The following is a 55,600-nucleotide window of genomic DNA, read 5'->3' on the forward strand; positions in this document are numbered from 1 at the left end:
GGGCGGATATCGAACCGGCGGCCGAGGCGGGGCTGGCGGCCTGGTGCTTCACCATCGGCCAGAGCTGCGTCGCGCCGGCCGGCGGCACCCAGCCGCTGCTCGGCACCAACCCCATCGCCTTCGGCTGGCCCGGCCCCGAAGGACGCCCCTTCCTCTTCGACTTCGCCACCAGCGCGGCGGCGCGCGGCGAGATCGAGCTGAAGCGCCGCGCCGGCGAGCCGATCCCGCCGGGATGGGCCGTCGGGCCGGACGGCGCGCCGACCACCGACCCGGCGCAGGCCCTCGCCGGCGCGCTGCTGCCCTTCGGCGGGCACAAGGGATCGGCCCTGTCGATGATGGTGGAACTGATCGCCGGCCCGCTGATCGGCGACCTCACCAGCCGGCAGTCCATGGCTGTGGAGAACGGCGACGGCGGCCCGCCGCTGGGCGGCGAGTTGTTCATCGCCATCGACCCGGCGGTCTTCGGGGCCGAAAGCCTGGCGTCACGACTGGCGGATGCGGACGAGCTGTTCGCTCTTGCCAGACAGCAGCCGGGCGTGCGGCTGCCCTCGGAACGGCGCTACGCGGCGCGCGAGCGCAATCGGGAAGGCGTGACCCTGCGGGCGAAGCTGGTCGCCGAGCTCAGGGCGCTGTCCGCGCCCGCCTGACCGGAGACGCATGACCGGGGACGCATGACCGGGGACGGCTCAGCCGCCCGGCACCGGCTCCGCGACCGCCTGCTTGCCCTTGGCGAACAGGAACACGCAGCGCCCCTGCCCGCTCGACGGAGCCGGTGGCACATGGAACTGCTCGGTCATGTAGCGATAGACGGCGCGGGCGGCGGCCGGCGTCAGCGCCGGCTTCCAGCACCAGATGTCCGCCGCCTCGTCGACGCCGTTCTCGCCGAACAGGGCCTGCGGCGCGTCCTCGGCGACGCCGATCCGCCAGTCCTGCGCACGGCCGCCGAACTCCTTGATGTAGAGGAGCAGCTCATACTTGATCTGCTGGACGCTGAGCATCATGGCGTTCACCCCGGAATCGGCATCAGGCGGGCATGGCGTGAGACCTCGCGGGTCCGGCCGCGCCAGCGCTCGACCTCGGCGGCGGCCCGGTTCTTCTCGGGCGCCGACATCTGGGTGACGATGGCTTCCAGCGCGGAGAGCGCGGCGCCGATGCCGTGCTGGGCGGCGAGCGAGAGCCAGAGATAGGCCTGGACCAGATCCTTCTCGACGCCCACGCCGTTCGCATAGATGTAGCCGAGGCGCGCCTGCGAGGGGTAATGGCCGGCTTCCGCCGCGCGGCGATACCAGCCCGCCGCCGCCGCGTCGTCACGTTCGATGCCCTCGCCCTTCGCGTAGAGGGTCGCGAGGTTGTACTGGGCGTAGAGATCGCCCTGCTCGGCGGAGCGGGCGAGCCATCTGGCGCCCTCAGCGATGTCGCGCCCGACGCCCTGCCCCATGACCAGCATGGCGCCGACATTGGTCTGCGCCATCGGCATGCCGGCCTCGGCCCCGACCAGATAGTGCTCGAAGGCCTTGGCGAGGGACGCCTCGACTCCCTCGCCATGCGCATAGAGGGCGCCGAGCCAGGTGGCGGCTTCGGCGTCTCCGTCGTCGGCAAGGCGGGTGAAACGGCGGAAGGCGGTCTCGAACTCCCCGGCATTGTAGGCGTCGATCGCCGCGGCGAGGGGCGAGGCGCGATCGGGCTCGACACGATGGGACAACACGGCGTCAGCTCCCCGGGTTCTGGTAGATGGGCTGGTCGATGGCCTCGCTCGGCAGGCGGGCAATGCGCGCGGCCACCTGCCGCTGGAGCCACAGGCCCTGCGGCACGGTCTGCAGCGGCGGCGCGAGGCCGAGTGTTTCCGGCCGGTGGCTGGCGCCCCAGCGCGAGAAATTGGCGTGGTCGGCGACCGCGCGCTCGGCACGCGGGGCGATCTGGCCGCACCAGCGGTCGAGGTCGGGCGACGTGCCCTCCGCCTCGCCATAGACGCTGACGCGGCACAGCGTGCGGCCCAGCGCGGTGGGCTGGAGCACCACGACGCAGGTCTCGCTGCCGGCGGACAGGAGCACGAGATTGGGAAAGACCAGCGCGGTACGGGCAACGGTGCCATCGTCCAGCACGCTCTCGGAAAGCTGCCAGAGCCCGGCCTCATCCTCGTCGACCGGCACGCCGGCGGTCAGGCTCTGCGCCACCAGCTTCCAGTTGGCGGCGAACTCCAGCCAGCGCTCGGCGGAGCGCACGGTGCGCCGGGACGGGAAGAAGCGGGCCGCGTGATCGAGCGCGTAGAGGCTCGCCTCCGGCCCGGCCGGGAACATGTCGAGATTGACGAGGATCAGCGGCCCCCAGACGCGCACATGCGCGCCGAGCAGGCGCTCCGGCCGGAGCCCGAGATACTGGTGCATCTCCGGCGTGTCGCTGCCGAGTTCGCCCGCCGGGATCGCCGCCCGGTCGCGGCTGTGCCCGCAGGAGGTGAAGGAGCAGCGCGTCTTGGCGCCGGTCTGGCACTGCAGCGGCACCAGCCGGCAGCCACCGTGCTGCGCCTTGTTGAAGCGGGCGCGGAAGCCTTCCGCCATGCGCTGCACATGGATGCCGTGCGTGCCCACGGTGAAGGGCAGGAGATCGCCCGTTCCGGGAATGGAATCGACGGTGCCGATGCTCACCCAGTCCCGCGTCCAGATCGCCTCGTCCTCCAGATTGGAGAAGGCGAGCGAGCCATAGGCGGCCGGCGGTAGCACGCGCGCCTGTCCGGCCTCGCCGAGCGCGCCGGCGAAGAAGCCGGGGCTCGCGAGATCGCTGCCATCGTCGAAATAGCCGAGATCCGGTCGATTGAGCATCGTCGACGCCTCCTGATCCTGACATGCGGTTCGCGAGGAGATGTGCGCGCCATGCCGGGCACGGCGCGCACATCGGGGCCGGATGCGTCAGCCGCGCTGCGCGAGAGCGGGGGACTCGTAGTCCGCGCGTCCGCGGTGCCTGATCGCATCCGCCGGCGGGGGCGGGAGGGGACCGTCCGCCGAGAAGCGGTCCAGAACGTTCTTCACCAGGGTGGAGATGTTGTTCTGGCAGTTGTTCCACGGCAGCGAGCCGCAGAAGGCGATCGACGAGAAGGAGAAGGCGGCGCCGCCGTTCGGCGTCTCGTGATAGGCGATGTCGGCGCGCACCCGCGGATGCACGGTGCCGTCGAGACCCTGCTGGTTGAAGCCGAAATCCTCCATGACGAGGAGATAGGCCTCCGTGTGCCGGCCGGCCGAGGTCGCCACCGCGAGGGTGTGCGGGGGCGAGCCGAGCATGGTGTCGACGATGTCGAGCTCGAGGCCCGCCGCGCCGCCGCCGACGAGGCCGAAATTGCCGAGCGGCTCGTCATAGCTGATGCCTTCGAAGGCCCAGGAGACGCGCGGATCGAGACTGTCCGGCGTGCGGCTGAAGTAGCTCGAGATATCGAAGCCCTCGGACGACATGCCGACGCCGGCGACCGAATGCAGGTAGCGGCCGCGGAAGCGCCACATGCCGCCGAGTTCGCCCGTGCCCTGATGGTAGTACTCGCCGGGATCGGCGCGCCAGGTGCGGATGCCGGATTCGCAGCGGCGCATCTCGGTGATGACGCCGCGGCCGATGCCGTCATAGGCCGGGTGGTAGGAATGCACCCAGTACCAGGCGTCGGCGCCCATATACATCAGGCGGCCGCCGCGCTGGGTGTAGTTGTGCAGCGCGTCGAGCTGCGGGCCCGAATTATGCTCGGGGTGCGAGCCGGTGATGATGACGTTGTAGTTCTCCAGCCGGGCAAGGCCGTCATAGGTGACGTCCTCGTCGGTGAAGACGTCGTACTCGTAGCCCATCGTCTCCAGCCAGTAGACGAGGTGGAGATCGGCCGGGTACTGCCACGGCGCCTGGGCGAGGAAGTGGTCGTATTTCGGCCGGATCGACAGGATGGGCCGCAGGCGCGAGGACAGGCAGATGCCCGAGCCGTCCGTGTGGGTGTCGTAGATCGAGCCGCCATATTCCCGGTGCTCGGCCAGGAACATGTTCTGCTGCTGCATGATCGGCACGCGGTAGACGAAGAGTTCGGCGCCGCCGGCGTTGCAGGCCACGTGCTCGTTGGCATAGGCCATGTAGCTGATGGTCGGCACCATGACCGCGATCTTCGACTGCTCCTTGCCGATGCGCGGCACTACCCAGAACGGGATGTAGTCTTCGTCGCCCTCGGAGGTGGTCAGCTTGAGCGCATAGAAGCGGCTCTTGATGCCCTCTTCCGGCACGCTCCACTCGACATCGGCCTCCCAGCGGGCATTGTCGACGTCATCGTCGTGGAAGTGGATCGCGCCATATTCCTTCCTGGCGTATTTCCAGTCGAAGTTCTCGCCGGCCCAGTTGTAGCCGGTCATGGCGCGCGTCGGGCAGTTCACCAGCTGCGCGTCGAAGCGATAGGGACCGTTGTCCTTGGCCACGATGGTGTCGATGCCGTCCCAGAAATCCCAGGCGGCGACGACGGTCTCGGACAGCGCGCCGGTGGGACCCGAGTTGCGGCGCTCGGTGAGGCCCGGCTGGGCGCCGGCCTTCATCTGCTCGATCTCGAAGCGCGACAGCGCCTTGTTGCAGATGCGCGGGCTGTCGATCTTGCCGTTGTACTTGCCGGTGAACCAGACGCCGGCCGGCAGCGACGACTTCGCCAGCGGGCTTTCGTCCATCTTGTCGACATAGGCGGCCAGCGCGACCGGTGCCGCGCTGTGCTCGACCTTGGTCTTGATGACGGTCTTCACCGGCTCGATGACCGGATCGAGCGCATAGACGATCTGCGGCTCGTGATAGAGCACCACCTCGCCGGTGGCGGCATCGAAGCTCGCCGCGACGAAGTGCCAGGCATGGTCGCGGATCGGCACGCCGGTGGTGATCTTGTGCCCGTTGATGCGCAGCTCGACCTGCCCCTCCTCGTTGAGGAAGAGGCCGTAGCCCTTGCCCTGCGACCACTTGGTCACGAGCCCCTGCGCACCGTGCTTCCAGTAGCGCGGGTGGGTCTTGGGCGTGGTCGGCCAGACCCAGCACTGGAGCGTGAAGCTCTCGACATGGAACTGCGGCGCGTCCCCGGCATAACCGTAGGAACCGCCATGGATGATCTGCTTGCGGCCCTTATAGGTGCCGTTGCACGCGGCGGCGATGGGCTTCTCGATGAAGCCGGGCCCGCGCGGGTTGGTGTCGCCGTTGATCATCTGCACGACTTCCGCCTTGAACTCGGCGGGGCCGTCGCAATTGACGTAGAACTTGATCTTGTCGCCGGGGTGGACGCTGAATTTCTCAGCGTAGCCGGTCAGCCTCATGGCGCACATAGTGTTCTCCAGTCCTCAAGACTTGGCCCGGCAGGATCTGCTCAGGACAAGGCTTCGCCATTCGCGTCTTCGCCCGAAGACACGGCGGGGTTCGATCTCGATGGAAGATGAGGGGCGCGCCGCCCCTCATCGCGACGACGGATGGCGGCTCAGGTCACCGGCCAGTTGTCGTCGCGGCGCTTCCAGCCTTCGGCGAAGTGCTCGGGCATGCCGGCGGTCTCCGGCATCTCCTCCAGGCGCATCAGGAAGATGTCGTGCTGGATCTCCTGCTCGTCCGTATAGACCTTGTCGTTGACGAACTCCGGCGGCACGCCGCGGATGCCGGACAGGCGGCCGATGCGCCATTCCGCGTCCACCTTGGTGCAGATGACGACGAGTTTGCCCTTCGGCGATTCCCCGCGCATGCGCAGCAGCACGCGGCGCAGCACCGGATTCTCGTGCACGCCGCCGGTGACGATGGTGGTGTCGCCGGGGGTCTCGCATTTCAGCACGGAGAAGCCGGCGACCCCCTTCATGGAGTCGACGCATTCCCGATGCTCACGGATGAGCGCCTCGCGCTCGGGCGTTCCCTTCTTCGGAATAGGGATCATGACGGCCTCGCTGATTTTGGGGAGAGGCACCCCTGCTCCGGGGCGCAAGAAAGCACGCGGCCTAAATAGAAAGGCCGGAAATCTTCAGTCGTGGCGCCTGGCCACCAAGATTTTTACAATTCAAAATCTACACAGGACAGTTCTTTACGTCAATATATTGGAATAAAATTTTCCGCAGAAGAAACTCAAACGACTGTCAGATCGTCATGTGCTTTTCGACGAGAGCATCCGTCATCTCGGAAATCGCCCCACGCGCGACGACGCGGCCGTTATCGACCATCAGGAATGCATCCCCGAGCTTGCGGGCAACCTTGATGTGCTGCTCGGTCAGGATGAGGCTGATGCCGAGTTCCTTGTTGAGCATCCGCAGGATCTCGCCGATCTCGTGCACGATGTTGGGCTGGATGCCCTCGGTCGGCTCGTCGAGCAGAAGCACCTGCGGCCCGACCGCGAGCGCGCGCGCGATGGCGAGCTGCTGCTTCTGCCCGCCCGACAGCAGCCCCGCGCGGCGCTCCAGATTGTCGCGCAGATAGGGGAAGACGCGCAGGCAGATCTCCGGGATTTCCGACGCCTTGTCCTTGCGGGCGAAGGTGCCGAGCAAGATGTTCTCCCGCACGGTGAAATCCGCGAGGATGCCGCGCCCCTGCGGAACGTAGCCGATGCCGTAGCCGGCGCGCTGATAGGGCGCCTTGGCCTCGATCGCCTCGCCATTGATGCGGATCGCGCCGGTGGAGCGGTCGGTCAGCCCCATGATGGTGCGCATCAGCGTGGTCTTGCCGACGCCGTTGCGGCCGAGCACGCACAGGCACTGGCCCTTCTCCATGTCGAAGGAGAAATCCCGCAGGATGCGGGTGGCGCCATAATAGGAGGAGACGTTGTCGAAGGTGAGCAGCATGGTCAGGCGGCCTCCTGCTCGCCGAGATAGACATCGCGCACGCGCGGATCGGCTTCGATGTCCTGGATGGTGCCCTGCGCCAGCAGCGAGCCCATGTGCATGACCGTGACGACGTCGGCGATCTCGCGCACGAAGCCCATGTCGTGCTCGACGACGATGAGGGTCGTGGTCTTGCGCAGCTCCTTGAAGATCGCCGCGGTCTTCTCGATCTCGCTCTCGGTCATGCCGGCGATGGGCTCGTCCATCAGCATGAGGCGCGGCTCCTGCATCAACACCATGCCGATCTCCAGCCACTGCGTCTCGCCATGCGAGAGGATGCCCGCCCTCTCGCCGAGGCGATCGGTGAGCCCGGCCAGCGTGGCGATCTCATCGAGCTTTCGCTCCAGCCCCGGCGAGCGGAAGCGGAAGAGGTTCCAGAACGGATTCGTCTGCCGGCTAAAGGCTACCGTCAGGTTCTGCCGCACGGTGAGATCGCGCAGCACCGCCGGCACCTGGAACTTGCGCCCGATGCCGGCGCGGGCGATGACGTGCTCGGGCTGGGCGGTGATGTCCTGACCGGCGAAGACGACCTTGCCGGAGCTCGGCTTGATGCGGCCGGTGATGAGATCCATCGTCGTCGTCTTGCCGGCGCCATTCGGCCCGACAAGGCAGCACAACGTGCCCTCGACCACTTCGAGGCTGAAATCGTCGATCACCTTGATGGTGTCGAAGCTCTTGGAAAGGTTGTGGATTTCCAGAAGTCCCGCCATCGCCCTCACTCCGCAGGAACCGGCTCGGCGCCGTTCGATTCCGCCGACGATTTCGGCTTTCGCGTCGCGAACAGGCCGAGGGCAGCCTCCAGCAGGCTCGCCAGGCCGTTCGGCAGGAAGCGCACGATGACGATGAAGAAGCCGCCGAGGATCAGCAGCCAGGTGGAGAGGAAGGTGTCGCCGAGATAGCTCTGCGCACCCTGGATGACGAAGGCGCCGACGATGGCCCCGACCAGCGACAGCCGTCCGCCGATCGCCGCCCAGATGACCATGGAGAGGCTGAAGCCGACATCGAGCTGAGCCGGCGACACATATTGCACCAGCATGACCCACAGGCAGCCGGCGACGGCGGCGATGAGGCCGGCGATGGTGTAGATCATCGTCTCGTAGCCCGCCACGCTGTAGCCGAGGAAACGCACGCGTTCGGCATCGTCACGGATCGCCTGCGTCACCAGCCCGAAGGAGCTCTGGGTGATCAGCTTGGCGAGGACGGTGGCGATCATGAGCGCGAAGAACACCGTCCAGTAGGCGAGCGGGCTGTAAGGGTCGACCTCGACGCCGGCGAACTGGAGCGGCGACGGCGGGGTGATGCCGTTGACGCCGCCCGTATAGGCCTGCCGGTCGAGGATGATGGTGTAGAAGGCCGAAAGCATGGCCAGCGTCATGATCGCGAAGAACGGACCGGACACCCGGGCGCGGAACATGATGGTGCCGAAAATCGCGCAGAACAGCGTGGGGACGGCGATGGCGCAGACGATGCCGAGGCCGGTATTGGCGAAGGGCCACCACAGCATCGGCAGGTAGTCGAGGCCGTTGTTCAGCATGAGCGGCGGGATCGGGTTCGATTCCGTCTGGGTCTGCATCTGCATGGTCATCGCCATGCCGTAGGCGCCCAGCCCGAAGGCGATGCCCTGGCCGAGATTGAGGATGCCGCCGAAGCCCCAGCACAGGCTGATCGAGAGGGCGAGCATGCCGTAGACGCCGTAGGTGGCGAGCTGGTTCAGCAGGAAGTCGTCGTCGATGCGCATCGGGACGATGGCGAGCACGGCGAAGAAGGCCGCGTAGGCAAGCCATTGCGCCGTCTTGTTGTGGTAGAGATTTCCCATGATCGCCTCAGCGTGCCCCGTGCCGCAGGATGGTCGCTCGCCTCGCCTTCATCGCCGCGTCCCCGCCTTGGCGAAGAGCCCCTGCGGACGGAACCGCAGGAAGACGACGATCAGCACGAAGATGAGGAAGCGGGCGAAGGTGTCGTTGGTGAAGAAGGCGAACACCGACTGCATCTCGCCGGTCACGCCGCTGGCGACGACGCTGCCGGCGAGCGAGCCGCCGCCCACCACCACCATCAGGAAGGCCTGCACCACATAGCTCGCGCCCATGGTCGGCAGCACGATGTTCAGCACCCCGAACAGCGAGCCCGCCACCCCGGCGAGGCCGGCGCCGAGCGCGAAGGTGAGCATGTAGACGCGGCTGGAATTGATGCCGAAGGAGGCCGCCATCTCCTTGTTCTGCATCACCGCGCGCACCTGCACGCCGAAGCGCGTCTTGTAGAACAGCAGCCAGAGCGCCAGCACCAGCAGCGCCGTGACGAGGAGCACGATGACGCGGAAGGTCGAGATGGAGAGGAAGCCGAGGGAGAGGTTGGAGGAGAAGATCTCCGGCACGGCGAGATATTTCGGGTCGGAGCCGAAGATCAGCCGCACGCCCTGCATCAGCACGAGCGAGACGCCGTAGGTGGCGAGCAGCGTGTCCAGCGGACGGTTGTAGAGATACTGGATCAGCCCGCGCTCGAGGATCAGCCCGACCAGGGCGACGATGACGAAGGAGGCGGGGATGCAGAGCAGATACGGGACGCCGAGGTAGTATTGCAGCATGTAGGAGCTGTAGGCGCCCAGCATGATCAGCTCGCCATGCGCCATGTTGATGACGCCGGCGGCCCCGTAAATGATGGTCAGCCCGAGCGCGGCGATGAGCCAGATGCTCGCAATGCTGACGCCGAGAATGAGTGCGTTCAGGATCGATCCGAAATCCATCGCCAGCCCTTCGTCGCGGCCATGCCGCCTGTTTCCGCCAGCCCCTCCCCTTTCGTGGGAAGGACCGGCGGCGCTTTATCGCCATGCCGCTCGGCTCCGCCGGAACGTGCCGGCGGAGCCGAGCATCGTCGTCAGATCACGTTCTTGCGGATCTTCCCGTCGGGGGCCTTGAGGCCGTCCTTGGTGCAGACGCCGATATCCGGGTAGATCGAGTAGGGGTCGGGGGCGACCTGCGCGTCCGCCGCCTTCACGATCTTGAAGGTGCCGTCCGCCTGGCACTGGCCGATCTTCGGCTTCAGCCAGGTATTGAAGTTCTGGTCGTCGATCCAGATCAGCCCTTCCGGCGAGACCGCGTCCTCGACCCGGATGCCGCCGGAATGGTCGCGGATGGCGCGCGGGGTGACGTTCTCGAAGCCGACGGCCGCGGCCGCCTTCTCGAAGCCCGACTTGAACACATAGGCGGAGAGATAGGTCTCCTCCATGTTGTAGTGGGTCGTGCCGTTCTTGCCGTAGGGGCTCTTGAGGAAGCCCTCGACGAACTTCTGGTTGGTCGGATTGTCCAGCGTCTGGAAATACGGCGCGGAGAGGAAATGGCCGGCGCCGAACTCGGCGCCCATGGCGCGGGTCTCGATCTCGCCCGTGGTAAGCGAGGCGATCGGCATCTGGTCGACCTTGAAGCCTTCCTGCTTGAACTGCTTGTGGAAGGCGATGTCGGAGGCGCCGACCACTGTCGAGAAGATGAAGTTCGGCTTGGCGTCGCGGATCTTGTTCAGCACCGGGCCGAACTCGGAGCTGCCGAGGGGGATGTACTCCTCGCCGAGCAGCTCGCCGCCGGCCTGCTCCAGCCAGATCTTGGCGTTCTTGTTCGACTCCTTCGGCCACACATAGTTGGAGCCGACGAAGAAGACCTTCTTGCCGAAGTTCTGCACCATGAAGGGAATGAGGTCCTTCGAGTGCTGGTTGGCCAGCGGCCCGGTGCAGATGGTGTTCTGCGTGCACTCCGCGCCCTCGTAGCAGGTCGGGTAGTACAGCAGGTGGTCGCGCTGCATGATCGTCGGCAGGATCGCCTTGCGGCTGGCCGAGGTGTAGCAGCCGAAGATCGCGATAACCTTGTCGCGCAGGATGAGTTCCTTGGTCTTCTCGGAATAGACGTTGAAGTCCGACTTGGCGTCGACGATCACCGGCTCGACCGGCACGCCGCCGACGCCGCCCGACTTGTTGATCTCGTCGAAGGCGTATTGGAGGACGAGGGTGGAATCCTCCTCCGGCACGGCCAGCGCGCCGGTGAGCGAGAACAGGACGCCGACCTTGAGCGGCTCGCCCTTCTTGAGCGCCGCGGCCCGCGCTTCGCTCGGCACCCAGATGTGAGGAGCCAGCAGCGCGCCCGAGGCGAGGCCGGCGGTCTTAAGCAACTTCCGACGCGTGAAATCCATCGTTGCGATCCCTTGGAAGTATTGAAGCTGTGAAAGCGCGGCTATCTGCCGGCCCCAGGCCATTCGCTCGGAGTGCCGTTCGCCACGATGAAACGTTACGTGCGGCTATTCCTGTATGTCAATAATATTTCTTCACAGTGATGCACTATTTTAGACAGATTCCGAGTCGTCATTACGTATTGATCAATACATATGCATATTGATTGATAAATCATCATTTATATTTTTGTACAAACAACATGATATAAGACTATATTCCTTATTTATAGTTTGAATATCGGAGGATGATGCCTCTTTAATCAGTCTCACGTCATCAATTCCGGCGCCGAAGACACGGCCCGTCCGTCGACGCAGCTACTTCCGGCGATGAGCGGGCGCGAAGCCGAGCATCCTCCCGACACTGAGGGTGAAAAGCGCCTCCGCCGCGCGGACGATCCGCCCGCCATTCGGCGCGATGAGACGCACCGCGATGCCCGCGCCGTTCGGCGCCGCGCCGGCGGCTCCGAAGCAGCCGGCCCCGTCGATCGCCTCCTCGATCGCGGCCACGTCCGGCAGACGCCCGGGTGGGCCGAGCAGCAGCACCGAGCCGACAGCCCCCGCCTCCGGCCCGAGGATCGACGCGGGACCGACGACATCCGTGCCGTCGACGCTCCCCCGGTCGGCGAGGAGGAGGTTGCCGCCGGCATCGAAGACGCACGTTTCCGTCGACAGCCGTCCGAACGGCCGGCCCAGGCCCGAGAAGTCGTGCCAGGAAACGCCGTCGGCGAGGATCGCCAGCGCCCCCTCGGCAAGGTGGATGTCGGTCCGCCCGACGAACTCCGCGCCGGGAAACAGGATCAGCGGATCGAGCGTGAGCGCCGCGAAGGCGCCCGGCCCGACCGAGACCCGCACATGCTGCCGCGCCGGCTGCCCGCCCGTGTCGTGCACCACGGTGGCGGCCTGGCTCGTCACATGGGCGAGCGCGCCCGGCTTCAGTGTGACCTCCAGGCTGAGATCATCGTCGCGATAGAGGCCGCCGGACGCCGATTGCAGATAGAGCGTCGCGAGGTCCGGCCGTTCCACATCGAGCGCGAAGGGGCGCGTGACGTGGAACGGATAGGGCGTGATCTGCCGCACCAGCGCCGAGCGCCCGCCCCCGCGCGCGAAGACGAGTTCGGCCGCGCGCCGCCGGCCGGCCGCCTGAAGGCCCACTCCCCCGGAATAGGCCGCGGGTTTCATGGCCGGAACAGCACGGCGCGACAGATCATGTCGGCCACCGTGTCCACGCCCTCGCCCGACCGGGCATTGATGGCGACCACCGGTCGCTCGCCCCGCGCCCTCTGCGCCTCTTCCAGCATTCCCGGCAGATCGACCCCGACATGCGGCGCGAGATCGACCTTGTTGACGATCAGCAGATCGCATTTGAGGACGCCCGGCCCCTTCTTGCGGGGGATGTCATCGCCGCCGGCCACGTCGATGACGAACATCCACCAGTCGACGAGATCGAGCGAGAAGGTGGAGGCGAGGTTGTCGCCGCCGGATTCGAAGATCACCAGTTCGAGGCCCGGAAAGCGGACCTCGAGATCGTCGCCTGCCGCCATGTTGAGCGTGGGGTCCTCGCGGATGACGGTGTGCGGGCAGGCGCCCGCCTCCACCGCCGAGACGCGCTCGGGATCGATGAGGCCGGAACGGCGCAGGCGTTCGGCGTCCTCGCGCGTCACCAGATCGTTGGTCACGACGGCGAAATCGACGTCGCGCGCCTGAAGCTCGGGGATCAGCCGCTCGATCAGCGCCGTCTTGCCCGAGCCGACCGGGCCGCCGATGCCGATCCGCGCCGCCGAGGCCAGACGGCCGCTCTTCTGTCCCTGTGGTCTCTCCAGCATCCGTGTCACCGCAGCATGTAGCGTTGCGCGAGGGGCAGCGTGTGGGCGGGCTCGCAGGTGGCGAGCTCGCCGTCGACGAACACGTCGAAGGTCTGCGGGTCGACGCGGATGTTCGGGCAGGCGTCGTTGTGCAGCATGTCGGCCTTGCGCAGGCCGCGCGTGCCGCTGGCGGGCAGCAGCCGCTTCGACAGGCCGAGTTCCTCGCCGAGCCCGCGGGCGATGGCGAGCGGGTGGACGAAGCAGGCCGAGAGCGCCGGCGCGGCGAGGCCGAAGGCGCCCCATTGCGGGCGCAGCAGGACCGGCTCGCAGGTCATCAGCGAGGCGGCGCTGTCGCCCATCGAGCCCCAGGCGATGAAGCCGCCCTTGATGACGAGTTCCGGCTTGATGCCGAAGAAGGCCGGGTGCCAGACCACGATGTCGGCGATCTTGCCGTCCTCCAGCGAGCCGACATGCTCGGCGATGCCGAAGGTCCGCGCCGCGTTGATGGTGTACTTGGCGATGTAGCGCCGGATGCGCTCATTGTCGCCGAAGCCCGGCTTCTCCTCCGGCAGGGCGCCGCGCTGGTCCTTCATCTTGGAAGCGAGCTGCCAGGTCCGGCAGATCACCTCGTGGATGCGGCCCATGCCCTGGCTGTCCGAGCCGAGCATCGAGATGGCGCCGATGTCGTGGAGGATATCCTCGGCGGCAATGGTCTGCGCGCGGATGCGGCTTTCCGCGAAGGCCACATCCTCCGGCAGCGCCGGGTTGAGATGATGGCAGGTCATCGTCATGTCGAGGTGCTCGTCGAACGTGTTGACCGTGTAGGGGTTGGTCGGGTTCGTCGACGAGGGCAGGCAATGCGCCACGCCCGCCACGCGGATGATGTCCGGCGCATGGCCGCCGCCCGCGCCCTCCGTGTGGTACATGTGGATGGTGCGCCCGCCGATGGCGGCCAGCGTGTCTTCCAGGAAACCGCTCTCGTTCAGCGTGTCGGTGTGGAGCTGGACCTGATAGTCCAGATCGTCCGCCGAGCGCAGGCAGGCGTCGATGGTCGCCGGCATGGCGCCCCAGTCCTCATGGATCTTGAGGCCGAGGCAACCGGTTTCCAGCTGCTCCTTCAGCGAGCCGGGAATGTGGCTGTTGCCGCGCCCGAGGAAGCCGAAATTCATCGGCCAGGCTTCAGAAGCCTGCAGCATCTTGCCGGTGTTGAACGGCCCGCCGGAATCGATGCCCACGGTGATCGGCCCGAGCGAGCCGCCCAGCATGGTGGTGATGCCGCTCGCCAGCGCGTGCTCGACAAGGCCGGCGCTGTCGAAATGCACGTGCACGTCGATGCCGCCGGCGGTGGCGATCAGGCCCTCGCAATCGCGCACCGTGGTGCCGGCGCCGACGACGAGGCGCGGATCGACCCCGTCCATCACCGCGGGATTGCCGGCCTTGCCGACGCCGACGATGCGCCCGTCCTTGATGCCGAGATCGCCCTTCACCACGCCGAGCACGGCGTCGATCAGCGTGACGTTGCAGAGCAGGAAGTCGAGCGCCCCCTCGGCGTTGGTGATGCCGGCGGCGAGGCCCATGCCGTCGCGCAGCGTCTTGCCGCCGCCGTGCAGGCATTCGTCGCCATAGACGGCATGATCCTTCTCCACCACCGCGACCAGCGAGGTGTCGCCGAGGCGCACCCCGTCGCCGACCGTGGGTCCGTAAAGGGCGGCGTAGTCGCGACGTCTGACGATCGCCATCTCTCCCTCCCTCACGCGCCGCGGAAGCCGGCCGCGCGCGCCCGTGCGAGCGCGGCGTCGCGGGCTTCCGGCGTGGTGGTGTCGCCGTCCGACAGGCCGTTGAGGCCGCCGAGGAAACGCTTGCCGCCGAAGGGGACGAGCGTGACCGGCTTGGACTGGCCGGGCTCGAAGCGCATGGCGGTGCCGGCGGGAATGTCCAGCCGCATGCCGAAGGCGGCCGCGCGGTCGAACGCCATGGCGCGGTTGACCTCGAAGAAATGGAAATGCGAGCCGATCTGGATCGGCCGGTCGCCGGTGTTCACCGCCTCCAGCGTGACCTTCGGCCGGCCGGCGTTCAGCTCGATCTCGCCGTCGAGCGGCAGGCTCTCGCCGGGGCGTACGGTCTCCTCCGCCGCGCCCTCCGCCGGGCGGATGGGTTCGTGCACCGTCACCAGCTTGGTGCCGTCCGGAAAGACGCCCTCCACCTGCAGGATGTCGACCATCGCCGCCACGCCCGGCATGACGTCCGTGGTGGTGAGGATGGTCGCGCCGTAGCCGATCAGCTCGGCGACGGAGCGGCCGTCGCGCGCGCCTTCCAGGATCTCGTCGGTGATGAGCGCCACCGCCTCGGGATGGTTGAGCCTGCAGCCGCGCGCGCGGCGCTTGCGGGCGAGCTCCGCGGCCGAAAAGATCGTCAGGCGTTCGAGTTCGGTCGGCGTCAGCAGCATGGTGGTTCAGGAACTCAATTGGAGAACAGACGGACCTCGCCGCGCGCATGGCGCAAAGCGGCGATGTCGAGGCGCGGGGAGAAGCTTCCGATGCGGGCGGGAACGGGCGTGTCGGCCAGCGCGGCGAGGACGGGCAGCAGCCGGCGCAGCATGGCCTGCGCGGTGACGGCGCCGACGAGGCCGAGCCGCACCGCGGCCGTGGCGAAGCCGGTGAGCGCGACATAGCCGGAGGCCAGCACCGCGCCCGGCAGGTCGAGCCCCGCTCCCCGCCAGACGACGCCCTGCACCACGGGCAGATGGCCGAGCGCCCGGCCCTGCCGGATGCGGGCCAGAAGGTCCTCCGCGCCAGGCGTGCCGATGCGCGTATGGGCGGCGACGAGCCCGGCGCCGTTGCGGCGCGAGCCGGTGCGGAAGGGCTCGGCCAGCGTCGTCGCCTCGACCTCGCGGTCGACCGCCTCCACCGCGTCGAGATCGTCTTCCGCCCCATAGGCCCGCACCAGCGCGACGCGATCCGCGCTCGCCCAGCGGTGGCGCAACGCGGCGGCCGCGACACCCTCAAGTTCGCCCTCGCCCATCGGACCGGACAGGGCGGCGAGCCCCTCCAGCCCGTTGGAAAAGGCGAAGCCGCCGCTGGGGAAGGCGGTATCGGCCTGCCAGATGGCGAGAAGGCGCTCGATCATGCCGCCATCTCCCCGGTCACCACCATGCGGGGAATGGAGGCGACGCCCGGCAGGGCGTCGATGCGCGCGTAATAGCCCTCGATCGGCCCCTCGAGCGCGACCAGAAGTCTTTCGCCGGCAAATCGAACGCGCCAGTGCAGATTGCCGGCGTGGTAGCCGAGCTCAACCCCCTCGGCGATGGAGCGCGGCTGGAAGCTCAGCCAGCGCTCCACCTCGGCACGCACGACGATGGCGCGATCCTCGTCGAGCAGCAGCACGGCGCCGTCGAACAGCTTCTGGTCGCGCGGCAGCGCGATGGCGAGGTCCTCGCCCCGGGCCGAGACGAGACGCAGCCGGCGCCGGGGCATGTCGACGGTGGAGACGGTGACGACATCCACCCCGCCGCTGTGCTCCAGACGGTGAATCCGCTCATGGAAGGCAGGTTCGAGCCGGCTTCCGAGAACACGTTCGATCATCAGCATGGCACGCACAGCTCACTGCGAGGAAAGCTCGACGACGTGTATTCCGGCGAACGCAGACGGGGGCTCCGGCACGCCCCGAACGCGAACGAAAGCAATGCCGACGATGTTTCGCGGGGTACCGGCGTATCCGTACGGCATGCGCAAGTCTCCTGTGGCGCGGCCATGCCGGCCGACGCGCGTTTTCCGGGAGTTTTCAAGAACAGGCAGCCAAAAGTGGCGAAAGCGGTAATGCAGTCAGGCAGAGTGAGGCCGACAGGAGGACGCGGGGCCTATCGACCCAATAATCGGGTCGACGGAATGCCTTCCCGGAGCCAACGGCTCACGGCGGCGCCTCATATGTCGGGGACAAAGGCGGGACGCCCTTGTCCCGCGCAAATAAAAAGCCCGCCAAATCCGCGAATACGGGTTTGTCGGGCTACATCGCCTCTCCGGACGGTCAGCCTCGACCATCCAGCTCCGCCGACGAAGTAAGCACTACTTCGTACGACGAACGAAGCTAAACACTATCGGGACGGAAATTCAAGAGCTCGCTCGCATTAATAATGGCGACCGCCATCTCTTCCATCGAGATCCGCTTCGCCATGGCCTGCCGGCGGATCGACTGGTAGGCCTCGTCCTCGGAAATGCCGTGGCTGCCCATGAGGATCGCCTTGGCCTTCTGGATCTGCTGCATGCTGGTGACCTTGCGCTCCAGCTTGCGGATGCGGCGGGCCTGCTCCTTGCGCTCCAGCCAGAGGCTGCGCGCCAGCGTGATCTGGGTCAGCAGGCCGAACGGCTTGATCGGGCGCTCCACCACCGCCAGCGCGCCGCTTTCGAGCACGAGGGCGAGCGTCGAGGGATTCTCGTAGCCGACGATGGCGATGACCGTCGGTGCCCGCTCCGAATGCGAGCGTGTGAGCTTGTGCAGCGTGTCGCGATCCTCCTGGTCGACCGAGAGCAGCACCAGATCGGCATTCTCCGCATAGGCGGATGGCGGCGGCCAGGTGGTCTCCACGACGCAGCCGATGCGCTTGAGATGATCGACGAGCTGCTGGCCTTCCACGTCGTTGGCGTGGATGACCTGAACCCGCAGCCCCCTGATGTCGCGCAGGATCTGGATCGACATGGCATCCCCCTCAGAAGGGTTCCGCCTGCTCGACGAAATCCGCCGACCAGTCGTCGAGGCTCTGCGCGATGCAATAGGGATCGGGCTTCACGCGCACGCCGGGGTTCCAGATGATCTGGAAGCGCCCCTTGGCGTCGAGCCGCGCCACGCGCGGCCACAGATAGGTGTGATGGTTCTCCGCATCGACCCGCACCCGCCCCTGCGGCGCGTCGAACTCGATCGCCTTGATCTCGGCGATGATCCGCTGCGGCTCGTCCGTGCCGGCACGCGCCAGGGCGCGGGCGGCCAGATGCATCTGGAAATAGGCGGCCTCCGCCGCGGAAGGCACCGGCGCATTCTCGCCGAAGCGGGTGCGATAGGCCGCCACGAAGGCCCGCGCGGCGGGGGTCGCCAGCGTGTCGAAGAAGGTGGCCGCCGCGATATGCCCCTCGGCGACGCCCGGCGCCATCTCGGCGATGTCGGCTTCCGACGTCGCGACGCTGGCGATGGGCATGGTGGCCGGATCGAGGCCCGCCTCGCGATAGGCCTCGTAGAATGGCGCCGTCGCCTGCCCGACGATGGTGGAGAAGATCACGTCCGGGCTGTGCTTCCTGATGCGCTTGATGGCGCGGGAGATCTCCTCCGGGCCGGCATTGAGGGCGATGTAGACCTCATCGACGACCTTGCCCCGCACCTGCGTGACGAAGTCGGCCATGATGCGGTTGGATTCGTAGGGATAGCTGTAGTTCGAGGCGATGAAGAACACGCGCTGCCCGTGCTTGGTCAGCACGTATTTCGCCAGCTGGAAGGCGTTCTGGTTGGGCACCGCGCCGGTGAAGATGGCCTGCGGCGAATATTCGAAGCCCTCGTAGAAGGTGGGGTAGAACAGCACCCCGCGATAGCCGTCGATCAGCGGCAGCACCGCCTTGCGCACGCTCGACATGTAGCAGCCGAACAGCAGGCGGACGCCCTCCAGCCCCAGCATGCGGGCGGCGATGTCGCGGAAGCGACGCGGATTGGAGCCGCCATCGACGTGCAGCGGCTCGACGGGACGCCCGAGGACGCCGCCGGCGGCGTTGATCTCTTCAATGGCGAGCAGGGCCGCATTCAGCTGGGTCTGTTCGATATTCGCCGTCACCCCCGTCGTCGAATACAAAAGACCGACGCGCCACGCTCCGCCAATCACAACGCCGAACCTCCAGCCCGCACTTTCCCCGAGGATTCATGAACGCTCGCGCCGGCTTTTGACAGATCAAATGATGCGCGCACCGCCCAGCGAATAATCACTCTGCCATCGGAATGCCGCCGGGATCGGAAAGAATTCTCATAGTCTAGGCAACAAACCCGCAATATCCGCCGCCCCGGCCTGCGCAGTATTTGTTCGGCCCGTCGGGATCAGCCGGCGATCGCCCGCCGGATGACACGCACGGCCTCGGCGAAATCGGCGAGGCGCATGTCCTCCTGCGGGTTGTGGCTGCCGTTCTGGTTGCGCACGAAGAGGAGGGCCGAGGACACGCCCCGATTGGCGAAGACCGACGTGTCATGACCCGCGCCGCTCGGCATCTCGACGGCACGCACGCCCTCGCGCGCGGCGGATGCCGCGAACCGGGCGCGCAGGGAGGCGTCGAGGATCGCGGGCGTGCTGCCGGTCTTCTCGCCGAAGTCGAAACGCACGCCGCGCCGCTGCTCGATCACCGCCGCCTGGGCCATCAGCTCGCCATGGATGCGCTCCAGCACGGCCGGGCTCTCGCTGCGCACGTCGAGGCAGAAGCCGATCTCGCCCGGCACCTTGCTGAAGGCGTGCTGCGCCGGATCGGTCCCGACCTCGCCAAAGGTGATGGTGGCCCGCGCGCCTTCGCGTTCCAGCCCGTCCCATGTGGTTTCCAGCGCGGCGACGAGATCGGCGAAGGCGACCACCGCATCCTGCCGGTAGGCGCGTGGCACCGCGCCGGAATGGCCGTAGCTGCCGAGGCAGCGAGCCTTGCGGTAGCGGAACGAGCCGGCGATGCCGGTGACGAGCCCCAGCGCGGCATCCTCACGTTCCAGCACCGGGCCTTGCTCGATATGCAGCTCGACGAAACCGTGGATGCGGGCCGGATCGAGATGCGCCTCGCCCCGCGCCACCGCCTCGGCATCGAAGCCGAGCGCCTCCATGTGCTCGCGCAGCGTCCGGCCGGTATCGGCCCGCCGGGTCTCCAGCGCCTCCGCCGGCAGGAGGCCGAACGCCGCGCGGCTGCCGAGATAGGAAACCGGGAACCAGGTGCTTTCCTCGGCGCGGATCACCATGACGGTGAGATCGCGCGCGAGCCGGCGCCCTTCCTCGCGCAGCGCGGCGACGACCGCGAGGCCCGCCAGCACGCCGGCGGCGCCGTCGAAATTGCCGCCATGCGGCACGCTGTCGATATGCGAACCGATGATCCAGCCCGGCAGCGCGGGATCCTCGCCCGGCAGGGTGAGATAGAGATTGCCCGCCACGTCCACCGCCTCGTGAAGGCCGAGTTCCAGCCCGGCGCGCCGGACGAGGGCATGGGCGAATTCCTCGCCTTCGCCATAGGCCGCGCGGGTGATGCCCGGCTCGTCCGTGGTGTGGAGACGCAGTTCCTCGAACAGTCGCCCGGCAAGGGCGATCGCGGCGGCCGGCAGCGCGCTCATGACGCGCCCTCTGGCCAGAGGCGCGGGGCCACGTCGGTATTGACGAGATGGCCCGGCCGCCGGCCGTCGAGCACCTCGGCCACCTGCCGCGCCAGCGCGGTCGCCGTCCGCCGCAACGCCGCCTCGGTCGATCCCGCGACATGCGGGGTCAGCACCACATTTTCGAGGCCGACGAGAGGCGAGGAGAGCGGCAGCGGCTCCTGGGCGAAGACGTCGAGGCCCGCCCCGCCGATCCGCTTCCCGCGCAGCGCCTCGACCAGCGCCTCCTCGTCGATCACCGCGCCGCGCGCCGTGTTGACGAGGAAGGCCGTCGGCTTCATCCGGGCGATCTCGGCCCGACCGATCAGGTGGCGGGTCTGCGGCCCGCCCGGCAGATGCAGCGAGACGATATCGGCCCGGGCCAGCAGGCGGCCGAGGTCCGGCTCGTGCGCGAAGCCAGCGGCGGCGACGGCGGGATCGTGAGCGCGACGCGTCCAGACCAGCGGCTCCATGCCGAGCGCCCGGGCGAGCCGCGCCGTCTCCCGTCCGATGGCGCCAAAGCCGACGACGCCGAAGGTGACGCCTTCCAGCTCCGTCAGCGCGGAACGGTATTTGAAGCTCGCATCGCCCGTCCGCACCGCCCGTTCGCCCGGCCCGATCTGCTTGGCGAGGTGGAAGACGAGCGCCAGCGCATGTTCGGCGACCGAGCGCGCATTGGCCCCCGGCGTGTTGACGACCGGGATGCCGCGCGCCGTCGCCGCCGCCAGGTCCACATTGTCCACGCCGGTGCCGTGCACGCCGATGACGCGCAGCCCCGGCGCCGCGTCCATCAGGGCGGCATCGACGAGCGCGTCGCGGGTCAGCACCGCACGCGCCCCGGCGATCTCCGCTAGGAGCGCCGCGCGCTCCAGCGAGCCGGCCAGCCGCACCTCGTGGCCGGCGCTCCGCATCAGGTCGGGGCCGGCCTCGTGGATGCGCTGGAGGATGAGGCAGAGCGACGCCATGAGCAGCCCCCGGGAGTGGATCGGTCAGATGCCGCGAATGGCGCCGCCGTCGACACGCAGTTGCGCGCCGGTGACGTAGCCGGCCCGCGCGCTGGCGAGGAAGGCCACCGCGTCGGCGAATTCCCGTGGCGTGCCGTAGCGCCCGGCGGGGATGGCGGCGCGCGAGGCGGCCGCGACGGCCTCGACACTCTGCCCGCTGCGCGCGGCGGCGGCGGCGTCCAGCTCGTCCACGCGCTGCGTGTGGATGCGCCCGGGCAGCACGCAGTTCACGGTCACGCCCTCCGCCGCCACCTCGGCGGCAAGGGTCTTCGCCCAGCCGACGATGGAGGCACGCAGCGCGTTCGAGATGCCGAGATTGGGGATCGGCTGGGCCACGCCGGAGGAGACGATGTTGACGATCCGTCCGAAACCGCGCGCGCGCATACCGGGCAGGAGCCGCGAGGTAATGAGGAAGATGGCGCCCACCATGGTTTCGAACTGCGCGCTCCAGGTTTCCGGCGGGACGGCGGAAACCGGACCGGGCGGCGGGCCGCCGGAATTATTGACGAGGATGTCGACGGGCCGCGCCTCCAGCCCGGCAAGCGCCGCGCGCACGCCGGCGCGGTCCGCCAGGTCGAGCGGCAGGATCTCCGCCGCGCCGCCGGCGGCGGTGATGCCGGCGGCCGCCGCCTCCAGCGTGCTCGCGCTGCGCCCGGCAAGAATGACCCGCGCGCCTTCGGCGGCGAGGGCCTGCGCGACGGCAAGGCCCAGTCCGCGGCTCGCGCCCAGCACCAGCGCGGTGCGTCCCCCGATCTCCAGATCCATGGCTCACCTGCCGTGCAGCTTGGCGCCGAGCCGGGCCATCAGCTCGTCGAGTTCCTGATGGTCGCGCGCGGTCAGCTTCGGGCCGGGATGGCGGGTGTTGGAGCAGGCGATGATGCCGCGCCGGCGCAGCACATCCTTACGCACGGCGAGGCCGAAGCCCATCTGCTGCTCGTGACGCAGGATCGGCAGGTAGATGTCGAACAGGTCCTCGGCCCCCTCGACATCGCCGGCGTGGAACTTCGCGCACACCTCGACCAGCATCTCGGGATAGGCGAAGCCGGTCATCGCGCCGTCCGCGCCGCGCCTCAGTTCCTGCGGCAGATAGAGGCCGCCATTGCCGACGAGGATGGAGACGCGCCGGCCCTCGCCCTTGTCCGAGCGCTCGCGCATTCTCGTGATCTTGGGCAGGCCGGAGGCTTCCTCGTGCTTCAGCATGACGAAATTCGGGAAGGCGTCGATCAGCCGGTGCAGCACCGCGACGGAAGAGACCGTGTTGGTCGTCTGCGGATAGTCCTGGTAGCAGACCGGCACGTCCGGCCCGAGCCGGGTGAGCACCTCGGCCCAGTAGCCGAAGACCTGGTCGTCGGTCTTCAGCCCCGGCTGGGGCGCGATCATCAGGCCGGCGGCGCCGAGGTCCATGGCCTCGCGGGCAAAGCGCACGAGATTGTCGGTGCCCGGATTGCTGGCGCCGACGACGATCGGCCGGCGGCCATCGATGCGCTTCATGACGTGTTCGAGGAACGCCCGCGCTTCCGTCGGGGCGAGCTTGGGCGCCTCGCCCAGCACGCCGAGGATGGTGATGCCGGTGACGCCGGCCTCCAGGTAGAAGTCGATCAGGGAATCCGTGCTGGCGAAATCGATCTCGCCCGTTTCCGTGAAGGGCGTGGGGGAGATGATGTAGACGCCCCGCGTCCGTTCGTTGATCTTTTCGGCCGCCATGGGGCCCTCCTCAGATGGCGCGGAGCTTTTCGATGATGCTCAGCTTGACGTTTTCGATGTGGGTCTGGATGCCGGCGCGCGCGGCCTCGCGGTCCTCGCGGCGCAGGGCATCGATGATGGCGAGATGTTCGCGATGGCCGATCTCGAAGCGCTCGGGCACGCGGTCCATGTTGAACATGTGCGTCTTCAGACGCAGGTCCTGAATGTGCTTGGCCAGCACCGCGTTGCCGCTGTGGCTCGCGATCAGGCCGTGAAGGCGGCTGTCGACCTCCCAGTCCTTTCCGGCGGAACGGTCGGGATCCTCGAGCAGCGAGCGGATATCGGCCTCCACCGCGTCGAGCTCGGCGAGGGGGATGCGGCCGGCGGCGAGACGCACGCCCTCCATTTCGAGGATCTGGCGCACATGCAGCGTCTCGATCAGCTCACGGGTGGAGAACTCCTTGACCACCAGCACGCCGCCGGGCTGGCGGGTGATGAAACCCTCGCTTTCCAGCCTGTTCAGCGCATCGCGCACCGGGGTGCGCGACATGTCGAGCGCCTCGGCGATGCGACGTTCCTGCAGCACCGAGCCGACGGCGATCTCCCGCTTGATCAGCCGGTCGAGCAGTTCGTTGTAGGCGGTCTGGCCGAGGCTCTCCTCGCGTTCCTCGCGCGGGCCGGCGACGGGCTTGGGGCGGGCGGAAATGGGCATGCGGGACTCTGCGACCAAAACTCTGCGAAGGGGCGCCCGGCCGCATGTGGGGGGTCGGCCGGGCGCGGCACGGGAGGAGGATCAGAACTGCGTCTTGATCGGGTCCTTCGGTGCGGGCGAATAGCCGATCAAGGGGGTGGTGAGCTTGGCATAGGTGCCGTCGGCGATCATGTCCGCCAGCGCCTTGTTCACCGCCTTGACGAGGTTCGGCTTGCCCTTCTTGAAGGGAAAGCCCTTCTGAACGTGGCTGAGATACTCGTCGACCAGCACCAGCGGCAGCTTAGAGGCCTCGATGGCATAGGCGGCGGCGATGGAATCGGTGATCACCGCATCGATATTGCCGTTCACCAGATCCTGGATGGCGTCCGATTCGGCCTTGTAGGCCTTGGCGGTGGCGCCGCGCTCCTCGGCCAGCTTCTGCCAGGTGGAGGAGACCAGCACGCCGACCGTCTTGCCCTTGATGTCGGCGGGCGTCTTGATCGGCGAATCCTTCTTGGTGACGATGCGCCCGCCCGACTCCAGCCAGCCATCGGCGAACATCACCTGCTTCTGGCGCTCGGCCGTGATGTCCATCGCATCGGAGGCGAAATCGTACTGGTCGGCGGCGAGACCGACGAGCAGCGCCTCCCACTTGATGATGACCGGCTCGTAGGTGAGGTTCAGCCGGCGCGCGATCTCCTTGCCGACACGGATCTCGAGCCCGTCCAGTTCGCCGTTCGGGGCGCGCATGGAAAAGGGCGGATAGGTTCCTTCGGTGGCGATGAGCAGCGTGCCGGGCTTGATCAGCTCCAGTTCCTGCGCACCTGCCGGCGCGGCGACGCCACCGGCGATGAGACCGCCGACGAGAGCGGCGGCGAGCACGGGAAGAAGTTTCAGACGCATGTTTTGTCCCTCTGTCGTCTGCTGTCCTCTGGTCGTCAACGGGCCGCCGCGGCGGCTCCGGTCCGCTCGTGAAGGAGAGCGCATCGCGCTCCCGTTCAGGATTTCATGGCCGCGCGCAGCGCCAGCAGTTCGGCCATCACCGTCGCCGCGACGAGCGCCGTGGTCTGGGCCGGCTGGTCGTAGGGCGGGCAGAGCTCCACCACATCCGCGCCGACGAGGTTGATCCCCTCGATGCGGCGCAGCAGGTCGAGCGCCTCGCGGGTGCTGGGGCCGCCGGCCTCGGGCGTCTGAACCGCCGGGGCGAAGGCCGGGTCGATGAAGTCGAGGTCGAAGGTGAGATAGGCCGGCGCACCCGCCGTGCGCGCGGCGATGCGGGCGGCAAGCGCCGGGATGCCCATCTCGAACATGTCGTCGGTGGTGACGACCTCGTAGCCGAGATCCAGCGACTGGCTCACATCGTCCGCCTTGAACAGCGAACCGCGCATGCCGATCTGGATCGAGCGGGCGGGATCGACGATCCCCTCCTCGACCGCGCGCCGGAACGGGGTGCCGGCGCTGTAGCGCTTGCCGGCGAAATATTTGTCCCAGGTGTCGCTGTGGGAATCGAACTGGATCAGCGCCAGCGGCCCGTGCTTGGCGGCGACCGCCCGCAGCCCCGCCAGCGTCACCGAATGATCGCCGCCGATGCCGAACGGCGTCACCCCGGCATCGACGACGGCGTGCACGGCCGCCTCCAGCCGCTCCAGCGATTCGATCTCGTAGCCCGGCACCACCGCCGCGTCGCCGGCATCGGCGCAGGCCAGCCGCTCGAAGACGTTGATGTTCCGGTACGGGTTGATCGGGCGCAGCATGATCGACATCGCCCGTACCGCGTTGGGCGCGAAGCGCGCCCCGGTGCGGAACGGCGCGCCGGAATCCGACGGCAGGCCGATGATGGCGGCGTCCAGCCCCTCGAGCGTCGTCGCCTGCGGCAGGCGCATGAAGGTCGGCACCCCGCAGAAGCGCGGCGTTTCGAGCGAATCGACAGGCAGGACGCTCATCTTCAAGGGCCTTTCACAAGGAGCGGGCGTAGTGCCGCTCAAGGCGGCCCGCCGCCTGCGAGATGAGCGTGGTCATCAGCAGGTAAATCAGGGCCGTCGCGATGTAGAATTCAAAGGGGCGGAAGGTGGTGGCGATGATGGTCTGTGAATAGAGCGTCAGCTCGACGACCGTGATGGTGGAGAGCAGCGAGGTGTTCTTCACCATCGTGATCGCCTCGTTGGTCACGGGCGGCAGGATCACGCGGAAGACCTGCGGCAGGATGATGCGGCTCATCATCTGCCAGCGCCCCATGCCGAGCGCCTGGGCCGATTCCGTCTGGCCCTTCGGAATGGCGGAAAGACCCGCCCGCACGATCTCGGCGACATAGGCCCCGCCATTGATGCCGAGCGCGACGACGCCGGCGACGAAGGGCGAGAGCCGCAGGCCGAGCTGCGGCAGGCCGAAATAGATGATGAAGATCTGGATCAGCGTCGGCGTGCCGCGAACGAACCAGATGTAGAAATGGCTCGCCTGCCGGAGCGCGGCGAAGCGCGAGACCTTGCCCAGCGCCGCCAGCAGCCCGCAGCCCCAGCTCACCAGGATGGCCAGCAGCGACAGCACGATGACCAGCCAGCTGGCCTGCGCGAAGCCCGGGACGTAGGGCGCGAAGCCTTCCCACCACGAAGCGATGCGATCCGCGATCATGCCGCGCCTCCCGCGCCGGCCTCGGCGCCGTAGGCGTCCTCGTGCAGCACGCGGCGCAGGAACTGCTTCAGCCGCTCGCTCCTCGGCTGGCGCAGCACCTCGCCCGGCGGACCGTCCTCGGCGATCACGCCCTGGTCGAAGAACAGCACCCGGTTCGAGACCTCGCGGGCGAAGCCGATCTCGTGCGTCACCAGCAGCATGGTCATGCCTTCGCCCGCGAGGCTCGCCATCAGCGAGAGCACCTCGCCGACCAGCTCGGGATCGAGCGCCGAGGTCACCTCGTCGAACAGCATCAGGCGCGGCTGCATGGCGAGGGCGCGCACGATGGCGACGCGCTGCTGCTGTCCGCCGGAGAGCCTGGAAGGATAGGCATGGCGCTTCTCGGCGAGGCCGATGCGGGCGAGCAGCTCCTCGGCCTTGGCGACCGCGTCGGCGGGCGCCTCGCCCTTCACGCGGATCGGCGCCTCGATGACGTTTTCCAGCACGCTCATGTGCGGCCAGAGATTGTAGCTCTGGAACACCATGCCGATGCGGGCGCGCAACTCGCGCAGCTGCCCGGCGGTGGGGGCGCGGCGGGCTCCCTCCTCATAGTCGAAGTGGAAGCCCTCGAAATCCATCGTCCCGCCGCTGGGCATCTCCAGCACGTTGATGCAGCGCAGGAAGGTGCTCTTGCCCGAGCCGGAGGCGCCGATGATCGACACCACCTCGCCCGCATGCACGTCGAGCGACACGCCCTTCAGCACCGGATGGGCGCCGAAGCTCTTTTTCAGGTCGCGGATGCGGACGAGCGGGGCGGCCTCCATCAGGCGCGCCCGGTCGCGGGCGAGAAGATGTCGATCAGGCAGTCATGCGGCGTGCGCGCCTCGCCATTGATCGGCGTGATGTCCTGCGGGCAGCAGGAGAAGGCCATGACGATGTCGTCCTCGGCCTGCAGCAGCACATGCGCGCCGGGCTTCGAGGCCGGCAGCAGCCGGTCGAGCGAGCCGTCCGCGCGGACATCGACGCACATGAAGAAATTGGCCGGCGCCGGCGTGAAGGGCAGCGTGATGCCGAGTTCGCCGAGCCCCTCATGCATGTTGTCGGCGCAGGAGCGGTGATAGCCCTCGACGCCGAGCTGGCGGTAGATGTCGGCATTGCAGGCGCACAGCAGCGTGTCGTGCCGGCCCGAGGACGTGTCCTCGACGATCGACACCAGCGGCCGGCGCCGCGTGCTGACCAGCGGCGTGTCCTTCGTGACATAGACGGTGCTGTGGAAGGAGCGGAAATTGTCCATCGAGGTGAACTCGAAGATGTCCCGCTGGCTGAAGGCCCAGAAATCCACCGCCTGCGTGCCGCGGGGATTGGTCAGCTTGAGCCGCTGGCCCGCCTTCAGCCGCACGGCCTTGCCGAAGCCGGCCGGCAGGACGAAGGACTCGTCGAGGTGGTAATCCATCGCTGCTCTCGCGCACCCGATCTTCCCGCCTGCAGCCACTTTCAGGAATGGCTCACGGCGGCATATTTCACTTAACTGTTTGATCCTGCTTGGTATACCCATGGAATTCAAGCGGCATTTTTAGTCAGCGACTGCTCAATTCCTGGGCGAATATGACGGCGGAAGCGCTGGAGGCGGCCCTGGCCGGCCGGGGCACGGGAAACCGGGCGCGGAGCGATTCCGGCCGGCAACGCCTGCCGCCGTTGGCTTTCCGGGCGGTAGCTCCGGCGGCACGGTCGTGGTCTATGTCGATCTGGCACATATCTGGAAATGGACGCGCTCATCCTGTGCCGAGTGACGGAAGAACGTGCATGCCGATCGCCCCCGCCGACGCCCCCCGCCTTCTCGATGCCGGTGACGGCGGCCTTGTTGTCGAATTCGGCGACGCCATCGACGAGGGAGTGAACCGGCAGGTGATCGCGCTCGCCGATGCGCTCGACGCGCGCGCCCTGCCCGGCCTGCGCGAGGTCGTGCCGACCTATCGCTCCCTGCTCGTGCTGTTCGACCCGCTGGCGCTGTCGCGCCGCGCGCTGCGCGACGAGGTGCTGGCGCTGTGGCCGCCGCAGGCCGGCGCGAGCGAGCACAAGGGTTGCTGGCGCGTTCCGGTGATCTATGGCGGCGAACACGGCATCGATCTCGACCATGTGGCGCGCCTGCACGGACTGACGACGCAGGAGGTGATCGACCTGCACGCCGGCGCGGCCTATCGCGTCTACATGATCGGCTTCGCGCCGGGCTTCGCCTATCTGGGCGGCCTGCCGGAGGCGATCCACACCAGCCGCCGGAGCGAGCCGCGGCTGAAGACGCCGCCGCGCAGCATCTCCATCGGTGGCAGACAGACGGCGGTCTCGCCGCCGCTCGAAATTCCCAGCGGCTGGCACCTGCTCGGCCAGACGCCGGTGCGCTCCTACGATCCCCGGCGAACCGGGCGTCCCTTCCTCTTCGCCGCCGGCGACACCATCCGCTTCGCGCCGGTCGCGCCCGCCGATTACGGCGCGCTGTGCCGCGCGGCCGAGGCGGGCGAGATCGTCGCGCAGTGGGAGGCGTCGTGATGGGCGCCCACCTCGTCATCGAGCGGCCGGGCCTGTTCTCCAGCCTTCAGGACTTCGGCCGCTTCGGCTATCAGCGCTTCGGCATCTCCGCCTCGGGCGCCATGGACAGCCTCTCCCTGCAGCTGGCCAACCGCCTCGTCGGCAATCCCCGCGACATGGCGGCGATCGAGCTGACCATGCTCGGCCTCTCCGCGACGGTGGAGGAAGGACCGGCGCGGCTGGCGCTGGCCGGCGCCGACATGCCGCTCTCCATCAATGGCCGTCCGGCCGAAGGCTGGCGGGCCTACGCCCTCGCGCCCGGCGACCGGATCGAGATCGGCGCCGCGCGCACGGGCATGCGGGCCTATCTCGCCATCGCCGGCGGCTTCGCCGTCGCGCCGACGCTCGGCAGCCTGTCGACCCATTCGCGCTCGGCCATCGGCGGGTTCGAGGGGCGCGCGCTGCGCGCCGGCGACCGCCTGCCGCTCCAGGAGGCGCCGGCCGCCCCGCTGCTCACGCTGGCCCCGGAGGACAGGCCGGCGGAAACGGGGCCGATCCGCGTCGTGCCCGGCCCGCAGGACGACCATTTCACTCCCGCCGGCCTCGCCACCTTCCTGTCCTCCGGCTATCGCGTGACGGAGAAGGCCGACCGCATGGGCGCCCAGCTCGACGGCCCCGCCATCGAGCACGCGGACGGCTTCAACATCGTTTCCGACGGCATCATGAACGGCTCCATCCAGGTGCCGGGCAATGGCCGTCCGCTGGTGCTGCTCGCCGACCGCCAGACGACGGGCGGCTATCCGAAGATCGCCACCGTCATCGGCGCGGATCTCTGGCGCCTCGGGCAGGCGCGGCCGGGCGACGTGCTGCGCTTCTCCGCCGTGACGGCGGACGAGGCGGAACAGGTGGCGCGGGCGCATGAGGAGCGGCTTCTCGCCCTCTTCGCGCGGATGACCGAGGCGCCCCTGCCGGGGACGCAGCTTTCCAGCGAGCGCCTGCTGGCGCACAACCTTGTCAGCGGCGTCTGCTCGGCGCTCGCGCCGCTCGACCCGTGACCGGAGCATTCCCCCATGAAGACCATCGATCTCAACTGCGACATGGGCGAAGGCTTCGGCGTCTATTCGCTCGGCGACGACCCGGCGATGCTGGAGATCGTCACCTCCGCCAACATCGCCTGCGGCTTCCACGCCGGCGACCCGCTGGTGATGACGCAGACCCTGGAGAACGCGAAGGCGCGCGGCGTCGGCTGCGGCGCGCATCCCAGCTTCATGGACCTGTGGGGCTTCGGCCGGCGGCCGATCCTCGGGCAGAGCCCGGCCGAGATCGAGAAGCAGCTGATCTACCAAATCGGCGCGCTGCAGGCTCTGGCGCACGCGCAGGGCATGAGGCTCGGCCATGTGAAGACGCACGGTTCGCTCGGCAACATGGCGAACGAGGACATCGATCTGGCGCGCGCCGTGGCGCGGGCGATCAAGGCGGTCGATCCGAACTACATCTTCGTGGTGATGCCCGGCCTGCCGACCGAGAAGGCCGGCGAGGAGGCCGGGCTGAGGCTCGCGCGCGAGATCTATGCCGACCGGGCCTATGCCGCCAACGGCAACCTCGCCTCCCGCAAGCTGCCGGGCGCGGTGCTGCACGATGCCGAGGCAGCGGCCGAACGCATCCTGGGCATTCTGGAGAGCGGCGAGGTGCTGGCGATCGACGGCACGCGCATTCCGGTGCGGGCGGACACGGTCTGCGTCCACGGCGACACGGCCGACGCGGTGGCGATGGCGCGGGCGGTCAAGCGTCGGCTCGACGACGCGGGCTATGCCGTCGAGCCGATGGCGGAGTGGCTCTAGAGCCAATTCGGTGAAAACAGGTTCATCGTATTGGCTCTATCTATTTGATTTTTCGCATTTTCTTCACGCGAACCGGTGCCCGCTTCGCTCGAAAATGCTCTAGGACGGCCGCCCGCTGTCCGGGCCGGTTCAGGAACCGGCGACGATGAGGTGGATGCCGGCGGCATCGATGGCGCGTGCCATCGGCTCCGAAGGCGGCACATCCGTCACCAGCGTGTCGATGCGCGCCAGCGGCGCCACCTCGAAGACCGCCCGCCGGTCGAATTTGGTGTGATCGGCAAGGACGGTCACCTGGTCCGCCCGCTCGATCATCGCCTTGGCGACCTCGGCTTCCTGGAGGTCGAAATCCATGATGCAGGCCGTGTCGATCGCGCCGATGGTCAGCACGACATGCCGCGCGCGGAACTTGCCGATCTGCTCCAGCGCCAGCGGGCCCAGGCTTTCACCCGCGTCGACACCGTAGGCGCCGCCGATGAGGAAGACCTTGTGGCTGTGGCCCGTCGCCATGGTCGCGGCGATGCGCGGGGCATTGGTGATCACCACCAGCGACTGACGGGCGGCCAGCGCCTCGGCAAAGGCGACGGTGGTGCTGCCGGTATCGATGAAGAGCGAATCCTCCGGCTGGAACAGGGCGCTCGCCGCGGCGGCAATGCGCTGCTTGCCGGCGGCGTTCTGCGCCATGCGCTGGGCGAACGGCCACTCCTTGTCCATCTGGGCGCCGGGAAGGGTGATGGCGCGGGCACCGCCATGGAAGCGCCGGAGCAGGCCGCCGGCGTCGAGCCGGGCCAGATCGCGCCGCACCGTCTCGCGTGACACGTCGAGTTGCTCGGCCAGCGCCTCGACCGTCATCTCTCCCGTACGGGCAAGCAGCGCCACGATTTCCGCGTGGCGGGCGCTCGACGGACGGCCGGCGTGCGCCTGCGGGGTGGAAGCGCGCGAAGGGAACGACACGGATTTTTCTTCTCGCTGTGACCGGCCACGTCGCATCGGCTGCTCCGCGACCGCCCGGAAGGGTTTCATAGGGAATTCGGTAAGTCGTCCCGCGAACTCGGTCAATGCGGCGCCACCATGCCCGCCTCGCCCGGAGATCACACCCCAGCAAGCCACAATATGACCGAACGGTCAATTTATCGCGGCGAACACTGCCCGTTTGTCGGCTATTACGACCGAACATGGCACAAAACGGTCATAAACTCCGAAATTCGGTCTTCCCATCTCCACGGAAACCGGTACAGTGCTTGCAGATGCGAAAAAAGCGAGCAAGCACAACAATGGTGCAAGCCGCAGCACGAGGGGATTGCAGATGACCGATTTCCGAAAGCTGACCGCCTGACCGGCCGGCTGCGGCAAGTCCGCGGCCCTTCTTCGACCGGCTTCGTTCCGGGCGGGCGCGAGCAGCGTCCGTTCGAGACGACGCCTGCTTCCTGCGCCGTACTTCTGTACCTCCCGCAGGATTCCGACCGGCAAGCAACGGAGCGACAGCGTGAACGCGGACGACGTGAGCGTCGATGAAGGACAGCGCAGGGAAGGAGGCGCATGGCGGCTGATCGCCGGCTATGTGCGCCTGATCGACCGGATTTCGGATTACGTCGGCTATCTCGCCGCCTCGCTCATCTTCCTGATGGGCGGCGTGCTGATCTTCGACGCCATCACCCGCAACCTGATCAAGATGCCGGTGCACTGGGCGGTCGAGCTCACCCAGTTCACCCTCGCCGCCTACTATTTCATGGGCGGGCCGTTCACGCTGCGCAACGGCGAGCACGTGCGCATGGACCTGTGGTACGCGACCCTCTCGGAGCGCGGAAAGGCGAAGATCGACCTCGTCACCGTCTGGTGCCTGATCTTCTACCTCGCGGTCATGCTGATCGGCTCGATCTCGAGCCTTCAATACGCCATCGCCACCAATGAGCGGCGCTTCTCGATCTGGAATCCCTCGGTGATCCCGATCAAGGCGCTGCTGACGGTGTGCCTCGTTCTGATGCTGCTGCAGGCCTTCTCGCTCGTCTTCAAGCACATCGCCACCCTGCGTGGGGAGAAGCTCTGATGACCTACGAGATGATCGCGCTGCTGATGTTCGCGTCGATGGTTCTGGCGCTCATCAGCGGACAGCTCGTTTTCGCCGGCATCGGCTTCGTCGCCTCCGCCGCCGCGCTGCTGCTCTACGGGCCCGGCGCGATCGACCTGCCGTTCAACCAGGTCTTCAAGCTGTTCAACTGGTACGCCATGCTGACGCTGCCCATGTTCATCTACATGGGCTACATCCTGGCCGAATCCGGGATAGCGGAGGACCTCTACAGAGCCCTGCACGTCTGGTTCGGCAGGTTCACCGGCGGCCTCGCCATTGGCACCATCTTCCTGATGGTCATTATCTCCGCGATGAACGGCCTGTCGGTCGCCGGCATGGCGATCGGCGCCACCATCGCGCTGCCGGAGATGATCCGCCGCGGCTACGACAAGGTGCTGATCTCCGGCGTGGTACAGGGCGGCTCGTCGCTCGGCATCCTCATCCCGCCCTCGGTCGTGCTGGTGCTCTACGGCATGATCGCCCGCCAGCCGGTCTCCAAGCTCTGGTTCGCCGGCGTCGGTCCCGGCCTGCTCATGGCCGCGCTGTTCATCATCTACATCTATGTCAGGGTGAAGCTGAACCCGAAGCTGGCGCCCCAGCTCACCGACGAGGAGCTGAACATGCCGCTTCGCGAGAAGCTGGCGCTGGCGCGGGCGGGCGTCATTCCCTTCGCCATCTTCTTCTTCATGACCGGGCTGTTCGTGTTCGGCGTCACCAGCCTCGTCGAAAGCTCGGCGGTCGGCGCCACGGCGGCGACGCTGGCGGCCATCTACAAGGGACACTTCAACTGGCGGGTGATCCGCGACACCTCGCTGAAGACGCTGAACGTGTCCTGCATGTTCATGTGGCTGATCCTCGCCGCCCTCGCCTTCGGCACGGTGTTCGACGGCCTCGGCGCGGTGAAGGCGATCGAGTTCCTGTTCGTCAAGCAGTGGGACCTCAATCCCTGGACCATCATCATCATGATGCAGCTCAGCTTCATCGTGATGGGCATGTTCCTCGACGACACGGCGATGCTGGTCATCGTCGCCCCGCTCTACATCCCGCTGGTGAAGGCGCTCGACCTCGGCTTCGACAACCAGCTCATCTGGTACGGCATCCTCTACACGATCACCTGCCAGATCGCCTACATAACCCCGCCCTTCGGCTACAACCTGTTCCTCATGCGCTCGCTGGCGCCGAAGGAGATCTCGCTGATCGACATCTACCGGTCGATCTGGCCCTTCGCCGCGATCATGCTGCTCACCATCATCATCCTGATGGTCTTCCCGCAGATCGCGCTCTGGCTGCCCGAGCACATGAAGGTCAAGGGCTGAGCCTTCCCGTTGCCGACGACTTCCCAAGAAGACGACTTCCCAAGAACCAGAGGAGCAACGCATGACCGACGACAGCAAGAAGGCCGGCGTGAAGAAGCCGGATCCCGCCGCCGACCAGATCCTCGCCAGCCGCCGCAACTTCCTCGGCAAGGCGGCGCTCGGCACCGGCGCCGCGCTGGCCAGCACGACGCTCGCCGCTCCCGCCGTCATCGCCCAGACCGGGCCGATCAAGTGGCGCCTGCAGACCTATTCCGGCGCGCCGCTCGGCGCCCACGTGATCAAGCCGCAGATCGACGCCTTCAACGCGGCGGCGAATGGCGAGATGGTGATCGAGCTCTATTACGCCGACCAGCTCGTGCCGACCTCGGACCTGTTCCGCGCGCTGCAGTCCGGCACGCTCGACGCGGTGCAGTCGGACGAGGCGACCATGGCCTCGCCGGTCGATATCGCCGTGTTCGGCGGCTACTTCCCCTTCGCCACCCGCTACAGCCTCGATGTGCCGGCGCTGTTCCGCTACTACGGGCTGAAGGAGATCTGGGAAGAGGCCTATGCCGAGGTGCCCAACGTCACCTGGCTGTCCACCGGCGCCTGGGATCCCCTGCACATCTTCACCGTCAACAAGCCGATCAAGAGCCTCGCCGACATGAACGGCCTGCGCGTCTTCGGCGTGCCGACGGCCGGCAAGTTCCTGTCGAAATACGGCCTCGTGCCGGTGACGATCCCGTGGGACAACGTCGAAGTGGCCCTGCAGACCGGCGAACTCGACGGCGTGGCCTGGTGCGGCTTCACCGAGGCCTATGAGGTCGGCTGGGCGGATGTGTGCAACTACGCGCTCGCCAACTCCGTCACCGGCGCCTGGTTCGGCAGCTATTTCGCCAATTCCGAGAGCTGGAAGAAGGTGCCGCCGCACCTGAAGGAGCTGTTCCTCATCACTATCGACCAGTCGCACTACTATCGCGACGTCTGGTACTGGGGCGGCGAGGCCAAGCTGCGCGTGGAGGGCCAGAAGATGGAGCTCACTTCGCTGCCGCCGGCCGAATGGGCCCAGGTCGTCAACGACTCGAAGGGCTTCTGGGACGAGGTCGCCTCCTCCAGCCCGCGCGCGGGCAAGGTCGTCGCCGCGTTCAAGAAATACGCCGAGACGATGGAGAAGGCCGGCTACCCCTATCGCTGAGCCGCAACCGACGATGGCGGTCTCGCCTCCGGGCGGGACCGCCGACGGCCCGGCAGCGTGCCGGGCACGCATGATGTGACGCGACCGGCTGCCGGTCGCGTGGTGCCGACAGGAAGGGAGCGCCATGCTCCACACACACGCCCCATCCCTCAACGAGACCTTCGACATCGCCGTCATCGGCGCCGGCGTGGTCGGCTGCGCGGTCGCGCGCCGCTTCGCGCTGGCGGGCGCGAAGGTGATCGTGATCGAGAAGGGCAGCGATATCCTCTCGGGCGCCTCCAAGGCGAACAGCGCCATCCTGCACACCGGCTTCGACGCGCCGCCGGGCAGCCTGGAGCTTGAGCTCATCAAGGCCGGGCGCGCGGAATATCTCGCCATCCGCGACAGGCTGAGCCTGCCGCTGGTGACGACCGGCGCGCTGGTCTGCGCGTGGAACGAGGCGGAGGCCGGCAAGCTCGACGCGATACTGGCGCAGGGCCGGGAGAACGGCATCGCGGAGCTGCGCGCGCTCTCCGGCGCGCAGGCGCGCGCCACCATGCCGGGCCTGTCGGAGCGGCTGGTGGCGGCCATCGAGGTGGCCGGCGAGCATGTCATCGACCCCTGGTCGGCGCCGCTCGCCTATCTCACCCAGGCCGTCGCGCTGGGCGCCAGGCTGCTGCGCGAGGCGGAAATCCTCGCTAGCGCCTTCGACGGCGAGTGGACGCTGGCGACCACAGTCGGCGAGGTGCGCGCGCACGCCGTCGTCAACGCCGCCGGCTTGTATGGCGATGTCGTCGACGAGCGCCTCGGCTTCGCGCCGGAGTTCGAGATCCGGCCGCGCAAGGGCCAGTTCGTCGTGCTCGACAAGGCTGCCTTCCCTCACGTGCCGTGCATCATCCTGCCGGTGCCGACCGAGATCACCAAGGGTGTGGTCGTCTGCCCGACCGCCTTCGGCAACGTGCTGGTGGGCCCCACCGCGGAGGAGCAGCAGGACCGCACGCGCGCCACGGTGGAGACCTCGGAGCTGGAGGCCCTGCTGAAGCGCGGCGCGGAGATCGTGCCGGCGCTGGCGGGCATGCCGGTAACCGCCGTCTATGCGGGGCTGCGGCCGGCGACGGAGAGCAAGGCCTATCGCGTCTTCTCGCGGCCGGCGCGGCGCGCCATCACGCTCGGCGGCATCCGCTCGACGGGCCTTTCCGCCGCGCTCGGGCTGGCGCAGCATGCCGAGCGGCTGCATGCCGCCTTCGGCGCCGGGTTCACCGCGCCCGGCCTCGCGCCGGAGGTCACGCTGCCCAATCTCGCCGAGACGCGGGAACGCGACTGGCAGCGGCCGGAGCATGGCGAGATCGTCTGCCATTGCGAGCTGGTGACCAAGCGCGAGATCGAGGCCGCCTTCGAAAGCGCCGTGCCGCCGGGCGATTTCGGCGGGCTGCGGCGGCGCACCCGTGCCGGCATGGGCCGTTGCCAGGGCTTCTACTGCAATGCGCGCCTCGCCGAGATGACCCGGGGCCGCCTGTCGACGCCGCTCGCCGCCGATGACGGGGACGAGGCATGAGCGACGCGATGGCGGATGTCATCATCGTCGGCGGCGGCCCGTCGGGCGTCGCCGCCGCCATCGAGCTGCGCGCGCGCGGCGTCGGGCACGTGGTCCTGCTCGAGCGTGAGCGGGAGCTGGGCGGCGCGACGCGCCATTGCGCCCACTCGCCCTTCGGCATGCGCGAGTTCGGCCGCGTCTATCTCGGCGCCGCCTATGGCCGCCGCCTCGAAGCGGAGGCCGCGCGCGCGGGGGTCGACGTGCGCACCCGCCATTCGGTGGTGCGGCTCGAAGACGGGCGGCTCGACGTCACCTCCCCGCGCGGGGTCGAGACGCTTTCGGCACGCCGCATCCTGATCGCGACCGGCGCCCGCGAAACGCCGCGTTCGGCGCGGCTGATCTCGGGCGACCGCCCGATCGGCATCGTCACCACCGGCACGCTGCAATCCTACGTCGCCTTTCATGGGCTGATGCCCTTCCGTCGGCCGGTGATCGTCGGTTCGGAACTGGTCAGCCTCTCCGCCATCCTCACCTGCCTGACCCATGGCGCACGGCCCGTCGCCATGGTGGAGCCCGGCCCGCACCCGCTCGCCGGCCCGCCGTTCTCCTGGTTCCCGGCGCTGGCGGGCATTCCCTTCCATCGCGGCGCCGAGCTGGTGGACATTCGCGGCACCTCGCGGGTGGAGAATGTCACGCTGCGGCTGCGGGACGGCACGGTTCAGGACATCGCCTGCGACGGCGTGCTGCTCACCGGCCGCTTCATGCCGGAATCGGCACTGTTCCGCCAGTCCGACATCGGCGTCGACGCGGGCAGTACCGGACCTGCCATCGATCAGGACGGACGCAGCCTCGACCCGAGGATTTTCGCCAGCGGCAACCTGCTGCGCGCCGTCGAGACCGGGGGATGGGCGTTCCGCGAGGGCCGCGCGGTGGGCCGGGCCATCGCGGAGGACCTCGCGCGCGACGCGGATGCCGGCGCGCCGATACCCGTGACCTTCGATTCGCCCATGAAGCTCGTCGTCCCCAGCCTGCTGCGCCGCGACGCCAACGCAACGCCGGCTTTCCGCGACTTCCAACTCCGCATGCTCCGGCGCGCGCGCGGGCGCCTCTCGCTCGAACTCGACGGGCGGGAGGTCTGGGCGGCCGAGCGCACATGGATGCCGGAGCGACGCATTCTCGTTCCGCTCCCGCCGGCTGCCGTCGAGGCCGGCACGGTCCATTTCCGCTTCCGGGAAACCGCATGATGCGCGTCGCCGCCATCGATCAGGGAACGACCTCGACCCGCTGCCTCGTCGTCGAGAGCGGGGGTGAGGCGCGGCTCGTCGCCAGCCTCCGCCACGCGCAGCATTTTCCCGCGCCGGGCCGCGTCGAGCACGATCCCGAGGAACTGCTCGCCAATATCCGCACGGCGCTGGCTGCCGCCGGGCCGGTCGACGCCATCGCCATCGCCAATCAGGGCGAAAGCTGCCTCGCCTGGGATGCGGAAACCGGCGAGCCCCTCTCCCCGGTCATCGTCTGGCAGGATGCCCGTACTGCTACCATGCTGGCGGCGCTCGGATCGGAGGCGTTGGCCCGCTCGCAGGCCATCAGCGGCCTGCCGCTCGATCCCTATTTTTCCGCCAGCAAACTCGCATGGCTGCTGCAAAACGTCCCCGCCGTGGCGGCGGCGCGGGCAGCCGGACGGCTGCGGCTCGGCACCACCGACGCCTTCTTCCTCGACCGCCTGTGCAACACCTTTGCCACCGACATCGCGACAGCGTCCCGCACCGGATTACTCGACTTCGCAACGCTGACATGGAGCGGAGAACTCTGTGCTCTCCACGGCGTACCCATGGAGGCGCTGCCGCCGATCCGTCCCGTCAATGCCGGCTTCGGCGCCATAGACGGCGTGCCGGTGAAGGTCTCCATCGTCGACCAGCAAGCCGCGCTTTATGGTCACGGCTGCCGCGCGCTAGGCGACACCAAGATCACCTTCGGCACCGGCGCCTTCCTCCTCGCCGTCACCGGCACTGGCCGCCCCCTTGGCTCCGGCTTGCTGCCGACGGTCGCCTGGCGCCGGCGGGATGCAGAGACGGTATTTGCCCTCGAAGGCGGCGTCTACGATGCCGGTGCGGCACTCGAATGGCTGCGGCAGATCGGGCTTTACGCGGAAACGCACGAGCTCGACGGTTTCGAGGGACCTTCGGCGCTGAGCCGCGGGCTTGTCTTCGTGCCGGCACTGTCCGGGCTGGCCGCTCCCTACTGGGACCGCTCGGCGGCGCCGCTGTTTATCGGCATGCAGGCGGCGACCGACCGTCGCGACATGATACGCGCCGCTCTGGAAGGCATTGCCATGCTGACGGTGGGGCTGATCGAGGCGGCAGCGACAGAAGTCGGAACGATCGCGACCATCTCCATCGACGGCGGCCTGTCGCAGAACGCCTATTTCGTCAGCTTCCTCGCAGCGGCAAGCGGGCGCTCCGTGCTCGTACCCGGACTGCACGAGATGACGTCGCTCGGTCTCGCCGAGCTGTGCGGAGCGGACGTCACCCGTGCGCGCGGGGAAGTTCGGTGCTTCGAGCCGGATCGCTCCGTCTCACCGGACGACCATGCGCGCTTCGCAGCCGCGGTCAGCAAGAGCCGCGGCTGGCGCCTCTGAGAGCCGCGTCAGCCGGCCTTCAGCGCCGCCAGCACAGCTTCCGGCGTGATCGGCAGATGGCGCAGGCGCACCCCGACCGCCTCGAAGATCGCGTTGCCGATGGCCGGCGCCACCACGGTGGTACCCGGCTCGCCCAGCCCCACCGGCACCTCGGCGCTCTCGACGAACTCGACCACGACTTCCGGCGTGTCGATCATGCGCAGCGGCGTATAGCTGTCGAGGTTGCGGTCGCGTACCAGACCATTCTCGAACTCGGTGCCCTCGAACAGCGCCATGGAGAGCCCCCAGAGCGCCGCACCCTCGCACTGCGCATGAGCGCCATCGGGATCGACTACCGTCCCGCAGTCGACCACGAGCCAGATTTTCTGCACGTCGACGAAGCCGGTCTGCCGTTTCACGTGCACCTGCGCCGCGCCGCCGACCCAGGTTGGCATGGTACGCGCCTGCCCATAGGTCGTCGCTATGCCGATGGCGGTGTCGGCGGGCAGCGTGGCCTTGCCGTAACCAGACAGCTCCGCCACGCGCGAGAGCACATGCGCCTGGCGCGAGGCGCCGCCGACCGAATCCGGCGCCGTGCCGGCGTTGCGTCCCTCGGCCTTCAGATGGTCGAGGCGGAACCGGACCGGATCCTGCCCAACCTTCACCGCGGCCTCGTGCATGAAGCTTTCGACCGCCCAGTTGATCCAGCCCGGCGACACCGAGCGCAGCCAGCCGGGGCGGAAGGTGCTCTCCGCCAGATCGTTGGAGATGGCGCGCGCCCGCTGCGCGCCGACCGAATACCAATGGTCGGCGCCGTCGCTGGCGAAGGGATCGTAGGGCTCGCCGTTCACGCCCTTGGGCATGAAGGCCGGCAGCATGACCTTGGTCGGCCAGCCCGATGCGACCGCCGTATCCATGGCGATGACGTTCTTGCCGGTATCGAAGGCCATGCGCAAACGCTGCACGGAGGGCGAGCGGGGGCTGTCGAACACGAGATCATCTGGTCGTGTCGTGACGACCTTTACCGGAATCCCGCCCAATGCCTTCGAGGCGAGCGCCGCCGGCACGGCGTAGTCGCCGTTGAGACGCCGCCCGAAGCCGCCGCCCAGCATGTAGCTGCGCATGACGACGCCGTTCTCATCGACGCCAAGCGCCTTCTGGAGCCAGGGGAGGGCTAGGGATTGCCACTGGTTGCCAGTGTGTAGCTCCCACACCCCCTCGGCGTTGCGGAAAGCGAGCGCGTTCACGGGTTCGAGCTGGAAGTGCAACACGGTAGCAGTCGTGTACTCCGCCTCCAGCGTATCGGCCGCCGTGGCGAAGACGGGATCGACGTCGGTGTCGCCCGTATCGAGCAGCGCGCCCTTGCTCGCGTCGGCGATCAGCTCCCGGCTGCGCGCCTGGATGTCGGCCTCGCCGACCCTGGCGGCATCGCTCGCCTTCCACTCGACCTTGACCAGGCGCGCCGCCTTGTGGGCGGCCCAGTAGCTGTCGGCGATGACCATCGCCCAGCCGGGCACCGTGCCGGAGGGATCGTCGAGCTTGAGCGTCTGCCGATAGCCCTTCACCGCCTTGGCCGCGCTGTCGTCGATGCGGATGATTTCCGAGCCGTAGCGGGTCGGCGGCAGGAGCGGCGCGCCGTGCACCATGCCCTCGACCCTGGCGTCGATGCCGAAGATCGCCTGCCCGGTCGTCTTGCCGGCGATATCGAGCGCCGTCACGTCCTTGCCGACCAGCGTCAGCTCGGAATGGGGCTTCAGGGGCAGCGCCTTCAGCTCCGCCTCGGTGAAGCTGCGGGTGATGCCCTGCGCCACCAGCTCGCCGAAGCTCGCGGAACGCCCCGCGCCGGTGACGACGCCGTCCGCGACGGTGAGGCTCGCGGCGTCCACGCCCCACAGCTCCGCCGCCTTCTGCGCCAGCGCGACGCGACCCGCCGCGCCCGCCTGGCGATAGACCGGCCAGCTCTGCCAGACCGACCAGCTGCCGCCGGTGACCATGAGGCCCCATTTGGCGGCGGAATCGACGTGCTCGATGCTCACATCGTCCCATTTCGCGCCGAGCTCGTCGGCGAGGATGCGGGCGATGGCGGTGCCGACATGCTGGCCCATCTCGGCGCGGATGATGTTCACGTTCACCTTGCCGCGCTGGTCGATCCAGTACCAGATCGCTGGCTCGTAGCGCGCGCCCACCGCCTCGACGGGCACACCGTCCGGCACGGCCGGGTCCATCGCCGCGAAGCCGGCGCGCGGGAAGCCGAAGACGGCGCCGGCGGCGCACATGGTGACGAGGAAGCCGCGACGGGTCAGGCCCTCGCCGCTGCGGGCGCCGCGGAAGCGCGTGCGGAAGGCGGATTCGTCAGCCATTGGTCGCCTCCCCCCGCAGCGTGGCGGCGGCCTCGCGCACGGCGGCGCGGATGCGGTTATAGGTCATGCAGCGGCAGAGATTGCCGGTCATCACCGCGTCGATGTCGTCGTCGGTGGGATTGGGAATGTCCTTCAGGAAGGCGGCGGCCTGCATGATCTGGCCGGACTGGCAGTAGCCGCATTGCGGCACGCGCAGATGCCGCCATGCCTGCTGGACCGGATGCTCGCCCTTCGGGTCCAGCCCCTCGATGGTGGTGATCTCCGCCCCGGCGACATCGCTCACCGGGGTGATGCAGGAGCGGGTCGCCCGGCCGCCGACATGGACGGTGCAGGCTCCGCACAGGCCGATGCCGCAGCCATACTTCGTGCCGGTCAGCGCGACCTCGTCGCGGATGACCCAGAGCAGCGGCGTGTCGGGCTCGACATCGACGCTGACGGCGCGGCCGTTGATCGTGAACTCGATCATGCTGATTTCCTCATCAGTGCCCCGCACCCTCGGCCCGGATTCGCGCGACCTGGGCCGGAAGGTCCGGCCAGGGCGCGAGATTGGCGCGCTTCTCGCGCAGATAGGCGGCGATGGCGGCGATATCGGTATCGGAAAGCGCGTGGCGGAAGGCCGGCATCACCACGCCGCCGGTGCCGTCCTTCGCGTCCACGCCGTCGAGAATGACGTGGATCAGGTTCGTCGGATCGGCGAGCCGGGTGGAGGAGTTGATCGCCAGCTCCGGCCGTCCCTCGACGATCTGCGAGGCGTTGTAGTGGCAGGCCGCGCAGGCCGTCGCGTAAAGCCGCTCGCCGAGATCCTTGCGGTAGGTCGGATCGGGGCGCCCGGCCTTCAGGCTGGCCACGACGGCGGGATTTTCCGCCGGATCGGTATCGGGCGCGCCGACCTTGTCGCCGAGATAGAGGCCGATAGCCGCGAGGTCGCTGGCCGGCAGCTCGCGCAGGCCGGCATGCACGACCGGACCCATCGGGCCGGCGGCGATGCCGTGATAGATGCCCGCCCCCGTTTCCAGATAGCGGGCGAATTCGGACGCCGTCCACGGCACGGCGGACGGGTTGGCCGCCGTCAGCGCCGGGGCGATCCAGCGGTCGATGGCCGCGCCGGCGAAGGGCTGGCCCTTCTCTTCCGCGCCAAGCACGTTGCGCGGCGTGTGGCAGGCGCCGCAATGGGTCACGCCCTCGACCAGATAGGCGCCGCGGTTCCACTCGTCGGACTTCGAAGGATCGGGCTGGTAGCGCCCGAAGTTCACGAAGAGCAGCTTCCAGCCGGCCTGCAGGATCCGCTGGTTCAGCGGGAAGGGCAGCGCGTTCTCCTTCGTGCGCTCGCTCACCGGCGCGACCTTCGCCATCAGATAGGCATAGATCGCGTCGACGTCCTCATCGCTCATCTTGGTGAAATGATCGAAGGGGAAGGCCGGGAAAAGATGCGCACCTTCGCGGTTCACGCCCTGCTGCATGGCGCGGCGGAAGGCGGCCGGCGACCATCCGCCGATGCCCGTTTCCGGGTCCGGCGTGATGTTGGAGGCGTAGATGGTGCCGAAGGCGGTCTCGATGGCGTAGTTGCCGGCATAAGGCTGGCCGCCCTGCGCCGTGTGGCAGGTCGCGCAGTAGCCGGCCGCCGCGAGAATCCGCCCCTTCTCGACCGTGGCCGCGTCAAATGTCGGCCGCCCGGTCGGACTTACGGTAGGTAATGACGGGTAGTAAGCGTAGTATCCAAAGCCCGCCAGAACGACGGCGCCCACGACGATGATAGCGGCAAGCACGGATTTGAGTGTCACGGCACGAATCCCTGCGCCTCGGAACTCCAGATTGGAATTCTTTTATACTATCGCACGCGAGATATTCCATGCGCGTCGCGCAGGCACGGCATGCGCATGGAACGGAGCCGGGCGGACGGCGCGCCGCCCCGTTTCCTTCGGTGCCATCCTGCCTTTGGCCCCAGCGCTGGATTTCAGGGACCCGCCGCCGCGCCGCAGGCGGCTTTCTTCCCCCTTCCTCCCGCCGGTGCATGCGGGGCGAGGGTGAACGCCGGGCGTGCGATATGACAAAGGCGGCGGCCCGGCACGGCACGCGCCACCTCGCTACCGCCGCTACGTATTCTGTCATCACAGCTTCGAATTCGATCAAGCAGCACGTCGCGCGGGGAATAGGCTCTCGGTGCGGTGCCGACATGAGCGGCATGATCGCCAACACGAGGGAACAGCAATGATTTCGCGTAGTCTCGTTGCCTGCCTCACGCTCTCCGCGACGCTCCTGTCGTCGGCGGCCTTCGCCAAGGACCCGGCCTCCTGCGCCAAGCCGCGCTTCTCGGACGTCGGCTGGACGGACATCACCGCCACGACGGCGATGGCCAGCCAGCTCCTCACCAGCCTGGGCTACAAGCCGGACGTCGCCATCCTCTCGGTCGCCATCACCTTCAAGGCGCTCGAGAACGGCGACCGCGACATCTTCCTCGGCAACTGGATGCCGTTGCAGGAACCGACGCAGGTGCCGCTGGTCAAGGCCGGCAAGGTCGAGGTCGTCGCCACCAACCTCAAGGATGCCCGCATCGGCTTCGCCACCTCCAAGGCGGCCTACGATGCCGGCCTGAAGACCTATGCCGACATCGCCAAGTTCAAGGACCAGCTCGGCGGCAAGCTCTACGGCATCGAAGCCGGCAGCAGCGCCAACAGCACCATCTCCAAGATGATCGCCGACAACACCTTCGGCCTCGGCGGCTTCACGCTCGTCGAGTCGAGCGAGCAGGCGATGCTGGCGCAGGTCTCGCAGAAGATCCGCCAGAACGAGCCGGTGGTCTTCTTCGGCTGGCAGCCGCACCCGATGAACGTCAACGTGCCGATGGCCTATCTGAAGGACGGCAACGACGTGTTCGGGCCCAATGACGGCGGCGCCAGCGTCGTCACGCTGGTGCGGCCGGGCTACACCAAGGAATGCCCGAATGTCGGCCGGCTGCTCACCAACCTGACCTTCGACGTCGCCACCGAGGACCGCCTGATGAGCGACATCCTCGACAAGGGCATGCAGCCCGAGGCGGCGGCGAAGGCGTGGATGAAGGAGAACCCGGCGGCGGTCGAGAAATGGCTGGACGGCGTGACCACCTTCGACGGCAAGCCGGGCCTCGCCGCCGCGAAGAGCGGGCTGGGGCTGTAGCGCGGACTGCGGGCCTGGAAGTTCGTCATGGCCGGGCCTGGCCCGGCCATCCACGTCTTCGGCATGGCCCGGCACCCGGCACGTCGTGGATCCCCGGGCCAGGCCCGGGGATGACGGAAGGACGGGAAGCGCCGATCTCAAGGGCCATCAGAGCCGGACTCTCACCGCCGCCCGCGGCGCGCCGCCGAGGGCGGCATGCCGAACTGGCGCCGATAGGCCCGCGACAGCGAGGCGATGGCGGAGAAGCCCGTCCGCTCGGCGATGTCGGCGATGGGCAGATTGGTGTCCAGCACCAGACGCCGCGCCGCGTTGAGCCGCAGCGCGACGTAATAGGCGCCGGGCGACACGTCGACCGTGCGCAGGAACAGCGTCTCCAGCCCGCGCGTCGACACGCCCACCCGGCGCGCGATCGCGGCGATCGTCAGCGGCTGGTCGATATGCGTCTCCATGATGCGGATCGCCTCGGCGACGCGCGGCTCATGCTGGCGGATGCGCCCGAGCGAGACGATGGGCTGCACGTCCGAGCCGGTGCGGACCTCCTCGTAGATATAGAGGCTGGCGACGTCGAGCGCGGCGGAATAGCCGTTGCGCGAGCGGATGAGCGACAGCATGCAGTCGAGCGCCGGCGTCGCCCCGCCGGTGGTGAACACCGGCTCGTCGACCACGAAGCGGTCCGGCTGCACGTCCGCATGCGGGAAGCGGGCGGCGAAATCCTCCAGATCCTCCCAGTGCGTGGTGGCGCGGCGCCCGTCGAGCAGCCCGGCGAAGCCCATGAGCCAGGACCCGGACTCGATGCCGCCGACGACGGCCGAGCGCTTGGCGCCGGCCCGCAGTGCCTTGAGGATGCCGGGCGTCGCGTGGCGCAGCGCGTCGAAGGCGGCGATGACGATCAGCGCGTCCTGCGGTGCGGCGGCGTCGAAGGCGCCGTCGACCGGAATGGGCAGGCCGCAGCTCGCCACCGGCATCTGCCCGTCGATGGAAGTGAGCTTCCAGCGATAGGCGGCGCGCCCGAGCACCCGGTTGGCACCGCGCAGCGGATCGAGCGTCGCCGCCAGCGACAGCAGCGACAGGCCGGAGAACAGCAGCAGGGTGACGTCCAGCGGCTCGTCCGAATGGGCGAAGATCATCACGCACCGATCGCTTCGTAGAATGCGAAATGGGTTACGCAAATAGTTGCGTCACGACCGCGCGTTCACGTCAAGCTCCTGCCGTCCAGCTAGGAGGCCTCCATGCCCTTGTCGATGAATCGCGATGTCTTCATCACCTGCGCCGTGACCGGCGCCGGCGACACGACGGGACGCTCGCCGCACGTGCCGGTGACGCCGAAGCAGATCGCCGAGAGCGCCATCGACGCGGCGAAGGCGGGGGCCGCCGTGGTGCACTGCCATGTGCGCGATCCCGAGACCGGCGCCGCCTCGCGCCGGCTCGATCTCTACCGCGAGGTGACCGACCGCATCCGCGCCGCCGAGATCGACGTGGTGCTGAACCTCACCGCCGGGATGGGCGGCGACCTCGTCTTCGGCAGCGTCGAGGCGCCCTTCCCGGTCAACGCGGCCGGCACCGACATGGCCGGCGCCACCGAGCGCGTCGCCCATGTCACCGATTGCCTGCCGGAGATCTGCACGCTCGACTGCGGCACGATGAACTTCAGCCTCGGCGACTACGTGATGACCAACACCCCCTCCATGCTGCGCGAGATGGCGCGGCAGATGACGGCGCTGGGGGTGCGGCCGGAGATCGAGGCGTTCGACACCGGGCACCTCTGGTTCGCCAGGCAGCTGGCCGAGGAAGGGCTGATCGAGGATCCGGTGCTGATCCAGCTCTGCATGGGCATTCCGTGGGGCGCGCCGGACGACCTGAATACGTATCTGGCGATGGTGAACAACGTGCCGGCGGGCTGGACCTTCTCCGCCTTCTCCATCGGCCGCAACGCGCTGGCCTATCCCGCGGCGGCGGTGCTGGCCGGCGGCAATGTGCGCGTCGGGCTGGAGGACAACCTCTATGCCGGCAAGGGCCAGCTCGCGACCAACGCGCAGCTTGTCGAGAAGGCGGCGACCGTGGTGACGAATATGGGCGCGCGGATCATCGGCCCGGCCGAGGTCCGCGAGAAGCTGAAGCTGGTGAAGCGCTGAGGAGCCGGACCCATGACGAGCCTTGCCCCCCTCTCCCGCGCCGCCTGCATCGGCGGCGGCGTCATCGGCGGCGGCTGGATCGCCCGCTTCCTGCTCGCCGGCATCGACGTGAAGGTGTTCGACCCGCACCCGGAAGCGCAGCGCATCGTCGGCGAAGTGCTTGCAAATGCCGAGCGCGCCTACGGGCTGCTGACCAACGCCCCGCTGCCGCCGCGCGGCCGGCTCACCTTCTGCGCCAGCCTCCGCGAGGCGGTGACGGATGCCGAGTGGATACAGGAGAGCGTGCCCGAGCGGCTCGACCTCAAGCGCCGCGTGCTCGGCGAGATCGATGCCGCCGCGCCGGCCGGCGCGCTGATTGGCTCCTCCACCTCGGGACTGCTGCCGTCCGATCTCCAGGCGGAACTGACCCATCCCGAGCGGCTGTTCGTCGCCCATCCCTACAACCCGGTCTACCTGCTGCCGCTGGTCGAGATCGTCGGCGGCACGGCGACGGCGCCCGCCACCATCGAGCGGGCGAAAGCGGTGCTCGACGCCATCGGCATGAAGGGCGTCGTCATCGCCCGCGAGATCGAGGCCTTCGTCGGCGACCGGCTGCTGGAGGCGCTGTGGCGCGAGGCGCTGTGGCTGATCAAGGACGACATCTGCGACGTCGAGACGCTCGACGACGTGATCCGCTATTCCTTCGGCCTGCGCTGGGCGCAGATGGGCCTGTTTCAGACCTACCGCATCGCCGGCGGCGAGGCCGGCATGCGCCATTTCCTCGCCCAGTTCGGACCGTGCCTCAAATGGCCGTGGACCAAGCTGACCGACGTGGTCGACCTCGACGATGCGCTGGTGGAGAAGATCGGCGCGCAGTCGGACGCGCAGGCGGCGGGGCTCTCCATCCGCGAGATGGAGCGCATCCGCGACGAGAACCTCGTCGGCATCGTGCAGGCGCTGAAGGCCGGGCGCGGCGGCGAAGGCTGGGGAGCGGGCAAGCTGCTCGCCGACTTCGAGCAGCGGCTGCTGGCGCAGGCGTCTCCCCCGGAGACCCCCGACCTCTCCGCGCCGCTCGCACTGGTCGAAACGCGCGTGTCGCCGGCCTGGATCGACTATAACGGGCACATGACCGAGCACCGTTATCTCCAGGTGTTCGGCGACACCACGGATGCGCTGCTGCGGCTCATCGGCGTCGACCTCGCCTATGTCGAGGCCGGGCACAGCTACTACACGGTGGAAACGCATATCCGGCACCTCGACGAAGCCAAGCTCGGCGAGGAACTGCGCTCGACCTGCCAGATCATCGCCGCCGACGAGAAACGCATCCATGTGTTCCACCGGCTCTTCGCCGGCGCCCCGGCGCGCGAAGTGGCGACCGCCGAGCAGATGCTGCTGCATGTGGACACGAAGGCCGGCCGCGCCGCGCCGGCGCCGGGCACCGTGCTCGCACGGCTGCGGCCGATCGCGGATGCGCATGCCCGGCTGGACGTTCCGCCGGAGGCGGGACGATCCATCGGCCGCAAGCGGGAACCGGTGATTGCGTAGGACGGAAAAGCGCGGCGGCGCGGCTCAGACGAAGACCATCGCCGCCGCGCCGGCCGCGCAGGCTCCCAGCGTCACGGCCCCCAGCCGCGTCGCGTATCCCCGGCTGCCGAGACCGACGGCATAGGCCGCGCGGGCCAGCGCGTTGGACAGCAGCGCAAGCAGCACCGCCCGGGCGGCGGCCGCCATCTCGACGCCCTCTCCGGCCAGCCGGGCGCTGGACAGCACCACCGCATCGACATCGACCAGACCGGAGATCAGCGCCAGCCAGGACAGGCCGGCGCTGCCGAAGCGCGCGGTCATCCAGCCGGCCAGCAGGCCGACCAGCATCAGCAGCAGCGCGAAGCCGACGACGGGGACGAGTTCGAAGGGATTGCCCAGAACGGTCTCGCCCGCCGACTGCTCGAAGCGGCGCGCCATCAGCCAGGCCGTCACCAGAAAGACGGCGGCGGCGGCGACGATCGGCGCCGCAACCGCGACGCCGAGCGCCGGCTTGACGGCCAGGACCACCACGAGCACCCGCAGCAGCGAGGTCGCACCGGCGGCAGCGGCGCCGGCGGCCAGCGCCGCATCCGGCTCGCCCTGCGCGGCGCGGCGGGCGAAGGCGGTGGTGATGGCGGTCGAGGAGACGAGGCCACCGGTCACGCCGGTGACGAGCAGGCCGCGCGCCGGCCCCAGCAGGCGCATGGCGACATAGCCGGCATAGGACAGGGTGGCGACGAAGACGCTGAACAGCCAGATGCTGCGCGGATTGATGCTGTCATAGGGCCCCATGGCCTCATCCGGCAGCAGCGGCAGCACCACCCCGCTCATGCCCAGCAGCAGCAGCGCCGAGCGCAGCTCGACCCAGGTGATGCGTTCAAGGAGCTTGTGGGCGTAGTCGCGGCTGGCCAGAACGACGGCGACCACGATGCCGCCCGCGCCGGCCAGCTGCCGGTCCCCCGCCACCGCCAGCGCGCCGAGGGCAAACACCAGCATGGCGGCGACCGTGCCGGTGACGCTGTAGTCCTCGTCCTCGCGGGCCTCGGCACGCTTGAACCAGGCGAAGACGACGATGAAGCCGACGAAGCCGACGCCGACCAGCAGCGGCGTCTGCAAGGCGAGCGCCAGCGCCGCGAAAACGCCCCCGAGCAGGCCGGCAAGCGCATAGGTGCGCACGCCCGCCGTGCGGCTGCCCGGCGCGGCGGTCCGCTCGCGCCAGCCGCGCTCGACGCCGACGATGACGCCGATGGCGAGCGCCAGCACCAGTCGGAACGCCAGATCGATATCCATGACCTTACCCGCGACGCGCCACCGATCGTCCCCCGTCAGTATCGGACAACGCCGAAAGACGGGAAAGCGGCCTGAGCGACAGGCCGCCGCCGGCGATATGGCACGCGGCCGGCGCGCCCGCTACTCGTCGAGAGCTTCCAGCACCAGTTCCGCGGTGATCGCGCTGCTGTACTGCTGCTGGCCGGTGATCAGGCGGCCGTCACGGATGGCGAAGGGCGCGTTCGCCTCCCGGCAGAGGAAGGTGGTGCCCTCGATGCCGGCAGCCTCGCTTTCGATGGTGTACTCGTTCAGCTTCATGCCGAAGGCGGTGTTGACCTCCTCTTCCTCGGCATCGGTGAAGCCCGTCCACTTCTTGCCCTCGGCCAGCAGCTTGCCGTTGGACAGGCGGGTCCACAGCAGAAGCCCGGAGCCGTGGCAGATCAGCGCGACGACCTTGCCCTTCTCGTAGAAGGACGCGATCAGCGCGTGCAATGCCTCGTCGTCCTTGAACGTCAGAAGCGGGCCGCCGCCGCCCGCGACCCAGACCGCGTCGTAATCGTCCACCGTCACCGCGCTGATGGGCAGGGTATTCCTGAGCATCGGGCCGAACGTCGCGTGGTGCGCGAAGCCGAGGCTGATCAGATCGTCCGCATAGGCGCCGCCGGGGGTCCGCGGGTCGCTGTGGGTGTCGAACATCACCTCCCCGCCTTTGGGCGAGGCGAGGTCCACCCGGTGCCCCGCCTCGATGAAGGCGAGGAAGGCGCGCGTCATTTCCTCGGCGAAGAAGCCGACGGGGAAACCCTTGAGCTGGGTCGTGTTGGAAACGATGGACAGGATGCGACGCGGCTTGCGCTTCACACCGATCCGGGTTTCGACTTTCAGATCCGATGCCGACATGGGCTGCCTTTTCCAGTTTCAGCCGCGGGAAGCGCGGGAAGTGGGAACGGGGGAAGGATGACGCGCCGGCGGCGCGGCGCGAGGATGAGGGGGCGCTACCCCCGGAAGCCGCCGGTCTCGAGGAAACGCTTCTCCTCGGGCGTCGTGGCGCGCCCCAGCATCGGGTTGCGGTGGGGGAAGCGCCCGAAGCGGCGGATGATGTCGCGGTGGCCTTCGGCGTGTTCGAGCCAGGTCGGGCCGAGCCGCGCGTTCAGCGCGACCGAGATGTCCTGATCGGCGATGTCCTCCGAATGGGCGAAGGGCAGGCAGAAGAACAGCCGCAGCGCCGGCTCCACGCGCTCCATGTGTCCCGCCTCCACCGCCTGCCGCGCATGGAGGCGCGCCAGCGGATCGGTCGCGTACATATGCGCCGTGCCGCGGAAGGCATTGCGGGGGAACTGGTCGGTAAGGACCAGCAGCGCGAGCGCGCCCTCGGCGGTCTCCGCCCAGCCGTCGTGCCGCCGCGCCGCGACCTCCATGTGCAGGTCGAGGAAGCGCCGGCGGAACGCGGCGTCGAAGGCGGGGTCCTGGTCGAACCACTGGCCGCGCGTGCCGGCCTCGCTCCAGAAGCCGATGACGGCGGAAGCCCCGTCATCGGAGGCCCGGACCTCGATGCGGCGGCGGGCGATCATGACGCGGCTCCGGGCCCCGCCGGCGTTCCCTTGACCGGCGCATTGCCGTGGATCAGCTCGCGGCCGGCATAGATGCCGTCGGTGATCTCGATGGCGAGCCGGTCGCTGTCGCGCCGGCGGATGTCCTCGACCACGCGCTCGCGCTCCTCCTCGTCGACGTTGAGGAGTTCCAGCGCCTTCTCTCCGAGGGCCAGCGCGGATTCGAAGGTCTCGCGGATCTGCCACTCGACGCCGGCATTGATGAGCTCGATCGCGTGCTCGCGGTCGAAGGAGCGCGCGAGCACCGGCACCAGCGGGAACTCCGCCTTGATGAGCTCGGCGATCTTCAGGCTCGCCTCGCGATCGTTGACGGCGATGACGACGAGACGCGCCTCCCCCGCGCCGGCCGCGTGGAGAATGTCGAGGCGCGCGCCGTCGCCGTAATAGACCTTGAAGCCGAAATCCTGCGCGTTGCGGATGGCGTCCGTGTCGGTCTCGATGATGGAGATCGAGCAGCTGTTGCCCAGCAGCGGCTGGCTGACGATCTGGCCGAAGCGGCCGAAGCCGATCAGCAGGATGCTGGCGGAGAGGTTCTCCGCCGCCTCGACGCCTTCCATGGACGGCGCGGGCCTGGGCATCAGCCGGTCATGCAGGATGATCATGAGCGGGGTGAGCGCCATGGAGACGATGATGGTGGCGGTCAGGATGGCGTTCGCCTCGGCATCGATGATGCCGACCGCGGTGGCGGCGGCGTAGAGGACGAAGGCGAACTCGCCGCCCTGCGCCATCAGCACCGCGCGCTCCACCGCCTCGCGCGACGAGGCCCGGAACAGGCGGGCCACCGCATAGATGCCGAGCATCTTCAGCACCATGTAAGCGACGACGGCCAGCGCGATCAGCCGCCAGTTGGCGGCGATCACCGAGAGGTCCAGCGACATGCCGACGCCGAGGAAGAACAGGCCGAGCAGGATGCCGCGGAACGGCTCGACGTCAGCCTCGAGCTGGTGGCGGAAGGTGGATTCCGACAGCAGGACGCCGGCGAGGAAGGCGCCCATCGCCATGGACAGCCCGCCGAGCTGCATGGCGAGCGCCGCGCCGAGCACGACGAACAGCGCCGCCGCCGTCATCACCTCGCGCGCCCTGGCCTTGCCGAGCAGGCGGAACAGCGGATCGAGCAGATAGCGGCCGGCGAGGATGAGGCCGGTGATCGAGGCCAGCCCGATGGCGACGCCGGTCAGCCGGTCGGCAAGCGTCGCGTTCTCGCCGCCGGGCGCGAGGAAGGCGACGAGGGCCAGCAGGGGAACGATGGCGAGGTCTTCCAGCAGCAGGATCGCGACGATGCGCCGGCCCTTGGGCAGGCCGAGCGCCCGGCGCTCCTCCAGCATCTGCATGACGATGGCGGTCGAGGTCAGCACGAAGCCGGTGCCGGCGACGAAGCTCTGCGGCACGGGATAGCCGAGCGCCAGCCCGACGCAGGTCAGCAGCCCGATGCAGACCGCGACCTGCAGCAGCCCGAGGCCGAAGATCTCGCCGCGCATCGACCAGAGCCGCGAGGGCTGCATCTCCAGGCCGATGATGAACAGGAACATCACCACGCCGAGCTCGGCGACGTGCAGGATCGATTGCGGATCGGAGAACAGGCCGAGGCCGAACGGACCGATGGCAAGGCCCGCGGCGAGATAGCCGAGCACCGAGCCGAGGCCCAGTCGCTTGAACAGCGGCACCGCGATGACCGCCGCGCCGAGCAGCACGACGATGGGAACGAGATTGAAGCCGCCATGGGAGGCGGCCTCGGCGGCGTGAGACGCGGCTTGGGATGCGGCTTCGGTCGTCATCGGTCAATCTCTCCGGTCGGCGTCTCGGATCGGCCCTGCCACGGCGGCACCGCCACGAGGATGGCGGGCACGGCGAAGACCACGGGCAGGATCGGCAATTCCTGCGCCACCGTATAGCCGGCCTTCGTGACGCCGGCCCACATATTCGTCGGCGCGGCCTTCAGTGCGCCGCGTGCCGCGGGGCGGCCTCCTGCCGACGGCGCCTGAGGCGCCCTTCCCAGAGCCCGACGACCATCATGACGAGGGTGGTGAGCCAGCCCATGGTGAGCAGGTCGACCGTGTAGGCCAGCGGAATGAAGGCCGCCAGCACCACGGCGCCGACGATGTGGGAGACCGGCACCACGCCGTAGACCACCTTCTTGTAGGTCGCGCTGCCGAGCAGATAGATCCCCGGCCCGGCCGAGAGAACCAGCGCATAGGCGAGCTTCAGCGGGTCGTGCGGATGCGCCATCACCAGATCGTTGCCGACGGCGGTGGCGATGATGCCGGCGACCAGAATGGCGTGAACGTAGTGGAAATAGGCGCCGATCCGGCCGGGATCGTCGGAATGGGTGATGGTGTCGGTGGCCTCCTTGCTGGACGTGCCGAAATACAGCCACCACATGGCCAGCGTGCCGAAGAAGGTGGCGAGCACCGCCGACAGGACGGTGACGTCCCAGCTCTCGGCGTGGGACAGGGTCACGCCGGTGGCGAGCAGCGTCTCGCCCAGCGCGACGATGACGAAGAGCTGGCAGCGCTCGGCGAGGTGTCCGCCCTCGATGGTCCAGTCGCTGGTCTTCGAGCGGCCGAGGCCCGGCAGCGCGAAGCCGAACATCGGCGAGATGTACTCGCACCCCACCGCGACGGCCCACAGGCCGATCCGCGCCCATCCCTCGGCGAAGACGCCCGCGAACCAGAAGACGGCGGCGATCAGCAGCCAGACGAGCATGCGCCGGTAATTGGCCGAGAGCGGATGATCCGCGCCCAGTTCCCAGACGATATAGGCGGTGCGGCCGACCTGGATCGCCACATAGGCGAGCACGAAGACCAGCGCCCGCTCGCCGAAGGCGCCCGGAATGGCCGCCGCCATGCCGAGACCGGCCAGCATCACCGCGAAGATCAGGGAACGGATGCGCGGCGTTTCGGGATCGAACCAGTTGGTGACCCAGCAGGTGTACTGCCAGCCGAGCCAGACGGCGAACCACAGGATCAGCGTCTCGATCACGCCGGTGAGCGACAGGCCGTGCAACAGCTTGGCGCTGAGCTGGGTGACCGCGAAGACGTAGACGAGATCGAAGAACAGCTCCTCATAGGTCACGCGGGCATGATGGCCGTCGCGCCGGCGAAGGAGCGGGTGTTCAGTCATCTGTTCGGACATGGGGCTTCCCTCACCGCGCGGGACGTTCGCAGCCGTCTATCGGGCGAAACGCCAGACGGCGATGCCGGCGAGCACGGCCGGCACGATAAAGACGATGAGCAGGATCGGCAGTTCGTCGCGCATGGAATAGCCGGCCTTCGTGACGCCGACCCACATGTTCACCAGCGCGATGACCAGCCAGACCGGGACGAAGGCCTTGGCGGCGAGCGCCAGATCGGGCGTGGCGCCGCCCCACAGCCTGCCGAACAGCAGAAACAGGCCGAGCAGGACGATCCCGCCGCCGATGACCATCGCCATGTGCATGATCCCGCACCCCTTATCTTCAGGAAAACACGCTGAGGTTCTTCGCGATGTCCTTGCCGGCATAGGGCGGGAACACGTCGAGCTCGACGTCCGGATTGCCGATCAGCATGGCCTTGGTGTTGCTGAGCGCGTCGAAGCCGGCCTTGCCGTAGTATTTCCCCATGCCGCTGTTGCCGACCCCGCCGAAAGGCAGGCTGTCGATCCAGCAATGCAGGTTGGTCTGGTTCACGCAGCCGCCACCGAAGGACAGGCTGGCGAGCACATGGTCGATGGTCTGCCGGTCCTTGCTGAAGATGTAGGCCGCCAGCGGCTTCGGCTTGCGCTTGATCACCTTCAGCAGCGCGGTCAGGTCGCCATAGGCCATGACCGGCAGCACGGGGCCGAACACCTCCTGCTGCAGCGCCGGATCGTTCCAGTCGGAGGGGTAGAGGACGGTCGGCTCGACATAGCGCGCCTCGACATCGAAGCGCCCGCCATGCACCACCTTTTCCGGCAGGATGTAGGACGCGACCCGCTCCGCGTCATGCGTGCTGATCATCCGCGCGAAATCCGGGCTCCGGCTCGGATCCTCGCCGTACATCTTCATGATCGAGGCCTTGAGCCTGACGATGAAGGCGTCCGCGACGCTCTCATGCACGCAGACATAGCCCGGCGCGATGCACCATTGGCCGGAGATGGCGTTGTGCCCCCACGCGATGCGGTCGGCGGCGACGTCGAGATTGGCGGTGGCATCGACGATGGTCGGATTCTGGCCGCCGAGTTCCAGCAGGACGGGCGTCAGGTGCTCGGCCGCGGCGCGCATCACCACCTTGCCCACGGCCGAGGAGCCGGTGAAGAAGATGAAGTCGAACGGCAGTTCCAGCAGCGCCGATATCTGCTCGCGCCCGCCGGTGACGATGGCGACGTTCTCCGGCGCGAAATAGCG

General features: G+C 68.4%; 54 protein-coding genes (2 of these 54 only partly in view). 13 read left to right on the forward strand and 41 right to left on the reverse strand.

The features are described from left to right. Positions 1-647 carry the 3' portion of an Ldh family oxidoreductase gene (locus STARVERO_RS00530; protein ID WP_159597541.1) on the forward strand. It extends 385 nt beyond the left edge of the window, so only the last 647 of its 1,032 coding nucleotides appear in the window; its start codon lies beyond the left edge, outside the window; it ends in the stop codon at positions 645-647. Positions 648-686: 39 nt separating this feature from the next. Here the strand turns inward: STARVERO_RS00530 and STARVERO_RS00535 are convergent, their stop codons facing one another. From STARVERO_RS00535 to STARVERO_RS00670, 28 genes are all read right to left on the reverse strand, one after another. Beyond that, a complete protein-coding gene (locus STARVERO_RS00535) occupies positions 687-1,001 on the reverse strand; it encodes a hypothetical protein (protein ID WP_159597542.1) in 315 nt (104 codons plus the stop codon). A gap of 5 nt (positions 1,002-1,006) precedes the next feature. Further along, positions 1,007-1,705, reverse strand: coding sequence for a tetratricopeptide repeat protein (locus STARVERO_RS00540; RefSeq protein ID WP_144341948.1), 699 nt, complete (start codon positions 1,703-1,705; stop codon positions 1,007-1,009). A 4-nt stretch (positions 1,706-1,709) separates the two neighbouring features. Continuing rightward, complete coding sequence (locus tag STARVERO_RS00545; protein ID WP_159597543.1) at positions 1,710-2,816, reverse strand: Rieske (2Fe-2S) protein; 1,107 nt, start codon at positions 2,814-2,816, stop codon at positions 1,710-1,712. Between the two features lie 87 nt (positions 2,817-2,903). Beyond that, positions 2,904-5,303: a N,N-dimethylformamidase beta subunit family domain-containing protein gene (locus STARVERO_RS00550; protein WP_159597544.1), complete on the reverse strand. Its 2,400-nt coding sequence runs from the start codon at positions 5,301-5,303 to the stop codon at positions 2,904-2,906. 149 nt (positions 5,304-5,452) lie between these two features. Continuing rightward, positions 5,453-5,893 (reverse strand): N,N-dimethylformamidase alpha subunit family protein, encoded by a 441-nt coding sequence (locus tag STARVERO_RS00555; protein ID WP_144341945.1) that lies wholly within the window; start codon positions 5,891-5,893, stop codon positions 5,453-5,455. A gap of 196 nt (positions 5,894-6,089) precedes the next feature. Continuing rightward, a complete protein-coding gene (gene urtE, locus STARVERO_RS00560) occupies positions 6,090-6,788 on the reverse strand; it encodes an urea ABC transporter ATP-binding subunit UrtE (RefSeq protein ID WP_159597545.1) in 699 nt (232 codons plus the stop codon). A 2-nt stretch (positions 6,789-6,790) separates the two neighbouring features. Continuing rightward, complete coding sequence (gene urtD / locus STARVERO_RS00565; RefSeq protein ID WP_144341943.1) at positions 6,791-7,537, reverse strand: urea ABC transporter ATP-binding protein UrtD; 747 nt, start codon at positions 7,535-7,537, stop codon at positions 6,791-6,793. Between the two features lie 5 nt (positions 7,538-7,542). After that, positions 7,543-8,643 carry an urea ABC transporter permease subunit UrtC gene (gene urtC / locus STARVERO_RS00570; RefSeq protein ID WP_144341942.1) on the reverse strand — a complete coding sequence of 367 codons (1,101 nt, stop codon included), beginning with the start codon at positions 8,641-8,643 and terminating at the stop codon, positions 7,543-7,545. 48 nt (positions 8,644-8,691) lie between these two features. Beyond that, the gene (urtB, locus tag STARVERO_RS00575; protein ID WP_144341941.1) at positions 8,692-9,567 is read right to left on the reverse strand and encodes an urea ABC transporter permease subunit UrtB; all 876 of its coding nucleotides are present in this window, start codon (positions 9,565-9,567) and stop codon (positions 8,692-8,694) included. A gap of 131 nt (positions 9,568-9,698) precedes the next feature. Next, positions 9,699-11,000, reverse strand: coding sequence for a transporter substrate-binding domain-containing protein (locus STARVERO_RS00580; protein ID WP_159597546.1), 1,302 nt, complete (start codon positions 10,998-11,000; stop codon positions 9,699-9,701). A gap of 354 nt (positions 11,001-11,354) precedes the next feature. Then, complete coding sequence (locus STARVERO_RS00585) at positions 11,355-12,218, reverse strand: urease accessory protein UreD (RefSeq protein ID WP_159597547.1); 864 nt, start codon at positions 12,216-12,218, stop codon at positions 11,355-11,357. After that, the gene (ureG, locus tag STARVERO_RS00590) at positions 12,215-12,862 is read right to left on the reverse strand and encodes an urease accessory protein UreG (RefSeq protein WP_144341938.1); all 648 of its coding nucleotides are present in this window, start codon (positions 12,860-12,862) and stop codon (positions 12,215-12,217) included. The genes STARVERO_RS00585 and ureG overlap by 4 nt, the downstream gene beginning before the upstream one ends. Before the next feature lie 5 nt (positions 12,863-12,867). After that, positions 12,868-14,580: an urease subunit alpha gene (gene ureC, locus STARVERO_RS00595; RefSeq protein WP_159597548.1), complete on the reverse strand. Its 1,713-nt coding sequence runs from the start codon at positions 14,578-14,580 to the stop codon at positions 12,868-12,870. 11 nt (positions 14,581-14,591) lie between these two features. Further along, positions 14,592-15,287, reverse strand: coding sequence for an urease subunit gamma (locus STARVERO_RS00600; RefSeq protein WP_159597549.1), 696 nt, complete (start codon positions 15,285-15,287; stop codon positions 14,592-14,594). A gap of 14 nt (positions 15,288-15,301) precedes the next feature. Then, complete coding sequence (locus STARVERO_RS00605; protein WP_159597550.1) at positions 15,302-15,967, reverse strand: urease accessory protein UreF; 666 nt, start codon at positions 15,965-15,967, stop codon at positions 15,302-15,304. Further along, entirely contained in the window at positions 15,964-16,428 is a 465-nt protein-coding gene (gene ureE, locus STARVERO_RS00610) for an urease accessory protein UreE (RefSeq protein WP_159597551.1), read from the reverse strand. The genes STARVERO_RS00605 and ureE overlap by 4 nt, the downstream gene beginning before the upstream one ends. Before the next feature lie 496 nt (positions 16,429-16,924). Beyond that, positions 16,925-17,533 (reverse strand): ANTAR domain-containing response regulator, encoded by a 609-nt coding sequence (locus tag STARVERO_RS00615; protein WP_144341933.1) that lies wholly within the window; start codon positions 17,531-17,533, stop codon positions 16,925-16,927. A 10-nt stretch (positions 17,534-17,543) separates the two neighbouring features. Continuing rightward, the gene (locus STARVERO_RS00620) at positions 17,544-18,698 is read right to left on the reverse strand and encodes a transporter substrate-binding domain-containing protein (RefSeq protein WP_159597552.1); all 1,155 of its coding nucleotides are present in this window, start codon (positions 18,696-18,698) and stop codon (positions 17,544-17,546) included. A gap of 209 nt (positions 18,699-18,907) precedes the next feature. After that, positions 18,908-20,164 carry a Zn-dependent hydrolase gene (locus STARVERO_RS00625; protein ID WP_159597553.1) on the reverse strand — a complete coding sequence of 419 codons (1,257 nt, stop codon included), beginning with the start codon at positions 20,162-20,164 and terminating at the stop codon, positions 18,908-18,910. Continuing rightward, a complete protein-coding gene (locus STARVERO_RS00630; RefSeq protein ID WP_159597554.1) occupies positions 20,161-21,147 on the reverse strand; it encodes a hydroxyacid dehydrogenase in 987 nt (328 codons plus the stop codon). The genes STARVERO_RS00625 and STARVERO_RS00630 overlap by 4 nt, the downstream gene beginning before the upstream one ends. A 24-nt stretch (positions 21,148-21,171) precedes the next feature. After that, complete coding sequence (locus STARVERO_RS00635) at positions 21,172-21,951, reverse strand: SDR family oxidoreductase (RefSeq protein WP_159597555.1); 780 nt, start codon at positions 21,949-21,951, stop codon at positions 21,172-21,174. 3 nt (positions 21,952-21,954) lie between these two features. After that, positions 21,955-22,890, reverse strand: coding sequence for a dihydrodipicolinate synthase family protein (locus tag STARVERO_RS00640; RefSeq protein ID WP_159597556.1), 936 nt, complete (start codon positions 22,888-22,890; stop codon positions 21,955-21,957). A gap of 10 nt (positions 22,891-22,900) precedes the next feature. Then, positions 22,901-23,581 (reverse strand): GntR family transcriptional regulator, encoded by a 681-nt coding sequence (locus STARVERO_RS00645; RefSeq protein ID WP_144341927.1) that lies wholly within the window; start codon positions 23,579-23,581, stop codon positions 22,901-22,903. A gap of 81 nt (positions 23,582-23,662) precedes the next feature. Then, complete coding sequence (locus STARVERO_RS00650) at positions 23,663-24,463, reverse strand: transporter substrate-binding domain-containing protein (RefSeq protein ID WP_159597557.1); 801 nt, start codon at positions 24,461-24,463, stop codon at positions 23,663-23,665. Positions 24,464-24,558: 95 nt separating this feature from the next. Further along, positions 24,559-25,503: an agmatinase gene (speB, locus tag STARVERO_RS00655; RefSeq protein WP_159597558.1), complete on the reverse strand. Its 945-nt coding sequence runs from the start codon at positions 25,501-25,503 to the stop codon at positions 24,559-24,561. 13 nt (positions 25,504-25,516) lie between these two features. Further along, positions 25,517-26,188 (reverse strand): amino acid ABC transporter permease, encoded by a 672-nt coding sequence (locus STARVERO_RS00660; RefSeq protein ID WP_144341924.1) that lies wholly within the window; start codon positions 26,186-26,188, stop codon positions 25,517-25,519. Then, entirely contained in the window at positions 26,185-26,991 is an 807-nt protein-coding gene (locus STARVERO_RS00665; protein ID WP_144341923.1) for an amino acid ABC transporter ATP-binding protein, read from the reverse strand. Before STARVERO_RS00665 ends, STARVERO_RS00660 begins: the two co-directional genes overlap by 4 nt. After that, a complete protein-coding gene (locus STARVERO_RS00670) occupies positions 26,991-27,620 on the reverse strand; it encodes a DUF1989 domain-containing protein (protein WP_144341922.1) in 630 nt (209 codons plus the stop codon). Before STARVERO_RS00670 ends, STARVERO_RS00665 begins: the two co-directional genes overlap by 1 nt. Positions 27,621-27,970: 350 nt before the next feature. Here STARVERO_RS00670 and pxpB point away from each other — a divergent pair, with 350 nt between their 5' ends. From pxpB to STARVERO_RS00685, 3 genes are read left to right on the forward strand one after another with little or no spacing between them, the layout of a single operon-like run. Next, a complete protein-coding gene (gene pxpB, locus STARVERO_RS00675; protein ID WP_159597559.1) occupies positions 27,971-28,711 on the forward strand; it encodes a 5-oxoprolinase subunit PxpB in 741 nt (246 codons plus the stop codon). After that, positions 28,711-29,745, forward strand: a complete 1,035-nt coding sequence (locus STARVERO_RS00680) for a 5-oxoprolinase subunit C family protein (RefSeq protein WP_159597560.1) — start codon at positions 28,711-28,713, stop codon at positions 29,743-29,745. The genes pxpB and STARVERO_RS00680 overlap by 1 nt, the downstream gene beginning before the upstream one ends. Before the next feature lie 15 nt (positions 29,746-29,760). Further along, positions 29,761-30,531, forward strand: coding sequence for a LamB/YcsF family protein (locus tag STARVERO_RS00685; RefSeq protein ID WP_159597561.1), 771 nt, complete (start codon positions 29,761-29,763; stop codon positions 30,529-30,531). 129 nt (positions 30,532-30,660) lie between these two features. On the opposite strand, the gene STARVERO_RS00690 is transcribed toward STARVERO_RS00685, so the two are convergent. Then, entirely contained in the window at positions 30,661-31,482 is an 822-nt protein-coding gene (locus STARVERO_RS00690) for a DeoR/GlpR family DNA-binding transcription regulator (RefSeq protein WP_280178107.1), read from the reverse strand. A 532-nt stretch (positions 31,483-32,014) separates the two neighbouring features. Between STARVERO_RS00690 and STARVERO_RS00695 the strand changes: the two genes are divergently transcribed. The 6 genes from STARVERO_RS00695 (at position 32,015) to STARVERO_RS00720 (ending at position 39,237) form a co-directional block, all read left to right on the forward strand. Next, positions 32,015-32,575, forward strand: a complete 561-nt coding sequence (locus tag STARVERO_RS00695; protein ID WP_244616462.1) for a TRAP transporter small permease subunit — start codon at positions 32,015-32,017, stop codon at positions 32,573-32,575. Next, positions 32,575-33,912 (forward strand): TRAP transporter large permease, encoded by a 1,338-nt coding sequence (locus STARVERO_RS00700; RefSeq protein WP_159597563.1) that lies wholly within the window; start codon positions 32,575-32,577, stop codon positions 33,910-33,912. The genes STARVERO_RS00695 and STARVERO_RS00700 overlap by 1 nt, the downstream gene beginning before the upstream one ends. 61 nt (positions 33,913-33,973) lie before the next feature. Next, positions 33,974-35,086, forward strand: coding sequence for a type 2 periplasmic-binding domain-containing protein (locus tag STARVERO_RS00705; RefSeq protein ID WP_144341916.1), 1,113 nt, complete (start codon positions 33,974-33,976; stop codon positions 35,084-35,086). Positions 35,087-35,210: 124 nt separating this feature from the next. Continuing rightward, positions 35,211-36,620, forward strand: coding sequence for an NAD(P)/FAD-dependent oxidoreductase (locus tag STARVERO_RS00710; protein WP_159597564.1), 1,410 nt, complete (start codon positions 35,211-35,213; stop codon positions 36,618-36,620). Next, a complete protein-coding gene (locus tag STARVERO_RS00715) occupies positions 36,617-37,843 on the forward strand; it encodes an NAD(P)/FAD-dependent oxidoreductase (protein ID WP_159597565.1) in 1,227 nt (408 codons plus the stop codon). The genes STARVERO_RS00710 and STARVERO_RS00715 overlap by 4 nt, the downstream gene beginning before the upstream one ends. Further along, entirely contained in the window at positions 37,843-39,237 is a 1,395-nt protein-coding gene (locus STARVERO_RS00720; protein ID WP_159601489.1) for an FGGY family carbohydrate kinase, read from the forward strand. The genes STARVERO_RS00715 and STARVERO_RS00720 overlap by 1 nt, the downstream gene beginning before the upstream one ends. Before the next feature lie 8 nt (positions 39,238-39,245). On the opposite strand, the gene STARVERO_RS00725 is transcribed toward STARVERO_RS00720, so the two are convergent. The 3 genes from STARVERO_RS00725 to STARVERO_RS00735 are packed head-to-tail and all read right to left on the reverse strand — an operon-like array spanning position 39,246 to position 43,357. Continuing rightward, positions 39,246-41,576 (reverse strand): xanthine dehydrogenase family protein molybdopterin-binding subunit, encoded by a 2,331-nt coding sequence (locus tag STARVERO_RS00725; RefSeq protein WP_159597566.1) that lies wholly within the window; start codon positions 41,574-41,576, stop codon positions 39,246-39,248. Continuing rightward, on the reverse strand, positions 41,569-42,042 hold the full coding sequence (locus STARVERO_RS00730) for a (2Fe-2S)-binding protein (RefSeq protein WP_159597567.1): 474 nt from the start codon (positions 42,040-42,042) through the stop codon (positions 41,569-41,571). Before STARVERO_RS00730 ends, STARVERO_RS00725 begins: the two co-directional genes overlap by 8 nt. Before the next feature lie 13 nt (positions 42,043-42,055). Next, entirely contained in the window at positions 42,056-43,357 is a 1,302-nt protein-coding gene (locus STARVERO_RS00735; RefSeq protein WP_200837613.1) for a cytochrome c, read from the reverse strand. Between the two features lie 427 nt (positions 43,358-43,784). On the opposite strand from STARVERO_RS00735, the gene choX reads away from it, so the two are divergent. Further along, the gene (gene choX / locus STARVERO_RS00740; protein WP_144341910.1) at positions 43,785-44,729 is read left to right on the forward strand and encodes a choline ABC transporter substrate-binding protein; all 945 of its coding nucleotides are present in this window, start codon (positions 43,785-43,787) and stop codon (positions 44,727-44,729) included. 161 nt (positions 44,730-44,890) lie between these two features. Here choX and STARVERO_RS00745 read toward each other — a convergent pair whose 3' ends face one another. Beyond that, the gene (locus STARVERO_RS00745) at positions 44,891-45,856 is read right to left on the reverse strand and encodes a GlxA family transcriptional regulator (protein ID WP_144341909.1); all 966 of its coding nucleotides are present in this window, start codon (positions 45,854-45,856) and stop codon (positions 44,891-44,893) included. 102 nt (positions 45,857-45,958) lie between these two features. Between STARVERO_RS00745 and bcoG the strand changes: the two genes are divergently transcribed. Both bcoG and STARVERO_RS00755 read left to right on the forward strand, forming a co-directional pair. Then, positions 45,959-46,861, forward strand: coding sequence for a 3-dehydrocarnitine:acetyl-CoA trimethylamine transferase BcoG (gene bcoG, locus STARVERO_RS00750; protein WP_159597568.1), 903 nt, complete (start codon positions 45,959-45,961; stop codon positions 46,859-46,861). A 12-nt stretch (positions 46,862-46,873) separates the two neighbouring features. Further along, positions 46,874-48,385: a carnitine 3-dehydrogenase gene (locus STARVERO_RS00755; RefSeq protein ID WP_159597569.1), complete on the forward strand. Its 1,512-nt coding sequence runs from the start codon at positions 46,874-46,876 to the stop codon at positions 48,383-48,385. Between the two features lie 24 nt (positions 48,386-48,409). On the opposite strand, the gene STARVERO_RS00760 is transcribed toward STARVERO_RS00755, so the two are convergent. The 8 genes from STARVERO_RS00760 to STARVERO_RS00790 form a co-directional block, all read right to left on the reverse strand. Continuing rightward, positions 48,410-49,654 (reverse strand): MgtC/SapB family protein, encoded by a 1,245-nt coding sequence (locus STARVERO_RS00760; protein ID WP_159597570.1) that lies wholly within the window; start codon positions 49,652-49,654, stop codon positions 48,410-48,412. 120 nt (positions 49,655-49,774) lie between these two features. Then, positions 49,775-50,530, reverse strand: coding sequence for a type 1 glutamine amidotransferase domain-containing protein (locus tag STARVERO_RS00765; protein WP_144341905.1), 756 nt, complete (start codon positions 50,528-50,530; stop codon positions 49,775-49,777). Positions 50,531-50,625: 95 nt separating this feature from the next. Beyond that, positions 50,626-51,201 (reverse strand): DUF924 family protein, encoded by a 576-nt coding sequence (locus STARVERO_RS00770; RefSeq protein WP_159597571.1) that lies wholly within the window; start codon positions 51,199-51,201, stop codon positions 50,626-50,628. Next, complete coding sequence (locus tag STARVERO_RS00775) at positions 51,198-53,015, reverse strand: monovalent cation:proton antiporter-2 (CPA2) family protein (protein WP_159597572.1); 1,818 nt, start codon at positions 53,013-53,015, stop codon at positions 51,198-51,200. The genes STARVERO_RS00770 and STARVERO_RS00775 overlap by 4 nt, the downstream gene beginning before the upstream one ends. Next, positions 53,012-53,158 (reverse strand): hypothetical protein, encoded by a 147-nt coding sequence (locus tag STARVERO_RS23305; RefSeq protein ID WP_200837615.1) that lies wholly within the window; start codon positions 53,156-53,158, stop codon positions 53,012-53,014. The genes STARVERO_RS00775 and STARVERO_RS23305 overlap by 4 nt, the downstream gene beginning before the upstream one ends. A gap of 17 nt (positions 53,159-53,175) precedes the next feature. After that, the gene (locus STARVERO_RS00780; RefSeq protein WP_159597573.1) at positions 53,176-54,372 is read right to left on the reverse strand and encodes a low temperature requirement protein A; all 1,197 of its coding nucleotides are present in this window, start codon (positions 54,370-54,372) and stop codon (positions 53,176-53,178) included. A gap of 36 nt (positions 54,373-54,408) precedes the next feature. Then, positions 54,409-54,669, reverse strand: a complete 261-nt coding sequence (locus STARVERO_RS00785) for a hypothetical protein (RefSeq protein WP_244616464.1) — start codon at positions 54,667-54,669, stop codon at positions 54,409-54,411. A gap of 25 nt (positions 54,670-54,694) precedes the next feature. Next, positions 54,695-55,600 carry the 3' portion of an aldehyde dehydrogenase family protein gene (locus tag STARVERO_RS00790; RefSeq protein WP_159597574.1) on the reverse strand. Its footprint extends 471 nt past the window's final position, so the window shows 906 of its 1,377 coding nt (coding positions 472-1,377); its start codon lies off the right edge, out of view; its stop codon occupies positions 54,695-54,697.

The organism is Starkeya nomas (assembly GCF_902703545.1).
In the GTDB taxonomy this organism is placed as follows: Bacteria; Pseudomonadota; Alphaproteobacteria; order Rhizobiales; family Xanthobacteraceae; genus Ancylobacter; species Ancylobacter moscoviensis.

Bases quoted from the DNA above. Each gene is read 5' to 3' on its own strand.
- STARVERO_RS00535 (WP_159597542.1), bottom strand. From the start codon at position 1,001: ATGATGCTCAGCGTCCAGCAGATCAAGTATGAGCTGCTCCTCTACATC.
- STARVERO_RS00545 (WP_159597543.1), bottom strand. From the start codon at position 2,816: ATGCTCAATCGACCGGATCTCGGCTATTTCGACGATGGCAGCGATCTC.
- STARVERO_RS00550 (WP_159597544.1), bottom strand. From the start codon at position 5,303: ATGTGCGCCATGAGGCTGACCGGCTACGCTGAGAAATTCAGCGTCCAC.
- STARVERO_RS00555 (WP_144341945.1), bottom strand. From the start codon at position 5,893: ATGATCCCTATTCCGAAGAAGGGAACGCCCGAGCGCGAGGCGCTCATC.
- urtE (WP_159597545.1), bottom strand. From the start codon at position 6,788: ATGCTGCTCACCTTCGACAACGTCTCCTCCTATTATGGCGCCACCCGC.
- urtD (WP_144341943.1), bottom strand. From the start codon at position 7,537: ATGGCGGGACTTCTGGAAATCCACAACCTTTCCAAGAGCTTCGACACC.
- urtC (WP_144341942.1), bottom strand. From the start codon at position 8,643: ATGGGAAATCTCTACCACAACAAGACGGCGCAATGGCTTGCCTACGCG.
- urtB (WP_144341941.1), bottom strand. From the start codon at position 9,567: ATGGATTTCGGATCGATCCTGAACGCACTCATTCTCGGCGTCAGCATT.
- STARVERO_RS00580 (WP_159597546.1), bottom strand. From the start codon at position 11,000: ATGGATTTCACGCGTCGGAAGTTGCTTAAGACCGCCGGCCTCGCCTCG.
- STARVERO_RS00585 (WP_159597547.1), bottom strand. From the start codon at position 12,218: ATGAAACCCGCGGCCTATTCCGGGGGAGTGGGCCTTCAGGCGGCCGGC.
- ureG (WP_144341938.1), bottom strand. From the start codon at position 12,862: ATGCTGGAGAGACCACAGGGACAGAAGAGCGGCCGTCTGGCCTCGGCG.
- ureC (WP_159597548.1), bottom strand. From the start codon at position 14,580: ATGGCGATCGTCAGACGTCGCGACTACGCCGCCCTTTACGGACCCACG.
- STARVERO_RS00600 (WP_159597549.1), bottom strand. From the start codon at position 15,287: ATGCTGCTGACGCCGACCGAACTCGAACGCCTGACGATCTTTTCGGCC.
- STARVERO_RS00605 (WP_159597550.1), bottom strand. From the start codon at position 15,967: ATGATCGAGCGCCTTCTCGCCATCTGGCAGGCCGATACCGCCTTCCCC.
- ureE (WP_159597551.1), bottom strand. From the start codon at position 16,428: ATGCTGATGATCGAACGTGTTCTCGGAAGCCGGCTCGAACCTGCCTTC.
- STARVERO_RS00615 (WP_144341933.1), bottom strand. From the start codon at position 17,533: ATGTCGATCCAGATCCTGCGCGACATCAGGGGGCTGCGGGTTCAGGTC.
- STARVERO_RS00625 (WP_159597553.1), bottom strand. From the start codon at position 20,164: ATGAGCGCGCTGCCGGCCGCCGCGATCGCCCTTGCCGGGCGACTGTTC.
- STARVERO_RS00630 (WP_159597554.1), bottom strand. From the start codon at position 21,147: ATGGCGTCGCTCTGCCTCATCCTCCAGCGCATCCACGAGGCCGGCCCC.
- STARVERO_RS00635 (WP_159597555.1), bottom strand. From the start codon at position 21,951: ATGGATCTGGAGATCGGGGGACGCACCGCGCTGGTGCTGGGCGCGAGC.
- STARVERO_RS00640 (WP_159597556.1), bottom strand. From the start codon at position 22,890: ATGGCGGCCGAAAAGATCAACGAACGGACGCGGGGCGTCTACATCATC.
- STARVERO_RS00645 (WP_144341927.1), bottom strand. From the start codon at position 23,581: ATGCCCATTTCCGCCCGCCCCAAGCCCGTCGCCGGCCCGCGCGAGGAA.
- STARVERO_RS00650 (WP_159597557.1), bottom strand. From the start codon at position 24,463: ATGCGTCTGAAACTTCTTCCCGTGCTCGCCGCCGCTCTCGTCGGCGGT.
- speB (WP_159597558.1), bottom strand. From the start codon at position 25,503: ATGAGCGTCCTGCCTGTCGATTCGCTCGAAACGCCGCGCTTCTGCGGG.
- STARVERO_RS00660 (WP_144341924.1), bottom strand. From the start codon at position 26,188: ATGATCGCGGATCGCATCGCTTCGTGGTGGGAAGGCTTCGCGCCCTAC.
- STARVERO_RS00665 (WP_144341923.1), bottom strand. From the start codon at position 26,991: ATGGAGGCCGCCCCGCTCGTCCGCATCCGCGACCTGAAAAAGAGCTTC.
- STARVERO_RS00670 (WP_144341922.1), bottom strand. From the start codon at position 27,620: ATGGATTACCACCTCGACGAGTCCTTCGTCCTGCCGGCCGGCTTCGGC.
- pxpB (WP_159597559.1), top strand. From the start codon at position 27,971: ATGCCGATCGCCCCCGCCGACGCCCCCCGCCTTCTCGATGCCGGTGAC.
- STARVERO_RS00680 (WP_159597560.1), top strand. From the start codon at position 28,711: ATGGGCGCCCACCTCGTCATCGAGCGGCCGGGCCTGTTCTCCAGCCTT.
- STARVERO_RS00685 (WP_159597561.1), top strand. From the start codon at position 29,761: ATGAAGACCATCGATCTCAACTGCGACATGGGCGAAGGCTTCGGCGTC.
- STARVERO_RS00700 (WP_159597563.1), top strand. From the start codon at position 32,575: ATGACCTACGAGATGATCGCGCTGCTGATGTTCGCGTCGATGGTTCTG.
- STARVERO_RS00705 (WP_144341916.1), top strand. From the start codon at position 33,974: ATGACCGACGACAGCAAGAAGGCCGGCGTGAAGAAGCCGGATCCCGCC.
- STARVERO_RS00710 (WP_159597564.1), top strand. From the start codon at position 35,211: ATGCTCCACACACACGCCCCATCCCTCAACGAGACCTTCGACATCGCC.
- STARVERO_RS00715 (WP_159597565.1), top strand. From the start codon at position 36,617: ATGAGCGACGCGATGGCGGATGTCATCATCGTCGGCGGCGGCCCGTCG.
- STARVERO_RS00720 (WP_159601489.1), top strand. From the start codon at position 37,843: ATGCGCGTCGCCGCCATCGATCAGGGAACGACCTCGACCCGCTGCCTC.
- STARVERO_RS00725 (WP_159597566.1), bottom strand. From the start codon at position 41,576: ATGGCTGACGAATCCGCCTTCCGCACGCGCTTCCGCGGCGCCCGCAGC.
- STARVERO_RS00730 (WP_159597567.1), bottom strand. From the start codon at position 42,042: ATGATCGAGTTCACGATCAACGGCCGCGCCGTCAGCGTCGATGTCGAG.
- choX (WP_144341910.1), top strand. From the start codon at position 43,785: ATGATTTCGCGTAGTCTCGTTGCCTGCCTCACGCTCTCCGCGACGCTC.
- STARVERO_RS00745 (WP_144341909.1), bottom strand. From the start codon at position 45,856: ATGATCTTCGCCCATTCGGACGAGCCGCTGGACGTCACCCTGCTGCTG.
- bcoG (WP_159597568.1), top strand. From the start codon at position 45,959: ATGCCCTTGTCGATGAATCGCGATGTCTTCATCACCTGCGCCGTGACC.
- STARVERO_RS00755 (WP_159597569.1), top strand. From the start codon at position 46,874: ATGACGAGCCTTGCCCCCCTCTCCCGCGCCGCCTGCATCGGCGGCGGC.
- STARVERO_RS00760 (WP_159597570.1), bottom strand. From the start codon at position 49,654: ATGGATATCGATCTGGCGTTCCGACTGGTGCTGGCGCTCGCCATCGGC.
- STARVERO_RS00765 (WP_144341905.1), bottom strand. From the start codon at position 50,530: ATGTCGGCATCGGATCTGAAAGTCGAAACCCGGATCGGTGTGAAGCGC.
- STARVERO_RS00770 (WP_159597571.1), bottom strand. From the start codon at position 51,201: ATGATCGCCCGCCGCCGCATCGAGGTCCGGGCCTCCGATGACGGGGCT.
- STARVERO_RS00775 (WP_159597572.1), bottom strand. From the start codon at position 53,015: ATGACGACCGAAGCCGCATCCCAAGCCGCGTCTCACGCCGCCGAGGCC.
- STARVERO_RS23305 (WP_200837615.1), bottom strand. From the start codon at position 53,158: ATGTGGGCCGGCGTCACGAAGGCCGGCTATACGGTGGCGCAGGAATTG.
- STARVERO_RS00780 (WP_159597573.1), bottom strand. From the start codon at position 54,372: ATGTCCGAACAGATGACTGAACACCCGCTCCTTCGCCGGCGCGACGGC.
- STARVERO_RS00785 (WP_244616464.1), bottom strand. From the start codon at position 54,669: ATGGCGATGGTCATCGGCGGCGGGATCGTCCTGCTCGGCCTGTTTCTG.